This is a genomic window from Curtobacterium sp. VKM Ac-2865 (assembly GCF_015350905.1).
In the GTDB taxonomy this organism is placed as follows: Bacteria; Actinomycetota; Actinomycetes; order Actinomycetales; family Microbacteriaceae; genus Curtobacterium.
Genome location: NZ_JADKRZ010000001.1, coordinates 629,395 through 682,677, shown reverse-complemented (window position 1 = coordinate 682,677; position 53,283 = coordinate 629,395). Strand labels below are relative to the sequence as shown.

Sequence of the window (53,283 nt, the reverse complement as noted above, 5' to 3'; positions counted from 1 at the left end):
TCAGCGAGTTCCACCGGATGACCCAGAGCGGTCGTCGCCAGCGCCGCGGTGGCAAGGACGCCGCGATGGGGCTGCTCGAGGCCTCGTTCGGCTCCGAGCGCGCCGCCGGCGTGATGGACCGGTTGGCGTCGAACCTGGCCGGGCAGTCGTTCGACTTCCTCGACGACGCCGAACCCGGGCAGGTCGTGTCCCTGCTCGAGGGCGAGCTGCCGCAGACGATCGCCCTCGTGCTCGCCCACCTCAAGCCCGCACAGGCCAGCGCCGTGCTCGCCGGGGTCGACGACCACGCCCGAACCGACGTCGCGCAGGCGTTCGCCACCATGGGCTCCGCCACCCCCGAGTCCGTCGGGATCGTCGCCGGCGTGCTCCGCCAGCGTGCCGGCGCCGTCGTGTCGCCGCGCGAGAGCGTCGAGGTCGTCGGGGGCATCCAGCCGCTCGTCGACATCATCAACCGCTCCGACGTCGCCACCGAGAAGGCCGTGCTCGACGGCCTCGAGGCCCGCGACCCCGAGCTCGCCGAGGACATCCGCTCCCGCATGCTCACGTTCGAGGACATCGTCAAGCTCGAGTCCCGCGACATCCAGCAGGTCCTGCGCGGCATCGACTCGAAGATCCTCGCGACCGCCATGAAGGGCGCAGCTGGCCCGGTCACCGAGACCATCCGCGCGAACGTGTCCGAGCGCAACCGCCAGCTGCTCGACGACGAACTGCAGTCGATGGGCCCGGTCCGTGTCTCGCAGGTCGAGGAAGCGCGTGCCGAGGTCGTCCGCTCCGTGCGCGAGCTCGAGGCGCAGGGCGTCATCACCGTGCACCGCGCCGAGGAGGACGAGCTCGTTGACTGACACCTTCGAACGCCTGGCGTTCCCCGTCGTCGCCGACGCCGGGTTCGCGAACCGGGTCGCCAGTGCCGAGGTCCGTGGCCACGCCGCCGGGTACGCCGCCGGGCTCCGTGCGGCGCACGCCGAGACCGAGGCGCTCCGTGCCCGGCTCGACGCCGAGCACGCCGCCCGGTCCGCCGCCCTGGAGGCCGAGACGGCCCGCCGGGTCGCCGCGCTGGCCGCCGCGACCGACGCGCTCCTCGCGCGCGCCGTGCCGGTGCTGGAGTCCGCCGAGCAGTCGGTGGTGGAGGCGGCCATGGAGCTGGCCGACGCCGCCGTCGGGTACGCGATCCGCGCCTCCCGTCCGGTGAGTGGTCACGCTGACGGACTGGAGGCTGTCCCCGCGTCCGGTGCGGAGGCCACCGTCCGCCGTGCGCTCGCCCTGGTCGACCACACCGTCGCGATCGCCGTCCGGCTCAGCCCGGCCGACGCCGCCGCGGTCGCCGCCCTCGACCTGCCGGTCGCGGTGCGCGCCGACGTCACGCTCGCCGACGGCGACGCCGTCGTCGACCTGCCCGACGGTGTGCTCGACGCCCGCATCGGTGTCGCGCTCGACCGCGCGAAGGACGCACTGGGGGTGTCCGCGTGACCGCGACGCTCCTCCGTCCCCGCGCGCTCGACGCGGCCGTCGCCCTCGCCGCACCGCAGCGGGTCGGTGTCGTCACGAGCGCGGTCGGGCTCGGACTGACCGTCGCCGGCCTCGACGCCCGCATCGGCGAGGTCGTGCTCGTCGGCCACGAGGACGGACCACAGACCGCCGTCGAGGTCGTCGCCACCGACGTGACCGGGGTCCGCTGCATGCCGCTCGGGCGCCTGACCGGGATCACCGCCGGCACCCCGGCACGGCCCACGGGTCGTCCGGTGCTGGTGCCGACCGGCCGCGGGCTGTTCGGGCGTGTGCTCGACGGGCTCGGGCGTCCGATCGACGACCGCGGCCCGCTCGACGCCGACGACTGGGTCGAGCTCGACCACGCCACCCCGAACGCGATGGCCCGAACCCGCATCGACACCCCTCTGCAGCTCGGCGTCCGGGTGCTCGACACCCTGACGACCGTCGGCCGCGGCCAGCGCATGGGCCTGTTCGCCGGGTCCGGCGTCGGCAAGTCCTCGCTGCTGTCGATGATCGCGCGGGGCAGCGACGCCGCCGTCAACGTGATCGCCCTGGTCGGGGAGCGTGGCCGCGAGGTGCGCGAGTTCCTCGAGGACGACCTCGGCGCCGAGGGCCTCGCCCGCTCGATCGTCGTCGTGTCCACCTCGGACGAGCCCGCGCTGATGCGCCTGCGTGCCGCGTTCGTCGCCACCCGGATCGCGGAGTCGTTCCGTGACGCCGGGCAGGACGTCGTGCTGATGATGGACTCGCTCACCCGCGTCGCGATGGCGCAGCGGGAGATCGGCCTGTCCGTGGGGGAGCCGCCGGCCACGCGGGGCTACCCGCCGTCGACGTTCTCCGTCCTCGCCGGACTGCTCGAGCGCGCGGGCACCGACCGCGTCGGGAGCATCACGGGCCTGTACACGGTGCTCGTGGACGGCGACGACCACAACGAGCCGATCGCCGACTCCGCGCGCAGCATCCTCGACGGGCACGTCGTGCTCGACCGCAAGCTCGCCGTGACCGGGCACTTCCCGTCCGTCGACGCCCTCGGGTCGATCTCGCGCGTGGCGTCGAAGGTCACGTCGCCCGAGGAACGCGCCGCGGCCACGATGCTCCGGACGGTGATGGCCGCCCGCACGGCCGCGCAGGACCTGCTCGACGTCGGCGCCTACCAGCGTGGCTCGAACCCGCTCGTCGACGCCGCCGTGGACCACGAGGACGCGATCAACGCGTTCCTGCGCCAGGGCATGGACGAGCGCGTCACCGCCACCGACTCGTGGCAGCGCCTCGGCGGACTGGTCCAGCAGCTCGGGGGCCTCCGGTGAACCGCCGCTTCCCGCTCGCCGGGCTCCTGCGCCTGCGGCACACCGAACAGGACCGTGCCGCGGCGTCCCTGGCGACCGCGAACGACCGCGTCCGCGAGGCCGCCGACGCTCGCATCGCCGCCCGTCGCACGCTCGAGGACACCGGTGTCGCGATGCCGATCCAGGACGCCGCGACCCTGAGCGCCGTGGCCGCCGCGCGTGCCGCGACCCGCGGGATGCTCCAGGAGCTCGACGCCGTGGTGCAGAACCGCCGCGTCGACGCCGACCGGGCGCAGGACGCGTACACCGCCGCACGCCGGTCGGCACTCGGGCTGGAGAAGCTCGAGGAGCAGCACGGCACGCGCGTGGCGGCCGAGGAACTCCGCACGGAACAGACCGTGCTCGACGAGATCGCGGCACGTGGCCGCCAGGAAGGTGGTGCTCGATGAGCCTCGACGCCGTGTTGAGCCGGATCTCCGAGATCCGCTCCCAGATCGACACCCTGCAGAACGGGGGAGCCACCCGGACGGTGGCCGCCCCGGGCTCGGCGGCGGACTCCTCGACGGCGTTCGCCTCGGCCCTCGCCGGCGCGAACGGCTCGACGGGCACCGGGACGACGACCGGAGCTGCCGCTGCTGCCACGGTGGCTCCCGCTGCACCAGCGACCTCCGTGGACGCCGGTGCCGGGACGGTCGCGACGGGCAGCGGTGCCTCCGGGGACGACGTCGTCGCGGACGCGAAGAAGTACCTCGGCGTGCCGTACGTGTTCGGCGGCACCACGACCGCCGGCATGGACTGCTCCGGGCTCGTGCAGACGGTCTTCAAGGACCTCGGCGTGAAGATGCCCCGCGTCGTGCCGGACCAGGCGAAGATGGGCACCGAGGTCGGGTCCCTCGCGAACGCGCAGCCCGGTGACCTCATCATCCCCAAGGGCGAGGGCCACGTCGTCATCTACGTCGGCGACGGCAAGGTGCTGCACGCGCCCCGCCCCGGCAAGGACGTCCGGATCGTCGACAACTGGTACAAGGACAGCGACATCGCGACCATCCGGCGCATCGTGCCGTCCGCGCAGGACGCCGCCGCGACGAAGGCCGCCCACGCCGTCTCCGCCGCGCCGTCCGCCGGCGGCACCGACCTGCAGACCGCCGCGCTGATGTCGCTGCTGCAGACCGGGAAGGCCGCCGCATGAGCATGACCATCGCACCGAACGCACCCGCGGGCCCCGCCCGTGGGGGATCGGCGGCGTCCGGCTCCGGCCGCGCTGCCGGCACGGACGCCGGGTTCGACGCCGCCATGCGCGCCGTCGGGGACCCGGCAGTGGCAGTCGCCGACCCGAGTCTCGCGCAGGGCGACGCACCTCGCGCCGCGGGCCGCGAGTTCGGTCCGGCAGCGCGAGCCTCGGCCCCGGAGGACGCGGCCGCGTCGGGCGATGCCATCGCGCCGATCGACGTCGCCGCGCCGCTGACCGCCGATCCGAGTCTCGCGTTGGCAGACGTGGCTCGCGTCGCAGGAGCTGTGTTCGGTCCGGGAGCGCGAACCTCGGCCACGGAGGCCGTCCCGCCTGCCGCCACCGACGCTGTCGCGGAACCGAGGCTCGCGCTGGGAGACGTGGCTCGGGTTGTGGGGACGGAGTTCGGTCGCGCAGCACGAGCCTCGTCGGCTGGCGTGGGCGGCGCCGCTGCCACGCCTGCCGCTGCCGCCGAGCCTGCCGCTGCCGCTGCCGCTGCCGCTGCCGCTGCCGCTGCCACGCCTGCCGCCGCCGTTGCCACGCCTGCCGCTGCCGCTGCGAGCGTTGACGGGCCGACTGTCGCCCCGACGCACGCCGCGCGACCGACCGCCGCTGCACCGACCTCCGGCGAGCCGACCGCCGCTGCACCGACCTCCGGCGAGCCGACCCCCGCTGCGCCAGCCTCCGCCGCGCCGACCGCCGGGCCCGTACCCGTACCCGCTGGCGCGGTGGCCCCTGCCGGGGTGCCCATCGCCACCACGCCGGTCACCGCCACCAAGCCGGTCACCGCCACCGCGCCAGCCGCCACCACGCCAGCCGCCGCAGCTGCTGCCGCCGCGGTCGTCGCGACCACGACGACCGAGCCCGGCCACCGTGCCGAGGCGAGCCAGCGGGAGCAGGCCGACCCGGGCCTCCAGGCCGGACCGACCGGCCGCGCGCCGGAGGTGGCCTTCGCGCTCCCGACGACCGCACCGGCCGCGCCGGCGTCAGCCACGGCACCGGCTGCACCGACGGCCCCGGCACCCGCACCGCTCGCGCAGCAGCTCGCGCGGCCGCTGTTCACGCTGGCGCACGCCGGTGCCGGTGAGCACGTCGTCACCGTCCACCTGGTGCCCGACACGCTCGGGCCGGTCACGGTGCGGGCTGCCGTCGGGGCGCACGGGATGCACGTCGAGCTGTTCGCCGCCTCGGACGCCGGGCGCGACGCGGTCCGCCAGGTCCTGCCCGACCTGCGGCGCGACGCTGCCGGCAGCGGCGTCTCGACGACGCTCGACCTGTCGTCGCAGAACCACCCGGACCGACCGACCGGCGAGTCCGCTGGTCGCGACGGGCGTCCGGCCGCCGGTGGGCGCGCAGCCGACGACGACCGGGAGGCTCGCCCCACCACCGCACGCACCCTGCGTCCCACACCCACCACCGTCCGCACCGCGGGACTCGACGTCCTCGCCTGAGGCCTGACGACAAGGAACAGACACCATGCCGATCGACGGGATCACCGGGAGTGTGGACCAGGCCGCGCAGGCCGCCGCACTCGCTGCGAACAGCAGCTCGAAGACGTCCCAGACGATGGACTCCGAGGTCTTCATGAAGCTGCTCGTCACGCAGCTGCGGAACCAGGACCCGTCGTCGCCGATGGACACCAACCAGATGATCAGCCAGCAGACGCAGCTCGCGATGATGGAACAGGTCACCAACCAGACCACCACGGGGAACGAGAACTTCTCGTTGCAGATGCGGATCGCCGCGGCGAACCTCGTGGGCAAGCAGGTCAGCTACACGGACGCCGTGTCAGGGGCCTCGATCACCGGGACCGCTTCGGCGGTCTCGTACGCACAGAGCGTCCCGACCGTGACCGTGAACGGGAAGGAGGTCGATCTCGACGTGATCTCCGGTATCAAGACCGCCTCCTGATCCACCTCCCCCTGCTCTCCACTCTTCTTCCTCGCCCTGAAAGGGACACACCATGCTCCGCTCGCTCTACTCCGGGATCTCCGGCCTCCGCTCGCACCAGGAGATGCTCGACGTCACGGGCAACAACATCGCCAACGTGAACACCGTCGGCTTCAAGGCCTCGTCGACCGTCTTCCAGGACACCCTGTCGCAGATGACCCAGGGTGCCGGGGGACCGCAGACCGGCATCGGCGGCACGAACCCCGCCCAGATCGGCCTCGGCGTGCAGGTCGCCGGCGTCTCCACGAACTTCGCGCAGGGCTCGGCGCAGGCCACCGGCAAGGCGACCGACCTGATGATCTCCGGCGACGGCTTCTTCGTCACCCGCCTCGGCAACGAGACCGTCTACAGCCGTGCCGGCGCCTTCGACTTCGACGCGACCGGTCGTCTGGTCAGCTCCGACGGCAAGATCGTCCAGGGCTACCCGGCCACCAACGGCGTCGTCAACGACGGTGGCGGCCTGACCGACATCACGCTCCCGATCGAGGCGGCGGCCCCCGCCACGGCCACCAGCTCGGCGACCGTCACGGGCAACCTGCCCTCCGACACCGCCGTCGGCCAGACGCTGAACCGCGACGCCACCGTCTACGACCAGTACGGCACCAAGCACACGATGTCGCTCGCGTACCAGCGCACGACCACGGGCTGGACCGTCACGGCCAGCAACGGCCAGGGGACCTCGAAGACCGCCGACATGACCTTCAAGGCCGACGGCTCCATCGCCTCCGGCGGCACCATCGCGGTCGGCGGCATCACCGTCGACATGACGCAGCTCTCCGGCTTCGCGTCGCTCAACACCGCGTCGATCTCGTCGCAGAACGGCCACGAGGCCGGGTCGCTCAAGGGCTACTCGATCTCGAAGGACGGCACCGTCGTCGGCAGCTTCTCGAACGGCTCGTCGCTCGCCATCGGCCGCATCGCCCTCGCGACCTTCGCGAACCCGGCCGGCCTCGAGAAGACCGGCGCGTCCGGCTACCGCACCACCGCGAACTCGGGGGAGGCGAGGGTCGGCACCCCCGGTTCCGCGGGCATCGGGTCGCTCGCGTCCGGCACGCTCGAGATGTCGAACGTCGACCTGTCGCAGGAGTTCACGAACCTGATCGTCGCGCAGCGCGGCTTCCAGGCGAACGCCCGCATCATCACCACCTCGGACGAGGTGCTGCAGGAGCTGACGAACCTGAAGCGCTAGTCGTCGGGTCCTGGTCGCGACCAGATGACGGACGGGAGGCTCGGTGCCAGCTGGCACCGAGCCTCCCGTCCGTCACGCCGTGCGTCGACCAGGCGGTGCGGCGGTGGCGGACACGCCCCGTCGTCAGTCGCGGTCTGGTCTTTCACCAGACTCCACCGGCGCGGAGGAACCCCCAGCCCATGGCGACCTGCGCCCCGACCATGAGCGCGAGGTAGACGCTGGCGGCGAGGACGAACCCCTTCCGCTGCCTCGCCGGCAGGTCCTCGGGGCGGTGCCTGCCGGTCGTGACGTACGGGGGCAGCAGCACCAGCGGCACCACAGCCAGGATGACGACCGGCAGGTCCCATCCGCGACTCAATCGGGAGTGCTCGACGGTCGTGGACAGGGGCACCGTCACCACGACGAGCACTGCCATGAGGGCGGTGGCGACGATGCTGACCAGGTTCGCGAGTCGCACGCCCTGCAGCGTGCGACGCGACACGGCCGTCTCGTCGCCCGTCGGCGTCGGGTCAGCCCGCTCCGGCTCAGTCATGGGCGGGCTCCTCTCTCGTCTCCACCAGCTGTCCGACGCCGCGGGGCAGGCTCCTGGTCGCCGGAAGACCACCGAGCTCGCGCTCCGCGTCGTCCGTGTCGTCCGTGTCGCTGACGCTCCGGAGCCGACGGTCCTCACCGATCAAGCCTAGCGAGCGCTGCGGAAGCGGGCCCGGATGCAACGGTGGCGGTGGCGGTGGCGGCGGATAGGGTCCGAGACATGGAAGCAACGATGCTGCGGCCACGCTCCTTGACCGCCGGTGACACAGTCGCGATCGTCTCGCCTGCGTCGTGGCCGGAGCAGTCCGTGCCGGACTGGATCGCGCGGCAGGTCGAGGCATGGGGTCTCCGTGCGGTCATCGCGCCACACACGCTCGACCGTCGCGGGTACCTCGCCGGCAGCGACGTCGACCGCGCGGCGGATCTCAACGACGCGATCCGGGATCCGGAGATCCGTGCGGTGATCGCCTCCGTCGGAGGGTGCGGCAGTTTCCGCATCGTTCCGGACGTCGACGTCGATGCACTCCGCGCCGACCCGAAGCTGCTCGTCGGGTACAGCGACATCACGGCCCTCCACCAGGTCTGGAACGCCGCGGGCGTCCCGACGCTGCACGGTGCGATCGCCGGTGCCCACGCTGATCACGTCCGGCGGTTGCTCACGGAGGACGCGGACACGGTCGTCGACGCCGATCGCGGAGCCCTCTCGGCCGGATTGACGAGGACGGGGACCGCCGAGGGACCGCTCCTCGGCGGGAACCTCGAGATGCTGGCGCGGTCGGTCGGGGTGGTGGACCTCGACCTGGCAGGCGGGATCCTGCTGCTCGAGATCAACCGGGCGGCGGGGTTGGGGATGGTCGATCGGGCGCTGACGCAGCTCCGGTACTCCGGAGCGCTCGACGGTGTCGCGGGTGTGGCGCTCGGCAGCATCGATCAGTTCGTCGGCTACGAGGACCGCGGCTGGAGCATCGTCGACACCCTCCGCGACCACTTCGATGCGCTCGGCGTCCCGGTGCTCGGTGGGCTTCCCTTGGGTCACGTCGAGGACCTGGTCACCGTGCCGCTCGGGACGGCCGCGGTACTGGACGTCGACCACGGTCGCCTGACCGTGGGATCGCCGTCCGGAGGCTGACCGACGAGTGCCACGAGGCTGGGTCGTGCTCAGCCCTCTCTCCTGGATGGTGGAGGCGCCGTTGAGGCGCCGGTCATCACGCTGCGGTTCGACGCCGTCGCCGAGCGCGCACGAAGAGCGCGATGCCCACCACGTCGAGCACGATGAGAAGGGCGATGGACGCATGCGCGACCAACCAGAGCGCCACGGAGCGCGGCAGCAACTGGGACGGGTCGAACTCGCCTGTCGCCTCCGATCGATCCACTGCCCGTTCGTCGGCGATCGTGTACAAGCCGAAGAAGCTCACGAGAGTCAGGTTGAAGAGTCCTGCCACTACCCAGACCATTGCGACAGCCATCCGAGGCTGGGTGTGCGCATCGGCTGCCTGAGGGCGCGAGGACGACACGCCTTCCGTCCACGAGACTGGTCACATGCATGTTCTCCCCGATGTCGTCATCAAGGTCGAGGACGCGGCGGATCTGACCGGCTTCACCGCGTCCGACGCCACCGCGCTGGCAACTGCGGTGGAGGACAGCGAGATCAGGCGATGGCTCCCGCTTCCGGATCCGTATCCGTATCCGGTCGCACTCGCGGAGGAGTGGAGCACGAACGTGACTGAGTCGATTCGCACCAGCGGTGCCGGGCTCGTGAGGTGCATTCGGGTCGACGGCGCCCTGGCTGGGTGCATCGACGTCAAACGGATCAACTGGCGAGCTCGGACTGCTGAGATCGGGTACTGGCTCAAGCTCTCCTACCGTGGCTGCGGGCACGCGTCAGCAGCCGTCGACGCTCGGGCGAAGTGGCTCCTGGTCGAGCGGTCGTTCGAGCGCGTCGAACTCCGAATCGCCACTGGGAACCGCGCATCGGCGGCAGTGGCCGTGCGAGCGGGCTTCACCTTCGAGGGCGTGGCGCGGAACGCCGGGTTCATCCATGCCGGTCGTGTCGACTTGGAGATCTGGTCGCGCATCGCCGGCGACTCAGGATGTGGTCCCGGGGCAGGACCGGCCAGCAGACGGGAGCGGCCGGCGGAACCGCTGCGTCGGTGACCGTCTGCCGCGACGTCACCGGAACGCGTTGGCCCAGGGCGATCCAGGATGTGCCCGCGCGATCGCTTCGTGGAGCCACTGACGCGCCTCGTCATCCAGCAACGGCGTCACCGCTGCTCGGTCCGATTCGTCCTTCGCCGACGGGTGCGCTGACTTCCAGAGCAGTTGCACCTCGGGCGCCACGACCCGCAACCCGTCGACGTCGAGGACTGCCGCGGACCACGCACGCTGGATCGTCGGGTCGCGGCGGTAGAGCCACGTGTCGCTGTCGCCGGTCTCTCGGTTGACCTGGAGGCACCAGAGCCCGGATCGCTCGTCGCGACACCAGACGTTGTCCACCGGCTCCGTGTCGACGGCTTCGTCGATCGGCGCGAGCTGCCCTGACTGCGCGGCGAAGAGCTGCATCCACCGGGGGAGCGTCGCGGCGAAGGCGGGGAAGTCGGCATCGACGATGCTGACGTCGATGTCGCCATGCGCGCGTGAGCTGTACCCGAGGACGATGTCGATGCCGAACCCGCCGGAGAGCCACGCAGGGCTGCCCGCGATGACCTCCCGCACGTGCGTCACGGACAGCGGTGCCCATCGGTCCACGGACGGGTCGTGGCGTCGGCGCATCCCGTCACGGTAAGTGCCTGCCCGGCGATCGCCTACAGGGCCGAGAGTTCGCGTCGGTAGAACACGTGGGTCTGGTTGCGCTGGATCTCGGTGAGTCCGTTCTTCTCCAGGACACGTTGCGAGGCGATGTTCTCGAGGTCCGTGTCCGCAAGTGCGATCCGCGCGCCGCGCTCCGTGGCGTGCCGCAGCCCCAGGTGCACGGCCTCGCTCGCGAGTCCCGCTCCTCGGACTGCGGGGACCAGGCCGTAGCCGAACTCGACGGTGCCCGTGTCGTCCGGCGGACCGAAGAACCCGAAGCCGCCGACGGCGAGACCATCTGAGCGACGCCGCACGAGGTACATGGTGAAGTCCTGATCCGAAGCGGTCTCAGCAGCGAGTGAGCGGAGGGGGTCCAGTTCGTCGACGAACGGGTACTCGGGGTGCCAGTCGTCGCCGGGACGCTCGTCACGCGCGACGATGCGATGGGCCAGCGCTGGTGAGATCGCCTCGAGCGCGACTCGGTCACCGAAGAGTGTCATGCTCCCCAGGGTCCCAGGCCCAGCTCGCGTTCGTAGAGGCTGGAAGCGAGTTGCCGTCCGCCGCCGAACGCGGTCACCGTCACGTCACGAACGTGCCGGAACCCCTGCTGTTCGTAGAAGCGTCGCAGGCTGGGGTTGTCCGTTGCACAGTCGAGCCGCACGAAGGCCGCTCGGCGCTCGGCAGCTCTCGCCTCCACCCACGCCAGCAGTCGTTGCCCGAGGCGGCTGCCGGCGCTGCTCAGAGCGCTGCGGGCGGTTCGCGGACGTGCCCGGTCCACCGACGGTTCTCGCAGACTGTGCCGTCACCATGCGCGCTCCGTCGATTCAGGCGACGAATCCACACCTTCGACTCGGTGAGCGCATCTAGTGTGCGTCCCATGGGTGAGTCGACGGGAACACGACAGTCGAACAGCACGCTCCGGTTCCTGCGGGACCTGCTGATCATCGTGCTCGCAGCGCTCCTGGTCTCCTTCCTCGTCAAGACCTTCCTCATCCGCTCCTTCTGGATCCCGTCCGGGTCGATGGAGAACACGCTCCAGATCGATGACCACGTCATCGTCAACGAACGCGCGACGATCCACCGCGGCGACGTCGTCGTGTTCAGCGACCCGGGGGGCTGGCTCGATTCGGCCGGATCGTCAGAAGGCCGATCTCTCCGGCCGCGCTCCTTCGTGTCCGACGCTCTCAGCATGGTTGGTCTCGGCTCGGACAGCGGCAACCACCTCGTGAAGCGTGTGATCGGACTGCCCGGCGACCACGTGCAGTGTTGCAACGCGCTCGGGCAGATGGAGGTCAACGGAGTCCCGCTCAGCGAGCCCTACGTCCGCAAGCAGGCGGGAGAGGCGGCCTCCGGTACGTCCTTCGACGTGACGGTGCCTCCAGGGGAACTGTGGGTGATGGGGGACAACCGGTACGAGTCCGCTGACTCCCGCGCACACCAGGGCCTCCCCTCGAAGGGGTTCGTCCCGGAGCAGGACGTCGTCGGTCGCGCTGTGGCCATCTCCTGGCCGGTGCAGCGATGGGCAGGAGTGGACGACTACCCGTCCGTGTTCGCGGGCACCGATCCAGACCGGCACTGACACAGTTCTGTCTGGTCGCGCCGACGACAGGTGCACCCATCGTGGGCGGGACGGACTGGAGGCTCGGTGCCAGCTGGATCCGAGCCTCCCGTCCGGCGTCCACGAGCTGGACGCGCGCAGCCGCCTGTTCAGGCGGCCTTCGGCAGGGCCGCCAACGTGCGGCCGTGCCGGGCCGCCTCCTCCTCGGCACGGACCCGCAACTCGTCGGCCAGCTCCGTGAACTGGTCGAGGGCGGGGTTCACCCCGACGAGCGTGAACTCGCGCGTCACCACGTCGAGGTCGAGCTGCCAGACGTCCTCGAGGATGCGCCGCATCCAGGCCGTGGCGTGGTCCCAGCCCTCCCGGGGCGTGCCGGCGGAGTAGTTGCCGCCCTGCACCGTGACCAGGACGGCGGGCTTGCCCACGGTGACCGGGACCGCGCCGGGTGCCATGCGCGGATCGGTCAGCACCAGGTCGACGTAGGACTTGAAGTGCTGCGAGACGCCGAAGTTGTAGAGCGGCACGGCGAACAGCAGTGCGTCGGCTCCGGCGAGCTCGTCGGTCAGCTGCCTCGCGAGGGTGACCGCGGCGACCTGGGCCGGCGTGCGCTCGGCCTCGGGCGTCATGGACGCGCCGACGGCGTTCGCCCAGGCATCGGCGGGCAGGGGCTCAGCGCCGACGTGACGGCGGGTCACGGTGGAGCCCGCGTGCACGGCGCTCCACTCGGCCTCGACGATGTCGCCGAGGGCTCGGCTGGTGGAGCCGTCGGTGCGGATGCTGGCGTCCAGACGGAACAGGGTCATGACAGTCCTTCGATCGTGCCCGGGTCGGCGACCCCGGCTACAGTTACGATCAGTAACCCTGCCCGCCGGGCTCGCGTTACCGCAAACGACCCCCTGTTACCCGGCGGTAACGACGGGAGGGAACTCGATGGAGCAGACGGCGCTGAAGTCGTTGCAGGCCAGGCTCGACGAGACCATGCCCACGATGGCTGAGCTGTGCACGAGCGAGGACCCGGAGCTCTTCCGGTCGCTGCTGTCGCGCATGGGCGACAAGTGGACGCTCCTGGTGATCGGCGTGCTCGGCGACGATCGGCGGCGGTTCACCGAGCTCTCCGAGGTGATCCCGGGCATCTCCCGACGGATGCTGACCGTGACCCTGCGCGCGCTCGAGCGCGACGGGCTCGTGTCGCGGACCGTGCACGCCCAGGTGCCACCCCGGGTCGAGTACGAGCTCACCGATCTCGGGCGGTCACTGCAGCACGTGGCGCTCGCCCTCGCCGACTGGGTGCAGGAGCACCAGCAGACGATCGCCGTCAACCGGCAGTCGTTCGACGGCGACGCAGCGGAGGGGTGACGGGGCAGTCAAGTCGCGCTGGCAGCTTCGAGGCCGGTGAGTAGCATCAGCAGGCCCGCCTCGAAGGCCTGGTCGTGTGTGGGGACGGTGAGCTGTCCGGCTGCTGCTGGAGCCGCTGGTTCGTCTGCGTCCGGATCGGCCTGCTGCTCGAGGGCGCTGCCGACGGTGAACCGGCTCGCCGCGAGCATCCCCGCGATCGCGTTCTGCTGGGCGACACCGGCGTCGACCAGGAACGCGAACTTCTGCAGGAGCCGTTCCCGGGAAGCGCCGTCAGGGACGGACCCGGCGTGGAGGCGCGCTCCGTCGCGATGCGCCAGGAGGGCGCTGCGGAAGCTCCGGTAGTTCTCGAGGAACCATGACCTCCAGTCGTCGCCCGGCTGCGGCAACGGGAGCGCATCCTGCCGCTCGAGCACGGCCGCGGCCATCGCCGCCAACAGCTCCTGCTTGTTCTTGAAGTGCCAGTACAGGGACGGTTGCTCCACGCCGAGCCGCCGCGCCACCGCCCGGGTGCTCACCCCGTCGAGACCGACTTCGTCGAGCAACGCCAGTGCTTCCTGGACTGCGACAGCCCGATCGATCTTCGCCATGCTTGACAGACTATCGCTGATAGGCGCACACTCCCACTATCACTGATAGGGAAGCGGGAGACGCACCATGGTCACGAAGCAGAAGAAGTCGCTGAAGGTGCTCGTCGCCGGCGGGGGAGTCGCCGGTCCTGCGCTGGCCTTCTGGCTGGCGCGAGCTGGTCATCGGGTCACGGTGGCGGAGCGGTACCCGGCGCTGCGGGCCACGGGGGCGCAGGTCGACCTGCGCGGGCAGGGCATCGAGGCGATCACGGCGATGGGCCTGTTGGACGAGGTCCGGGCGCACCTCGTCGCCGAGCCCGGTGTCGCGTTCGTGAACGGATCGGGACGACGGCTCGGCGCGATCATGGCCAACACCTCCGGTCAGGGGAAGCAGACGCTCACCTCGGAGTTCGAGATCATGCGCGGTGACCTCGTGCGCATCCTCCACGACGCCACGAAGGAGGACGTCGAGTACCGCTTCGGGCTGACCGTCGAGGGGTTCGACCAGACGCAGGACGAGGTCGTCGCGCACTTCTCCGACGGCTCGGACGAGACGTTCGACCTGCTCGTCGGCGCAGACGGTCAGGGATCCCGGATCCGCCGCGACATCCTGCCCGAGGGGACGGACGTGTACTGGCGGACCGGGCTGCACATGGCCTACTGGTTCGTGCCTCGTGTCGCTTCCGACACTGACGTGCGGGAGACCTACGCGGCTCCAGGCGGACGGCAGATCATGCGGCGCAGCCACAACGCGACCGAGACGCAGGCGTACTTCATCCTCCGCGACTCGTCGGACGAGGCCTCCGCGGTCCACCGTGCTCCGATCGAGGACCAGCAGCGGTTCTGGGCCGACCGGTTCCGGGACGCCGGGTGGCAGACGCAGCGGTTCGTCGACGGCATGGCGGAAGCGCCGTTCTTCTACTCGCAGGAGGTCCTGCAGGTCCGCACCGACACCTGGTCGAACGGCCGCGTCGTCCTGCTCGGAGACGCAGCGCACTGCGCGTCGCCCTACAGCGGCATGGGCATCTCCGGCGGGCTGGTCGGTGCGTACGTCCTCGCGGGGGAGCTCACCGCAACGCCGGACGACCTGGAAGGCGCCCTCGCCCGGTACGACTCGACGCTCCGCCCGTTCGTCGACGAGATCCAGGCCGCGGTGAAGCCCCGCCTGCTGGCCTTCGGGTTCCCGCGACCGAGGATCGCTGTCGCTGCGCTCCAGGCGGCGTTCGCCGTCGCCTGCGCCCTCCGCATCCCCGAACGCATCGCGGCACGAGCCACGACGGATCGAGGGGGTGCGTGGGCGCTTCCCCGCTACGAGCAGGGACGGGCTGACACATCGACGGGTCGCGCCCGGCCGGCGACCACCAGGACGGCTTGACGTCAGCGGTCGGAGCCCTGCCGGGTGAGATGTGCGTAGTCAGGGAGATCGATCGCATCAGCCGGCGGCGAGAACAGCTTCCCCCCGATCGCGCTGAAGGCCCGGCTCGCTCCGACCTTCGCGGCCGTGTTGAGCGCAGCGATCCCGATGCGGGTCCGGGGGTTGGCGATCCGAGGGGCGCCCGGCGGGAGCTTCTGGGCCTGCGTGACGTAGGGCCGCATGATGCGCTCATAGCCCCGGAAGGCGTCTCGGTGGTCGACGTGCGCGGCGAGCTCGCCGGCGAGGACGTAGGCGCCGACGAGCGCGAGACTGGTGCCCATGCCGCTGATCGGTGAAGCGCACCAGGCTGCGTCGCCGAGGAGTGCCACCCGGCCGGACGTCCAGGTCGGCGCCTGCACCTGGCCGATGTGTTCGAAGTAGAGGTCCCTCTCCTGTTCGAGCCCGTCGAGGATGCGTCGTGCCTCCCAACCGGCGTCGATGAACGTCTCGCGCAGCAGGCGCTTCTGCTCGTCGGCTGTGAGGCCGTCGTGGGCGCCGGGTCCCGCGAGGAACGACATCGTGGCTCGGATCGTGCCCTTGGTGTCCGGACGGAGGGTCATCGTGCGTCCGCCGGGGGCGTTGAACCAGCGAGCCCAGTCGCTGTCCGCAGGGGTCCGCGGGATCGTCAGGTACGAGGTGTTGAGACCCAGCGGTCGGATGGTCGGAGCGGTACCGAACACGAGTCGCCGCGTCCGCGAGTTCATGCCGTCCGCGACCACGACGAGGTCGAAGCTGCGGTCGTCTCCATGATCGAACGACACCCGGACGTGGTCGTGCTGGTCGTCGATCGCGGTGATGCTGTCGCCGAAGACGTACTCGACGCCGTCGCCCGCGGCATCGACGAGGAGGCGGGCGAGGTCGCCACGCAGGATCTCCAGCTCGGCCGTCGCCCCGGTGGTGTCGGAGGTGCCGGCCGGGAACCGCGCGACGGTGCTGCCGTCCGAACGGACGAACTCGGTGCCGAGCTCTCCGGTGGTGGCATCACGGATGGCGTCCTCGACACCCATGCGGCGTGCCACGGTGCGGCCGGCGCCGCGGACGTCGATGTTCTGCCCACCGGTGCGGAGTTCCGGGGCGCGCTCGACGATGGTGACTTGCCACCCGGAGGAGACGAGCCAGGAGGCCAGGGCTGGTCCAGCGATGCTGGCCCCGGAGATCAGAGCGGTCTTCGTGCGGGGCATGGTGGTCCTCAGCTGCTGGTTCTGTTGATAATCAATCCGATTGGCAACTCTGAGTATTACCATGGGGGGCATGGACGTCAAGCCGGAACCGGTCCCGACCCCGCCCACTCCTGCGGACCGAGCAGCACGGACTGCTGCTCGCCGCGACGGCAGCGACGCTGCAAGCGGTGACCTCCGGTCGAAGGTGCAGCAGATCTCCATCCGCCAGGAGCGGTTCGAGCAGTACCTCGCAACCGAACTCGGTGTCGACCGGACCGGTCTGGAAGCGATGGACCACCTGATGACCACGGGGCCGACAACCCCGACGGAGCTCGCGCGGCGGCTCGGTGTCTCGACGGCCGCGATGACGTTGGTCCTGAACCGGCTGGAGGCCGCCGGGCACCTCCGGCGCGAGCCGCACCCGTCCGACCGGCGCAAGCTCGTCGTCACTGCGTCCGACGAGACGTCAGAACGTGCGTACGGTCACGTCGCGCCGCTGATCGATGGCGTCGAGTCGCTGATCGACTCGTTGGGGGAGGCAGATCGCCAGGTCGTCGAGGACTTCGTCCGAGGACTCCTCGTGGCCTACGACCGGGCGACTCCCGGAGGATCGTCCCGCTGAGCCGCGCTCAGCGGACGCGGGTCCAGCTGCCGGCCAGTTGGATGAACTCGCCGCCGACGACGGAGCTGGCCATGCAGGTGCCGTTGTCGTAGTCCTCGATGTGCGTGACGTGGTCGCCGGCGTCGGCCTCCGTCCAGCGCACGACGTACAGCCCGTCGCGGACCTTCATGGTGGTGTAGGGCATCGTCTCGGTGCGCCCGGCGATCGCACCGCCGGTGACGTGGAACGTGACCTGGGTCTCGGTGTCGAACGTGATCTCGACGGTGAAGTGGCCGAGGGGCGTGTCGGGGCCGAGGTCGGCGAGCCAGGTCTGTCCGACTGCGGGGTGGGTTGCTGTGGTGTCCATCGGGTGCTCCTTCGTGGTGGTCATGGTCAGAACTCGAGGACGAGGCGGCCGCGGAAGCCGCCGTGCTCGAGACGGTCGTGGGCGGTCGCTGCCTGTTCTGCGGGGAGGGTGCCCGCCACGGTCGCGGTGAGGTCGCCGCGCTCCACGGCCCGTGCCAACCGCTCGATGGCGTCGTGCCGCAGGTTGGAGCGCATGACGTACGACCCGAAGACGCGGATGCCGCGGCCCGGGTCGATGTCAGTGGGCAGGTAGAAGGCGACCTGCCCACCGTCGCGGACCGCGCCGATGACCCGGTCGGTCAGGATCGCCGGGTCTGCGAGCGCGTCGGCGCCGACACCGTCCGTCGCAGCGAGGACCCCGGCCACGAAGTCGTCCTCGCGGTCCAGGACGACCGTGGCACCGAGCGCGCGGACGCGGTCGGACTCCTCAGCGCGGGCGTCCGCGATGACGGTGATGCCGCGCTGTGCGGCGAGTTCGACGAGGTACCCGCCGACGGCGCCGGTCGCTCCCGTGACGGCGAGCGTCTGTCCGGGGTCGAGTGCGAGGTGTTCCAGCGTGATCTCGGCCGTGAGCGCGTTCGAGAGGAACGCTGCCCCCTCGGCGTAGCTGCCGTTCGCGGGCATCCGGGTGACGGACAGTGCCGGGAGCACGATCTGCTCCGAGTAGCCGCCGTGGCTGCCGTCCGGCACGACGAACCCGGAGACGGCGTCCCCGATGGCGAGGTCGAACCCGTCGGGCTGGTCGGTGCCGACCTCGTCGATCGTGCCGGCGACGTCCGTGCCGGGAACGACGGGCTCGGTGACCGCGCGGTCGTTGCCGGCGAAGCCCCCCGCACGGATGATGGCGTCCACCGGGTTGACGGCGGCGGCGCGGACGCGCACGCGGACTTCTCCGGGCCCGGCGTGCCGCTCCGGCACGTCCAGGGGCCGCAGCACGGAAGCTGCTCCGAACTCGGTCAGACCGATGACCTTCATGGTGTCTCCTCACGACGCACGTTGATGGTGACGACTCTGACAGCGCGGCTCGCGTTCGTGCAGGGCAGAGTTCTCTGCCCCCTTCCGGATGGCAGGATCACCAGATGGCCATGGACGTGCGAGCTCGTGAACTCGGTGACTTCCTCCGTGCCCGTCGTGCGGAACTCGACCCGGAGTCGTTCGGGGTGCCCACGGCGGGACGAGCACGACGTGTGCCGGGCCTGCGCCGCGGCGAGGTCGCGGAGGCCGCAGCGATCAGCGTCGAGTACTACACCCGCATCGAGCAAGGACGGATGTCCGCGTCCGCGCCGGTGCTCGCCGACCTGGCGCGGGTGCTGCGGCTCGGCGACGAGGACCGGGCGTACCTGTTCGAACTCGCCGGGAAGCCCGAGATCGAGCCACCCCGACCCCGACGACAGGTCGTCCAGGCCCCGCTGCAACGCGCGCTCGACGACCTCGCGACGACGCCGGCGTTCGTCCTCGGACGACGCACCGACGTCATCGGCTGGAACCGGCTCGGAGCGGCGCTCATCACCGACTTCGGCGCCATCCCGGAACAGGACCGGACGTTCATCAGGCTCCTGTTCGCGGATCCCGCGATGCGGAGTCTGTACGCGGACTGGCCGGGCGTCGTCGAACTCGCGATCGCACAGCTCCGCCGGGACAGCGCCCGGTACCCGGACGACCCCGAACTGACCCGCATCGTGAGCGAACTGTCGGCGCAGTTCCCCGAGTTCGCCGACATCTGGACGGCGCACGAGGTCGCGGGCCGCGGTACCGGCAGCAAGACCCTGTACCATCCGGTGGTCGGCGAGCTGACCCTGGACTGGGAGATCCTCGCCTCCGCGATGGACCCGGACCAGCAGATCGTGCTCTGGACGGCGGCACCCGGCTCCGAGTCCGCGACACGGCTCCGTCGTCTCGCTGCCGCCCTCTGACTCCTCGCGACATCGACCTGGCCCACCACGGAACGGCGGTCCCGACAGCGGTTCCCTGACAGGGTGTCCCAGGTCAGGACTCCCACTCCTAGCGTCGAACGGGTGCAGTCGGACCACCGCTGCGCTCGCACGACGACAGGAGCCCCGATGACCATCCACGACGACGCGCAGCAGGAACTCGCGACGCTGTTCCCGGACGCGACCACCTCGCTCGCCGAGACCGACCCGGAGTTCTGGGCGTACCACGCCGACTTCGCGCTCGGCGAGGTGCTCGCGGAGAGTGCCCTGAGCCGTGCCGACCGCCTCACCTACCAGCTCGCAGCGACGATCGCCGTCGGCGCGCACGCTCCGTTCCGCAGCCTGCTCAGAGCAGCGCTCGAGCACGGCGTCACCCCGGTCCAGGTGAAGGAGGTCGCCTACCAGGCCGTCGCCTACGTCGGGGTCGCCCGCGTCGTCGACTTCATCGCGATCACCAACGAGGTCCTCACGGAACGCGGTGTCGCGCTGCCCCTGCCCGGACAGTCGACCACCACACCGGCGGACCGCATGGACCTGGGTATCGCGGTGCAGCGCCAGATCGTCGGGACGGAGACCGTCGACGCCATGTACGACGACGCTCCAGCGGACGCACTCCGGTTCCAGCGGTTCCTGTCCGCCAACTGCTTCGGCGACCACTACACGCGCACCGGGTTCGACCTGCAGCACCGCGAGCTGATCACGTTCGCGCTGCTCGTCGCGCTCGGCGGCGCCGACACCCAGGTCAAGGGGCACGTCGCCGCGAACCGCAACGTCGGCACCACCCGCGCCCAGCTCCTCGACGTGCTCACGGTCCTCCTGCCCCTGGTCGGCTACCCGCGCACGCTCAACGGGCTGGCGCAGGTGAACGCCGCCGCACCCGCGGGAGACGACTGAAGGAGCGGGGAGGGCTTCCCCGTCAGGGCATCCCTCAGCGCTTGCCCCGCTCGTAGCGTGGACGACGCCGCGCCAGCCACCCGCGCCGCGCGAACACCGACCCCGAAGGGACCACCATGTCGCAGGAGATCCTGCCGAAGACACCGACCGTCAAGAACCCGCCGGAGCAGTTCGCCGGCGACGTCTGGGTCGACCCGATCGCCACCCCGCAGAACGACGACCAGCGCGCCACGCTCGCCCTCGTCAAGTTCGCTCCCGGTGCTCGCACCGCGTGGCACTCGCACGCCCGCGGCCAGTTCCTGCGCGTCACGCAGGGCGTCGCGCACTTCGGGACCCGCGACGGGACGGTGATCACCGCACACCCCGGTGACACGGTCCACGTCTCGCCCGGCGAGGAGCACTTCCACGCGTCCGCCGAGGACACCTTCATGGAGCACCTCGCGATGCTCGAGAACGCCGACGACCCCTCGACCACGACCACCTGGCTCGAGCACGTCTCCGACGAGGACCTCGCCGGGCACTGACGAACGGCACCCGCGCCGGCAACCCCACGAACAGGAGCACCATGTCCACCTGGACCCCCGACACCATCGCCGCGATCGCAGCCAGCGACGACCTCCACGTCAGCCCCTTCCGCGCGGACGGCACGACGTACGGCACGCCGACCTGGATCTGGTCGGTCGTCGTCGACGGCGACCTCTACGTCCGCGCGTACAACGGGCGACGCTCCCGCTGGTACCGCTCCGCCATCGAGCAGGGCGCCGGCAGGATCACGGTCGCCGGAGCCGACCACGAGGTGACGTTCGAGGCGATCGGGCCCGACCTGAACAGCCGCATCGACGCCGCCTACGAGACGAAGTACGCGGGCAGCCAGTACCTGCCGCCGATGCTGCAGGACGGCCCGACCTCGGCGACCGTCCGGATCACTCCGCGCCCCGACGTGCTCTCGTAGGGTCACCTCATGAGCACGAACCGCGACGACGTCAAGGACTTCCTCGTCAGCCGCCGTGCCCGGGTCCGCCCGGAGCAGGTCGGCCTGCCGACGGGACCGAACCGCCGGGTCGCCGGGCTCCGTCGTGGTGAGGTCGCGATGCTCGCCGACGTCAGCGTCGAGTACTACGCCCGACTCGAGCGCGGCAGCCTCGCCGGGGCCTCCGACAGCGTGCTGCACGCCGTGGCCGGTGCGCTGCTCCTCGACGACGCCGAGCGGGACCACCTCTTCGACCTCGCCCGCGCCGCGAACGTCTCTCCGGTCCGAGCAGGACGACGGTCGACCACGCCGAAGACGCTGCGCCTCGGCCTGCAGCTCACCCTCGACGCCTTCACCGGCGGTCCGGCGTTCATCCGGAACGACCACCTGGACCTCCTCGGGGCGAACACCCTCGGGCGGGCCCTCTACGCCGACCTCTACCGCACGGCCGAGCGCCCGAACCTCGCCCGCGCCGCGTTCCTCGACCGCGACTGGGCGGACGCGTTCTACCCGGACTGGGACCTCGCCGCCGACCAGAGCGTCGCGATCCTCCGCACCGCCGCCGGGCACGACCCCCACGACAAGGACCTGCAGGACCTGGTCGGTGAGCTGTCGACGCGCAGTCCGGAGTTCCGGGCGAAGTGGGGCACGCACGACGTCCGTCGGCACGCCACGGGGGAGAAGCACTTCGTCCACCCCATGGTCGGTGCGCTCGACCTGTTCTTCGAGGGCACCCGGTTGATGAGCGACCCGAGTCTGAGCTTCCTGCTCTACACCGCCGAACCCGGCTCGCCGACCGCCGACGCGCTCCGACTGCTCGGCTCGGTCGACGCCACCGACCGCCGCGACGCGCTCGACGCCACCGACCACCGCGACGCGCGCGACACCACCGATCCCCGCGACGCGCTCGACGCCACCGCAGCACCCCGACCGAGAGAAGGACACGCATGAAGACCAGGACCCTCGGAACCGACCTCGACGTGGCCGAGGTCGGACTCGGCTGCATGACGATGACCGGTGGCTACGGCGGCAGTCCCGACCGTTCCGCGATGGTCGACCTGCTCCGCAGTGCCGTCGACCAGGGCGTCACCCTCTTCGACACCGCCGAGACCTACGGACCGCATCGCAACGAGGAACTCGTCGGCGAAGCACTCGCCCCCGTCCGTGACCGCGTGACGATCGCGACGAAGTTCGCGAACGCCATCGACCCCGACACCCACGAACCGCTCGGCCGCCTGCTCCGACCCGACGAGGTCCGCGCAGCCGCCGAGGGGTCCCTCCGGCGCCTCGGGACGGACCACATCGACCTCTACTACCAGCACCGCGTGAACCCCGACCACCCGATCGAGGAGTTCGCCGGCGTCGTCCGGGACCTCATCACCGAGGGCAAGGTGCTCCGCTACGGCATGTCCGAGGCCGCCGAGGCGACCATCCGCCGCGCGCACGCCGTGCAGCCGGTGACCGCGATCCAGAGCGAGTACTCGCTCTGGTGGCGTCGCCCGGAAGACGGGGTCCTCGACGCCTGCGCCGAACTCGGCATCGGCTTCGTGCCGTTCAGCCCGCTCGGCAAGGGGTTCCTCACCGGCACCATCGACGCATCGGCGACGTTCGGCGAGGACGACCTGCGCGCCAGCATCCCGCGGTTCGAGGGCGATGCGCTCACCTCGAACGTGGCACTCGTCGACGGCGTGAAGGCGATCGCCAGCGGACTCGGCGCGACGCCGGGACAGGTCGCGCTGGCGTGGCTCCTGGCCCGGCAGCCGTGGATCGTCCCGATCCCCGGCACGACGAAGCCGCACCGGCTCACCGAGAACATCGGTGCTGCGGACGTCGACCTGTCCGACGCCGACGTCGACCGCCTGACGGCGCTCTCCGACTCCGTCGAGATCGTGGGCGGACGCTACCCGGACTTCCTCGAAGAGCAGACCAACCGCTGATCGCGACCGCATGACGGCCTGGAGGCTCGGTGCCAGCTGGTACCGAGCCTCCAGTCCGTCACCTGGTCCGGATCCGGGTGGCCGCCACCGCGGCCACGAGGATGACGGTCCCGGCGACGACGCAGCTGAGCTGCGTTCCTGCGACGAAGTGCGCCCGGTCCGCGAGGAACGCCCCGAACACGGCGATCGCGACGGCGCCACCGACCTGCCGGAACGTGTTGAACACCGCACTGGCGGTCCCGGCGCGATCAGCGGGGACCGCGGCGAGCACGACGGAGGTCGCCGGCGGCATGGCCACGGCACCACCGGCGCCGGTCAGGACCGTGCAGACGGCGACGCCGAGGACCGAGTCGGACGGAGCGAGCACGGTCATCACCGCCAGGCCGAGCACCATCGAGGCGAGCCCGGCGACGACCGGGACCCGCGCACCGAACCGGTTCGCGAGCGTGCCGCTGACGACGTTGCCGACGATGCTGAAGGCCGCGGAGGGCAGGAACACCAGCCCGGCGGCCAGGGGCGACAGCCCGAGGTGCTGCTGCAGGTAGAGGCTCAGGACGAACACGCTGCCGAAGTTGCCCACCATGAACGCGAAGCCGACGCCGAGCGCGATCCGCATCCCGCTCGAGCGGAACAGGTCGAGCGGCATCATCGGGGAGCGTCCGCGGGCCTGGACGAGCAGGAACCCGACGAGTGCCGCCGCCGCGACGACGAGCGCGCTCACGACGTACCAGGCGCCGAAGCCGTCCGCGCCGCCCTCGATGAGGCCGAAGACGAGTCCCACGAGCGTGACGAGCGCCAGCACCTGACCGACGGGGTCGAACCGGCTGGGGCGTCGCTGCGACGGGGCCACCCGGGCGAGCAGCACGAGCATGACGACGCAGACCGGCAGGTTGATCGCGAACACGAGCCGCCAGTCGAGCGTCGTGAGTGCGCCGCCGAGGACCGGCCCGACGGCCCCGGCGACCGCACCGCCGACCGCCCAGAGGCCGAGCGCGTGGGCGCGCTCACGTGCGTCGGGGAAGGCCTCGCGGACGAGGGCCATCGACGCCGGGAGCATGACCGCGGCCGTCGCTCCCTGGACCGCGCGGGCGGCGATCAGTGCGCCGAGCGTCGGAGCGAGGGCGCAGGCGACGGACGCGAGCAGGAAGCCGGCGATGCCCCAGCCGATGGCCCGCTTCGCGCCGATGCGGTCCGACAGGTTGCCGGCGAACAGCAGCAGCGACGCGAACAGCAGCGTGTACGCGTCGATGACCCACTGCAGCCCGGAGGTGCTGCCGCCGAGCTCTCGGCCGATCGTGGTCAGGGCGACGTTGACGATCAGGATGTCGAGGGTGATGAGGAAGAAGCCGAGGGCGGCGAGCAGGAGCGTCAGCCGCGCGACGTTCCGGGTCGGCGGTGCCTGGGGGTCGGTCGTCGTCGGGGCTGCCACCGTCTGATCGTCGCGTGTGGACCGGGTCCGGGGGAGGCCCTGGCGGGGAACCCCTGGCGAGGGGCCTGCCCTGTCAGCCGGTCAGGCCCGTCAGGCCTGGTCGGTGGTGCGCGAGTGCCGGGGGAGGAACAGGGCGAGCACCAGTGCGACGAGGGCCAGGACGGCGCCGACCGTGAAGGCGGCGCGGGCACCGGCCGCGATCGCTGCCGCATCGGTGACGCCGGCGGTCGCGCTGAGGACGCCGATGAGCACGGCCAGGCCGGCGGCGCCGCCGAGCTGCTGGATGCTGTTGAGCGCAGCGCTGCCGTGGCCGGTGAGTGTGCCGGGGAGGGAACCGAGGGACATGGTGAAGATGGCGACCCAGGCGAACGCCTGTCCGGCGCAGATGACCACGTAGGTGGCGAGGACCACCCCCACCGAGGTGTCCTCGGTGAACGTGGTCATGAACCACCACCCGGCAGCGACCACGATCGTCCCGGGGATCGCGAGCCCGCGAGCTCCGAGTCGGTCGTAGTACCGACCGACCAGGACCGACACGATCCCGATCGTCGCGCCGCCCGGCACCATGAGCAGCCCCGTCTCCAGCGACCCGAGGCCGAGGGACTCCTGCAGGACGAGGGGCAGGACGGTGGCCAGGCTGAAGGCGCCCATCACGAGGAAGACGAAGACGATGACGGGGCGTGCGAACGAGGCGTGGGTGAAGATCCGCATGTCGAGGACTGCGGCGCCACGGTGCTGCAGCCGGAGCTGACGCCACACGAAGGCCGCGATCCCGGCGACGCCCAGCGGGAGGGCGACCCACGTCGACATCGAGAAGCTGCCACCGGCAGACTCGCCCGCGGTCGCCAGTCCGTAGACCAGGGCGCCGAACCCGATCGCGGAGAGCATGAGCGACAGGAGGTCGAAGCGGATCCGCTTCGGGGTGGTCAGGTTCGGCATCTTGACCGCGCCGATCACGAGGCCGATGACCGCCAGCGGCAGGATGATGATGAACAGCCACCGCCAGGTCAACTGCGACATCACGAGGCCCGAGAACGCCGGCCCGACCGCTGGCGCCACGGCCGTCACCGCGGTCACGAGCGCCATCATCTGACCACGACGAGACGGCGCGACGAGTCCGATCGAGGTCGTCATCAGCAGCGGCACCAGGACGGCCGTCCCCAGCGCCTGCACGATCCGTCCGGTGAGCAGCAGTTCGTACCCCGGGGCGACGGCGGCGATCGCCGTGCCGAGGGTGAACATCCCGACGCTCGCGATGAAGATCGTGCGGAGCTGGAACCGCTGCATGACGTAGCCGGTGGTCGGGATGACGACCGCGAGGGTGAGTGCGTACCCGGTGGTCAGCCACTGCCCGGTCGTCGCCGTGATGTCGAGGTCGACCATGATCTGCGGCAGTGCGACCCCGACCACCATCTCGGACAGGAACGCCACGAACGCGGAGAAGACCAGGACGGAGATCGTGAGGACCTCGCCGGGTGACAACCGCTTGGTGGAGGACGCGTCGCCATCGGCAACGATGGCGACCGAGTCGGTGGCGGGGGTGAAGTGGACGTCAGTGCTCATCTGAGCAGTCTCGACCTTCACATTGGTGTGAAGGTCAAGTCTTGGACCAGCGGGTCAGCTCGCCTTGCTCTCCGGCGACTCGACGCCCGCGAGCTCGAGGGCTCGGAGGTAGCTGGTGATGGCGTCCCGGTTGTGGGTGAGGAAGTCGATCTTCTCGCTCATCCGGTCACGTTCGGTCTCGAGCAGCTCGAACAGGCCAGGCTCGGCGTTCTCGACGACGATGGTCTGCGGTTGCCCGAGACACGGCAGGATGCTCGTCACGATGCGCGTGGGGATGCCCGCGTCGACCAGCCCCTTGATCTTGCCCACCCGGTCGACCAGGTACTCGTCGTACTCGCGGTACCCGTTGTGGAGGCGTCGCGGCGTGATGAGGCACTGCTCCTCGTAGTACCGGAGCATGCGGGACGCCACCCCGGTCCGCTTCGAGAGCTCTCCGATGCGCATGCGTCCTCCTCGGGCGACTTGACCTTCACACTAGTGAGAACGTTGACCCTAGTCGCATGTCTGTTGCACACGAAGACCAGCTCAAGATCGGGATCATCGGCGCCGGGTCCATCGGCTCCACCATCGGCCGCCGTCTCGCCCGGCACGGGCACGACGTCGTCATCGCGAACTCGCGCGGCCCCGAGACCATCGACGACGCGGCACTCCGCACCGGCGCCCGGGCCGTCGCCGCTGCAGACGTGACCCAGGACGTCGACGTGCTGATCGTGTCGGTGCCCATGAACCGGAACGCCGACATCGCCGACCACGTCCGGTCAGCGCCGGAGGGAGCGGTGGTCATCGACACCTCCAACTACTACCCGGCGCGCGACGGTTCCGTGCGGGAGTTCGAGGAGGGAACCCCCGAGAGCGTGTGGGTGTCCCGGCTGTTCGGGCGTCCCGTCGTCAAGGCGTGGAACGCCATCACGTCGCAGTCCCTCGACGCGACGGCCACCGAACCCGGCGACCCCGACCGCGTCGCGATCCCCGTGGCGGCCGACCGCGACGCCGATCGCGTCCTCGCCATGCGGCTCGTGGAGCAGACCGGGTTCGACGCCGTCGACGCGGGCGTCCTCGCCGAGTCGTGGCGCCAGCAGCCCGGCTCGCCCGTCTACTGCACCGACCGGACGCGCGACGAGATGCCGGGCTGGCTCGCGGCTGCCCGGCAGGAGCGCGTGCCGGAGCGCCGCGACCTGGCGATGGAGGTCATCGGCGACTACGTCCGAGCCGGCGGCAGCGTCACCGGGCCCTTCCTCGTCGCTGTGAACCGCGCCTCCTACAGCTGAGCCCTCGCGCCGGCGTCAGGACGGCCCTGCGAACCGCGCCGTGGTGGACCGGAACGCCCCCGAGGCGTCCATGAGCGCCACGTCGACGTCGACGTGGAGCTCACGGGCGGTGGCTCCGAGATCTGCGCCAGCCAGGATCGCCGCCCCGATGCGGTCGGTGACCGCTTGCATCACGGTCGTGAGCGCGCTGGCGTGGACACGGGCGATGAGGGCGGGCACGTCCGGATCCGTCTGCCCGATGGCCGCGGCGATCGCCTCGGCTTGGTCGTGGCGGAACTCCAGCGCATAGCGGCGGAGCGAGTCGCTGATCACTGACTGCGCGGGGAACTCGCCGCGTGCGAAGACAGCGTCGCGGGCAGCGAAGTGGTCGATGTCGCCGTGCACCTGCGCGCTCAGGGCCTCAGCCGGGGTCGTGTCCGAAGCGCGCTCGAGGACGGCGTGACGGGCGCGTTCGAGCATGTCGTCGGCCCGGTCGAGGACGAGGCTCGGCTTCGTCGGGAAGTAGTTGTAGACGGTCTGGTCTGCCACCCCGGCGGCCCGCGCGACGTCCGACATGGCCACGGCGTCGTACCCGCGATCCATGAAGAGCTGCGCGGCGACGTCGGCCAGCCGCTGCCGCATCTCGAGCTTCTTGCGCTCCCGGAGACCCATCTGATCCTGCACGACGACATCCTCCCACAAACGTGGAGTCACTCCAAGAACGGTGCTACGCTGCGAAAAGTAGAGTCACTCCACGATTGATCGTGGCAGTCCGCCAGGGAGGAACACCATGAGCACGGAAACCATGCAGCAGCCCGACCGGGTCCTCATCTCGGGGGCGAGCTTCGCGGGGATGACGACAGCGATCTGGATGCGACGCCTCGGGTACGAGGTCACCATCGTGGAGCAGGCGCCGGGGCTCCGCAGGGGCGGGACGCCGGTCGACCTCCGGCGCGACGCGATGGAGATCTTCGAGCGGATGGGCGTCCTCCCGGCGGTCCGCGCGAAGGCACTGCCGCCGCGGACCACCGTGATCGCTGACCTCGACGGCACCCCCGTCGTGACCGCTGACCCGGACGCCTCGGGCGGCTCGGACGCGAGCATCGTCATCGACGACTACGAGATCCACCGCTTCGACGACGTCGAGGTCCACCGCGACGACCTCCTCGACATCCTCTTCGCCGAGATCGAGGACACCGTCGAGGTGACGTTCAGCGACTCGATCACCGCACTCACCGAGACGCCCGGCGGTGTCCGTGCCTCGTTCCGCCACGGGCCGGAGCGGGAGTTCGCGATGGTGCTCGGCTGCGACGGCAACCACTCCACCGTGCGGCGGCTCTCGTTCGGTCCGGAAGCGGACCACAGCCACTTCCTGCACCACTACACGTCCGTCACGGTCGTCCAGGACATGTTCATCCAGCCGTGGACGTCGCGCATCCAGAACGCACCCGGCCGCACGCTGCTGCTGAACTCGTACGAGCACAGCACCGACGTGGTGTTCATGTTCCAGTCCGACGAGGAGATCGCCTACGACCACCACGACGTCGAGGCGCAGAAGCAGATCATCCGCGAGGTGTTCGCCGACGCCGGACAGCCGTTCTCGGACGTCTTCGACCAGGCCCTGAACGCCGACAACTTCTACTTCGACAAGCTCAGCCAGAACCGGCTGCCCGCGTGGTCGGCGGGCCGGATCGGGCTCGTCGGCGATGCCGCCTACTGCCCCTCACCCGCTGCCGGCATGGGCGGGTCCGTCGCGATCCTCGGTGCGACCGCCCTGTACGACGCCTTCGTCACGACCGACGGTGACGTCCTCGCCGCCTTCGCCGAGTACGAGCGCAGCTTCCGCCCCACCGCGGAGAAGATCCAGTCGGAGACCGAGGAGTTCGGCTTGCCGATGATCTCTCCGGACACCGACGAGGAGATCGCAGCCCGGAACGCCCAGCTCCTCGCGATGTGATCAGCACGCCGCACGGCGCTGTGACCAGGCTCCGCCCCGTGGTCGGTCGACTACCGGGCGCTCCGCGGGTTGGGGCCCGGGTGCGCGAGCTGTGCGGCGAAGAAGTCGGTGAGCCGGTCGAGTGTCTCCACGATGACCGCACGGTCGCGGCCCGCGACGAAGTCGTGGTCTGACCCGACGAAGACGTGGTGCTCCGTGTGGACGCCCCCGTTCCGGAGCTGCGCGACGAGCTCGGCCCCCTCGGGCGCGAGCGTGTCGTCGCCCCCGGTCAGCACGAGTGTCGGCGGCATCGCCTCGGGCAGCGCGCTGTCGCGGGACGGCGACGCGAGCGGCTCCTGCTGACGGACGGTGTCCGGGAAGTACGCCCACCCGGAGAAGCGCTGCACGAACGGACTGATCGCGGGGCGACGGATGTCCGACGTCCGGTCCGTGCGCGTGACGTCGGTCACCGGGACGACGAGTGCGACGGCCACGGGAGCCGGTGACGACCCGGCGTGCAGCTGTTGGCAGACGTTGATCGCGAGCTTCGCGCCGGCGCTGACGCCGCTGAGCAGGAGCCGGTCACCGGACCACCCGGCACCTTCCGCGTCACGGAGCCACCGGGCGACGTCATGGGCCTCTTCCTCGGCGACCGGGTACTGCACACGCGGTCCGGTGTCGTAGTCGGGCAGCACCACGACGGCACCGAGCCGGTCGGCCATCGCTCGGGCGATGTGGAGGTCCTGTTCGGGGTACCGGTTGACGAACCCGCCGCCGTGCAGCTGGAGCACGACCGGAGCGTCAGCCGTGTCGACGGCGGGACGTTGCACCACCGCACGGACGGAGCCGTACCGCGTCGGGATCTGCAGGTCCGTCGGGGCGGGCAGCGGTGTACTCGGTTCCGGGAGGCCGCGCGGAGACCCGGCGCGGACACGCGACCCGACCTGTGCGAGGGCCCAGAACAGCGGGCTGAGAGGACGACGGGCGGTCACGCCTCCACCGTACCGAGCCGGCGGGTGTCAGAGCCGTCGGTACACGGTCATGGTCTGCCCTGGGTGCTCTGCGACGTCGAACGACGTGAACGCCAGACGCTGTTCCTCCCCGTCGACGAGACGCACGCGCTTGATGCCGGCCCCCTCGGTCCCGATGTCGTACCGCGGCCACCACTGGTCGGCCTCCGGGCTGGCGCTCCGCAGTTCGGCCTCGAGCTCCGCGAACGACGCGCGAGCCAGCTGTCGTCCGGCGCGCGTGCGCACCCGAGCGAGCAGGCTCTGTGCCACGTCGGTCCAGTCGGGCAGCACGTCGCGGGCGTCAGGGGAGAGGAACACCCACCGGACCAGGTTCGGGTGTTCGTGGTCGGTCAGGGCGCCGCGGAACAGCTCGGCCGCCGCGCTGTTCCACGCGAGCAGGTCGAAGGTCTCCCCGGTCACGTACGCCGGGTCAGGGTCGAGGTGGTCGACGATCCGCGCGACCTCCGGGTCCAGTGGTCGATCCGCGCGCGTGTCGTCGACGGGCGCGTGCCCGGCGATCGCGAACAGGTGGGCCTGCTCGGCGTCGCGGAGTCCGAGGGCCCGGGCGATCGCGTCGAGCACCTGGTGTGACGGGCGGACGTCGCGGCCCTGTTCCAGGAACGTGTACCAGGTGGGGCTGATCCCGGCGCGCATCGCCAGTTCCTCGCGACGGAGGCCCGGTGTGCGTCGCCGGGGCGAGCCCGACATCCCCACGTCCTCCGGGGGTGTGCGTTCGCGTCGCGCCCGCAGGAACGCGCCGAGTTCCCGGCGCTGCTGCTCGCTGACGTCGCTCACGCCGGTTCCTCCCTGGTGGTCTGGGTACCAGTATGCGGCGGCTCTGGATGCTGCCCCGGCCGCGCCGGAGACTGTCGACATGCAGGCATGGACACTCGACGACCTCGGCTCGGCACTCACGCTCGAGGAGGTGCCCGACCCCCTGGTCCGGAGCGGCGGCGTGGTGCTGCGGATGCTCGCGGTGCAGGTACCGGCCTACACGCGCGTGCTCGTCGAGGGCGGGCGCGGTGGGATCGCGACACCGACGGTGCTCGGCATCGGCGGCATCGGGATCGTGGAGGAGGTCGCGGACGACGTCACGACGGTCCGCGTCGGTGAGACGGCGCTGTGCACCGGCTTCCTGCGGAGCGGCCGGGTCGCCGAACCCGAGGAGGTGCTGCTCGGCTGGACCGGGATCGGCGGTCGTGGGGTCACGACGGCGACCACGGACCGGATGCGGCGGGTGTGGCGGACGGGCACCTTCGCCGAGCGCACCTTGATGCCCGGGTCGGCGGTCCTGGCACTGCCCGGTGCCGACGCCTACGCGGACCCCACGAAGCTCGCGTTCCTGCCGTGGCTGAGCGTCGCGGCCGGCGCGGTGGAACGCAGCGGGATGGCCGCGGGGGACCGGGTCATCGTGCTCGGCGCGAGCGGGCAGATGGGCGGCGCGGCGGTCCTCCTGGCACTCGCGCGCGGCGCGGCACGAGTGGTCGCGGTCGGGCGTGACGCCGCCAGCCTCGACCGCCTGGAGGCCCTGGACCGTCGGGTGCGCGCCGTCCGGTCCGTGGGTGGTCGCGCTGGTGACGCGGCGGCGATCAGCACGGCGCTCGACGGGGAGGCGGACGTCGTGATCGACGCACTCGGTCCGACGCCGACCTCCGACCTCACGATGGCGGGGTTCGACACGGTCCGTACCGACGGCACGATGGTCCTGCTCGGGGGAGTCCGCCAGTCCCTCCCCGTCCCGTACGACCAGCTGATGCGCCGCCGGATCACCCTCCGCGGGTCGTGGATGTGCTCGGAGGAGACAGCGTTCCGGGTCTGGCGTCAGGTCCAGGCGGGCGTCATCGACCTCAGTGCGCTGGAGGTCGCCACCGTCGGCATCGACGACCCCAGTGCAGCGCTGACGCGGGCGGAGCAGCTGCGTGGCCTGTCGATCGCGGTGCTCACCCCCTGACGTCCCGCCGCCGTCCGGCGAGGATCACGAACGCTGTTCCTGGTCGCCGATCGCACGAGCGGCCTGCAGCAGGTTGCCGTGGAACCCCTCCGGCTCGCCGGTTGACTGCAGCGCGAGCACGGTGGCGAAGCCGAACGTGACCGCGATCAGCCAGTCCGCGGTCCGAGCCGTGAGCGCCTCGACCTGGTCAGCGTCGGCGTGCTGCGTCGCCCACGGCGTCAGCGTCCGGACGAGCAGCACGCGGAGGTGGGCGACGTTGTCCTCGGCGACGAGCACGAGGTCCGCGTCCCTGGACATCTCGCCCCACACCTGCACCAGGACGCTCGTCTGCGCCGGGTTCGCCGAAGGGCCGGCGAGCAGGCGGGCCAGGAGCGCCTCCGGGGTGACGGTCGTCGCCGACCCGTCCGGTTCCGCCGCCACCGCCGTGAAGCGGTCCTCGAGCATCGTCGCCATCACGTGGCGGAGCAGCTCCGCCTTGCTGTCGAAGTGCGAGTAGATGGCACCGGACGACAGCCCGGAGGCTCGGATGATGTCCGCCATGGACGTCCCGCTGATGCCGTTGGCCGCGAAGCACTGCATCGCGGCCGCCGCGATCCGCCGGCGTCGCTCCAGTCGCGTGGATTCCTTGAGACGAGGCACACAAACAGCCTAGCTGATCTGCTAACGTCGCAAAAAGCATGACCATTCGGTTTGCTGAGTGACGCATCAGAGGAGCAGGACCATGGCACGACCAGGAGAACAGCGTCGCGCGATCGTGTCGGGGGCGAGCATCGCCGGCTTGTCGACCGCGTTCTGGCTGCACCGCGCTGGATGGCACGTGACCGTCCTCGAGCGTGCCCCGCAGTTCCGGGACGGTGGACAGAACGTCGACGTCCGCGGGCTCGCACGGGAGGTCCTGCAGCGGATGGGACTCCTGGACGCAGTGCGGGCGGCCAACACCACCGAGACCGGGACGGTCGTCGTGAACACCGACGGCACGGTGCGCGCGACGCTCCCGTCGGACGGACCAGAGGGAGCCACCGCTGAGCTGGAGGTGCTCCGCGGCGACCTCGCGAAGATCATCCTCGACGCCGTCCCCGACGTCGAGCTCGTGTACGGGGACACCGTCGCCGAAGTTCGACACCACGATGACCGGGTGGAGGTCGTCACCACCACGGGACGACACCTCGACGCGGAGTTCCTCGTCGTCGCCGAGGGCGCCCGGTCGAGGACGCGCGACCGGCTCTTCCCCGCGGAGACCATCCACCGCCGGGACCTCGACATCACGATGGCGGTCGGGACGATCCCGCGCACCGACACGGACGACCAGACCTGGCGCTGGTACAACGCCGTCGGCGGGCGCTCGGTCCACCTGCGCCCCGACAACCACGGCACCACCCGCGCGATCCTCGCCTACGCCCCCGGCGAGGACCTCCTCGGAGTCGACCGTCAAGAGGCGCTGGCACGCGTCCGGAGTCGGTACGCCGACGTCGGCTGGCAGGCGCAGCGTGTCCTCGACGCCTTCGAGCACGCGGACGACCTCTACTTCGACCAGCTCACGCAGATCCGGGTGGACCAGTGGCACCGCGGCCGGGTGGTCCTCGTCGGCGACGCCGCCTGGTGCGTGACCCTGATGGGCGGCGGCGGAGCCTCCCTCGCGCTCATCGGCGGCTACACACTCGCGGCCGCGCTGACGGACGACGCGAACGACGACCCGACGAGCGCCCTCGTCGCCTACGAACGCCGGATGCGACCCCTGGCCGACCGGGTCGGGCGCACTCCGAAGGCGCTCGTCCGGTTCGCCTACCCGCGGACCCGGGCCGGTCTCGTCGCTCGCGGCATCGCCGACCGGCTCGTGACGGCGACGATCCTCCGCACCCTCGTCCAGCGACTGCATGCCGGCAAGGAGGACGACGATGCGGCGATCCTCCCCACCATGGCCACGAACTGACCAGTGCCACCGGTCGCGACAGACCCGCCGTTGGTAGGTCGGTCCCGACCAGGGCAGCGTGAGGCTCGGGACCAACTGACACCGAGCCTCCAGTCCGCCTCGTCGACACCGGTCGGGACCGGCGGCCGCTACGAGCGGTCTGGGTACGAGCAGATCCCTCGCTCCGGGCAGTACGCCGACGACCCGACGAGCTACTGCACGCGTCGTTCCGAGACGAGGAAGACGACGAGGAGAACGACCCCGACCAGGACCACGGCGACGTTGCCGAGCTGGGCGAGGGAGGCGAGGCCGCCGGTCACCGGATGGGTGCCCTGCATGAAGATGCTCGGGTCGGTGCTGGCGTGCAGCAGGATCGGCGCGATGATCGTGCGCGTCACCCGCAACGCGAGGTACATGCAGAAGCCGAAGAAGAACGTGTAGACCATCTGGAGCAGCGTGGGTCCCAGCGCCTGACCCGTGAAGAGGTTGCTCCCGTGCAGGAGGGCGAACAGTGCCGCCGAGACCAGGCCGACGGCGACCTCGGAGTGCCCCGAGGACCGCATGATGCGGACGACGTAGCCGCGGGTGAGGAGTTCCTCCGAGAAGCCGATGACGAGTCCGGCGAGCAGCCACGCGGCGACCCAGTCGAGTCCTGCAGCGGAGTAGTCGATGCTCGCGAACCGCAGCACGTTGAACAGCAGCACGACCACGATCGCGATCCACATCCACCCTCGGCCACGGATCGGCTGTCGCTCGAAGGTGCTCCGCAGCCATCCGACGGTTGCCCCGAACCCGATCAGGACGATGCCGCCGATGAGGACCGGGACGGCGATGAGCACGAGCACGTAGCTGGTCGAGTCTGCGTCGCCGATGTAGGGCACGAACGGTGCCATGAGCAGGGAAGCCGGCTCGTAGATCGCGAGGTAGCCGACGGCGAGGACGAGTGCCTTCCACCACCGCCCGTGGTCCCAGAAGCGTGCCCATCCTGATCGTTCAGCACTGGTGTTCATTGCCGTGTCCCCTGGTTCCCACGGCAGACGTGGCCGTGACGAGATCGAAGGCACCGGCCGGTCGTTCCGGCGCCTGCGAGCGCACGATGTGCGTCACCTCGAACGTAGTGGATCCGGCGGATGGCAGCGTGAGCCGCGCGACGTTGCGGCTCGGGTCAGGGAACCAGGACGATGCGTCCGAAGACCTCACCAGCGTCCATGCGTCGATGCGCCTCCGCTGCCTGGTCGAGCGGCATGACGTCGTGGACGACCGCGTGCAGGTCGCCCCCGGCTGCCGCGTCGAACTGTCCGGCGCGGACCCGGTCCCGTTCGACCGGTGGGATCGAGTCGAGGCTGAACGTCCCGATCGAGCGTGACTGCTGGAACGACCGCATCAGGCGCATCCCGAAGTCACTCGGCGGGAAGCCACCGACCGCGCCGACGAGGACCATCCGGCCGTTCGGTGCGAGGCGGTCGATGAAGTCCGGGACCGCTGCTCCGCCCACGATGTCGATGACCACGTCGAAGGACGCTGGCGCAGCGTCCGACCCCCTGCCGGCACGGTCGAGGACGACCGTGGCTCCGAGGGCTCGGAGTCGTCGGCCGCGATCCTCGGACGACGTCGTGACGGCGATCGACCCTGCGCCGAGCCGATGTGCGAGCTCGACGGCCGCGATCCCGATGCTGCCTGCCGCACCGCGGATCAACACGGAGTCGCCTTGCGCAGTGTGGGCCTGTGCGAGGGCGAAGTGCGCGACCGGAGCCGCGCTCCCGAGCGTGACGGCGTCGATCGAGGAGAGCCCGTCCGGGAGCGCCACGACGTCGCCGACCCGGGCCACGGCCTGCTCGGCGTACGCGCCGTCGGTGCCGGTGAACGCCCAGACCCGACGGCCGACGAGCCCGCTGTCGCTCCCCGGACCGACGCCGACGACGGTCCCGGCGACCTCGCTGCCCGGGATCATCCCCACCGGCCAGCCGGAGCCGAGCGTGCCGCGGCGGATGACGGCGTCGACCCCGCCCACGCCGACGGCCTCCGTCTGGATGAGGACCTGACCGGCGGCCGGAACGGGCTCCGGTAGGTCGGTCATGACCATCCCGTCCGGGTCACCGAACTGCTGGATCGTGGTCGCACGCATGGCATCTCCTGCTCGTCATCTGGTCGGGGTACGCTCGGGACGGTAGCGGACGGGGGCGTCCGCTTTCGCGAAGTGAGGACCACGACCATGGATCTGCCTCAGAACCTCCGTTCCGACGCGCGGGAGAACCGCGACCGCGTGCTCGCTGCGGCGCGGGAGCTGTTCGCCGAGCATGGCCTCGACGTGGGGATGCGTGAAGTGGCCCGCCGAGCAGGGGTCGGACCAGCCACCCTCTACCGCCGGTTCCCGACCCGCCAGGCGCTCGTGGACGAGGCCTTCGCCGTCGAACTCGGGGTCTGCCGAGCGATCGTCCTCGACGGCGTCGCCGATCCGGACCCGTGGAGCGGGTTCGTCTCGGTCGTGGAACGGCTGACCGTCATGAACGCAGCGAACCGCGGGTTCGTCGACGCGTTCATGGCCACGGACCGGCCGGGGACCGCGATCGCGGAGCACCGCCGCAGTCTCCTGGCGCACCTCGCGCACCTCGCGCAGCGCGCGAGGGCCCAGGGCCGGTTGCGGCAGGACTTCGTCATCCAGGACCTGGTGCTCGTCCTGCTCGCGGGACGAGCTCTGGCCACCATCGACGCCGCCGATCGTGACGCAGCGGCACGGCGCTTTGCCGTGCTGGCCGTCGACGCGTTCCGCCGAGGTCCGGTACCGCACGGCGCGCGGTGACCACCTGGCGGACTGGAGGCTCGGGGCCAGCTGGTGACGAGCCTCCAGTCCGCCTCTGGTCGGCCCGTCGACCGCAGTCAGCAGCGGGGCTGGGAGCCGAGGCGGACCGGCGTCAGTCCAGCGACCCAGTTCCTCGGGCGCTGCGGAGGAGGGCGAGGACGTCGCGAGCGACGTGTTCCGCGGTCTGCGTCGCATCGACGGTCTGCGCTCCGTGGTCGAGCATCTGCGCCTGCATCACCGGGAGGCCGACGGCGATCTGCTGCCGGAAGAGCGGATCGCGGGAAGCGACCCGATCACGTTGCGTCGGGGCGTCGAGTTCGAGCAGGACCAGGCGGTCGAACAGGTGGATGAAGTCCCACTGGTTGACGGCGATGCCGAGGAGCACCCCGTCGGCGCCCAGTTCGTCGATGACCTGCGCGACCCGTGGGCCGGACCACCCCCAGAAGCACGTCGCCAGCAGCTCGGGCGTGGGCTCGAGGGAACCGTCACCGACGACCTCGCCCGACGCGTCCATCCAGGCGGCCAGGCCGAGTACCTCGTCGGAATCGAGCGCGCGGATGCCCTGGTTCCGCAGGAGCGCGGTCAAGGTCGACTTCCCCGAACCGGGGTTCCCGCTGACGAGTGTGGCCACACGGTGATCGTTGCACGCGATCGTCAGCCGGACCGGCGTCCGGCACGATGGTCACATGGTCGACACTCCTCCGGACACCATCCACTTCCACCAGAAGCACCACGACGCGGTCCTCAGCGGCGAGAAGGTCACCACCGTGCGGTGGAACGAGTCCGTGACAATGGGCCCCGCGACGTTCGTCTTCGAGGGCCACCCGACGGCTGGACCGGTGGCCGGCACCGTCACGGCGGTCCACCAGTACCGGCTCGACACCCTCACCGCCGAACAGGCGCATCAGCCGCCGGGAACCGACATGGAGCTCTTCGCGCACCAGCTCCGGGAGAACTACTACCCCGACATGCCGCACGACGCTGTCGTCGAGGTGGCTGAACTCGCGATCGAGCCGTCCTGATCAGGCGCTGGTGGCCGCCAGCGCCTCCGGGTGCTGCGCGAAGCCGGTGGGCGTCCCCTTGGACAGCCGGCCGGCGATCGTCGCGGCCAGCAGCGCGGCGAGGAAGGGCACGAGCGCGGTCGCGGACGAGACCGCAGCCTTGAGTGAGTAGGCGAGCTGGGTCTCGTACACGCCGTTCGACAGCGGGAACACGAGGACCGAGGCCAGGACCGGCAGGAGCAGCAGTGACCAGGTCCAGCCCGGGCGACGGAGGACGACGAGCCAGACGGCGAGCCAGGCGCCCGTGATGATCCCCAGGGACAGTGCGGGATAGACCGGCGGGTTGAAGAACCCGGTCTGGACCGACCACCACAGGGCGGTCACGGCCAGGACGACCAGTGCACCCACCGCCCGGCGGCGGATCGGCGCCCCGGTGACGAGGAGGACACTCGCGGCCACGGCGAGCCCGGGCACCACGGTGAGGACGATCGAGATCAGCAGGAACACCGGGAGGCTGCCTGCGATCCCGTTGTAGCGCTGCACGAGCCCGAGTCCCACGCTGCCGGCAAGGAAGGACACGACGGCCAGGGTCAGGAGGACCGGGATCGTCGGGATCGTGTGCGGTGTGCTGCGGACGGTGCCGGGCATCGTGGTCATGGTGTTCCCCCAGGTGGATCGGTGGCCGGCGCGTCGGTGGAAGAGCGCCGTGGTGAGTGCGCCGAACGCGAGGGCGGTCGGCGAGAGGTCGAGTTCGTGGGCGTCGCGGACGTCGGCGAGCCACTGCTCGTGCCGGGCGGCGCGCTGTTCCAGCGGAGAGGCGGCGACGGCAGCGGAGACGAGCAGTCGGTCGAGCGCGCTCACTGGGCCACCGGCCGGTGGGTCGGGCGGGCGGTCCCGGCAGCGCGTGCCGCAGCACGGGCTGCATCGCCGCGGGCCTGCACCAGTTCGCGCGCAGCCACGGCACCCTCGGCCGTGAACTCGTGGAGCCGACGCCGCGGACCGGAGCGGTCGGTGTCGTCCTCCCACGTGGAACGCGTCCACCCCTGGCGCTCCAGGCGCTCGAGGATCGGGTACACGGTGCCGGCCGGTCGTCCGGTCGCCTTGATGACGAGCAGCCCCCAGGTCGGTCCGTCGCTCGCGAGCAGTGCATCGAGCACCTCGAGCGTGGGAGCGGTCACGCGTCTGATCGGGTCCATGCGTTGAACCTACCTATGTAGAACAAGCCGCGCAACCCTGGTCGTCGCCGGACCGGACGAGGAACGCGACGCTCCCACCGACGTAGCGGTCGTCCCCGAGCTCGACCGGGCGACCCTCGGCGTCCAGGCTCAGGCGCTGCACCCGCAGCACCGGCGAGCCCTCGGGCACCCCGAGGAGCGCCGCGTCCGGGGCCGACGCAGCGACCGCGTCGATCGTGCTCTCCGCGGTGGCGATGACCACGCCGAACCGGTCCTCCATCGCCGCGGCGACCGACGACTGCCAGTCGGGCATCGAGCGGATGACCGCTGCCATCCACGCGGGGTACGTGGTCCGTTCGACCATGACGTCCCGGCCGTCCAACGACCGGAGCCTGGTGACGTGCAGGACCTGTTCGCCCGGCTCCATCCGGAGTCGCCGGCGTTCGACCACGGTCGCGAGGAGCTCGTCCGTCGCCACCACCTGGCCGCCTGGCTCGAGTCCTCGTGCACGAGCCCACTGCGCGAACGAGTCGAGGCGGCCGGGGTCCTGGCTCTGCTCCGCCGAACGGACGCGCCACCGTGAGCCGGGGCGGGCGTCCACCACCCCCTGCTGGCGGAGCCGCGTGAGGGCGTGCCGGACGGTGCCGCGCGCGACGCCGTACTCCGCGGCGAGCACGTGTTCGGACGGCAGGGGAGCCTCCGGGTCGAACTCGGCCCGCAGGATCCGGTCGGCGACGTCGGCCGCGATGAGCTGGTAGTGAGCGCGCACCGAGCGATCGTCGGCTCCAGAGCTGTCCAGGTGGCGCCCGTGGAACGACCAGCAGGGGAAGCGATCACGACGAACCGGTGACAGCGGACCTGGACAGGTCCGGCGAAGTCGCTCGGCGTCGTTCACCGATCCGCAACGGATGGTCCAGTCCCGATTCAAGGGCCGCCGCTGTCATGCTCGGGTGCGCTTCTCACGTCGTCTCCTGGGCCTCGCCGCCCTGGCCGCTCTCGCCGGTGCCGTCCTCATGCCGGGAGGCGCGGCCACAGCAGCCGCGGCCGTCCCGACCGACGGTGGCTCGCTCCACCTCGACACCACCGGCGCGCACGTCGGTGACACGGTCCGGTTCACCTTCGCGACCGCCACACCGGACGCGACGAACTGGATCGGCGTCTACACCGACCCCGCGACGGTGCCCTCGGACGGCGTCTCGCACGGCGCGTCAACGGTCTGGACGTACGTCCCGGCCACGGCCTCCGGCACCGCGGACCTGGCGACGGCAGGGCTGCCCGCCGGCACGACGCTCACCGCGGTGCTGCTGTACCACGACGGGTACCAGCGACTCGCGCCGCCGGTCACCTTCGCGCTCGCACCGAAGCCGCCGACCGTCGGTTCCTCGGCCCCCACGACGCCCCACTTCGTCACGGACGACGTCGTCGAACCGGTGACCACGGCGGGTGCCGCCCTGCACCGGTCGGTCGCCGGGCTCTGGCGCGCCACCGACGGGGGAGCGCCGACGAGTGCGGTCCGGTTCGCCCTGACCGCCGGCCCCGCGTGGGCGCACGTGTCGCCCGACGGCCTGGTCACCGGGACGGCCCCGGGCGCGGTGCCGGCGCACCCGGCCCTGGTGACGGTGACCGCGACGGACGCCGACGGGGTGACGGGTGTGGTGGTCGTCGAGCTCCCGATCGCCCGACCGGGGACGGCGCCGACGCTCACGGCCGAGACGCTCGAGGCATGGGCCGGCGGCTCGCACGTCGACGACGCCGTCGAGAAACTCGCCCGGTCGGTGCTCCACGACCGCATCGACCTCCTCGCACTGCAGGACACCGGTGGCACGGAGGGCGCCGCCCTCGCTGCCGTGGTGGGCTGGCACGTGCAGGAGACCAGCGACGGCCTCGCCACGCTGAGCCCCTACGACGTCACCCCGAGGACCGGCGTGCCGGCCGGCGTCAGGGCGATCGCCTCGACCATCAGCGTGCGCGGGCGGTCGGTGTCCGTCTGGAACGCCGGGCTCGCCACGAACCCCGTCGATCCCGCCCAGGTGTGCACGGTCGGCGCGACGGCCACCGTCACGGCCGAGCGCGCCACCGAGACGTACCGGCAGGCGGCGGCCATCGCCGCAGCCGTCCGACGGCAGGTCGCTGCCGGTGAGCGCGTGCTCCTGCTCGGCGCCGTGCGGTCCCCGTCACACCTCGACTGGACCGCGTCGACCGACACCTGCGGAGCGGGTCCGGTCGCCTGGCCCGTGACGACGGTACTCGCTCGTGCCGGGTTGACCGACGCGTTCCGCACGGCGAACCCCTCGGTCGCACAGGACCCCGGCAGCACCACAGCGGTGTTCTCCGGACAGGCAGCCGGCGCGGAGCCCGCACGCGCTGCCGCCGCCCCGGCACCGGCCACGATCGGCCGGGTCGACGCGGTCGACGTCGGTGGGCCGGTGCGGGTCACCGAGGCGCACACCGCCGTCGACGGGTTCCCCGTGCAGGGCTCCCGCGCGAACGCGTGGACGTCTGACCACGCGGCGGTCGCGGCGACCCTCGTGCTCACGACGTCGGGGGCCGGTGCCGGAGGGCACGGTGCCGGGGGCGCCGGACACGCGGGCGGAGACGGCGGCACGACCGGCGGCGCAGCAGGCAGCGCGGCGGCCGCAGGGAACGGCGCTCCCGCTGGCACCGGCGTGCAGACGGACCCGACCGGCGCCCGGACGTCCGACCCCACCGGGCTGCTGGCGTTCACCGGCCCCGTCGCGGTCCTGACGGCGGCCGCGCTCGCCCTCTGCCTCCTCGCGCTCGGTGTGGCCCTGTTCGTCCTCCGCCGCCGTGCCGTCATGGGTGCACCCACCGCCGGCAGCACCGACCTCGTCCTCGATCCCACCCCCAGCACCCACCAGGAAGGCACCCGGTGAGCACCTCGAAGCCCGAGCACGGAGCACCCGACGTCCACCTGACCGCTGCGCCCCCGCTCACCCCGGACGCGACGTACCCGAGTCCGGTCCGACCAGGACTCAGCCGACGCGCACTGCTCCTCGGCGGAGCCGCGTCGATCATGGCCGGTGTCGCGGCCGGCTCGGCCTTCGGTCGCGGAGCGGACGCCGCCTCGGCAGCGACCGTCGCGGCTCGCCGGACCGGGTCGATCAAGGACGTCAAGCACGTCGTGGTCCTCATGCAGGAGAACCGGTCGTTCGACCACTACCACGGCACGATGCCCGGTGTCCGCGGGTTCTCCGACAAGCAGGCCCTCGAGCTGCCCGGCGGACAGAACGTCTTCCACCAGCCGGCCGCAGCCCGCACGGACGGCGGCGCGATGCTCCCGTTCCGCCTGGACACCACGAAGTACAACGCCCAGAACGCCGGTGGCCTCGACCACTCGTGGGGCGGCGGGCACACCGCGTGGAACGACGGCGCCTGGAACCAGTGGGTCGACGCGAAGAGCGCGCAGACCATGGGGTACTTCACCAAGGAGGACATCCCGTACCAGCGCGCCCTGGCCAGCGCCTTCACGATCCTCGACGACTACCACTGCTCCCTCAACGGCCCGACGACACCGAACCGGCTCTACCAGTGGACCGGCACGATCAACCCGCAGGGCGGCCTGGGCGGACCGGCGACCGACAACCCGGCCGACTACGAGCCCGTCTACCGCTGGAGCACCTACGGCGAACGACTGCAGGCAGCGGGCGTGACGTGGAAGACCTACGCCAACGACGAGGTCGGGGACAGCGGTGCCGACCCCTACGTCGGCGACTACGGCGACAACCCGCTCTGGCTGTTCCAGCAGTACCACGACGCCCTCGCCTCGACGGACCCGGTACGGAAGCAGCTGGCCGCCGACGCCGGCCTGCACGACGGGTGGAAGCCGAACTCCGGCAAGGGCCTCGACGTCTCCCACCTGCTCAGCCAGTTCGGTGAGGACTGCGCGACGAACTCCCTGCCGACGGTGTCCTACGTCATCGCGCCGTACGGCTGGTGCGAGCACCCCGCGGCGAGCCCCGACTACGGCGCGCACTACACGAACGCCGTCGTGCAGGCGCTGTTCAGCAACCCGGAGACCTGGGCCTCCACCGTGCTGCTGGTGAACTACGACGAGAACGACGGCTACTTCGACCACGTCGTGCCCCCGTTCCCCGAGGCCGGGACCCCGGACGAGTTCGTCGACGGACTCCCCATCGGCATGGGCGCCCGCGTGCCGATGACCGTCGTGTCGCCCTGGAGCCGTGGCGGCTGGATCAACTCGCAGGTCGCCGACCACACCTCGGTCATCCGGTTCCTCGAGCAGGTCACCGGCGTCACCGAACCGAACATCTCGGCCTGGCGCCGCACCGTGTCCGGCGACTTGACGAGCTGCTTCGACTTCGCCCACCCCGACACGAGCATCCCCGGGCCCGACGTGGTGCCCGGCCTCGTCCAGACGCAGGAGCTCGTCGCCGCCGCGGACGCCGACAACGCGAAGCCCCCCATCGCGCAGCCCGCGATCGGTGCGCAGCAGATGCCCGTCCAGGACGCCGGCGCCGTCAAGCGCCGTGCGCTGCCCTACCGGCAGCGCGCCGACGCTGTGGTCGACCGGCAGACCGGTGTGGTCACCCTGACACTCGGCAACGACGGCACCCAGGGCGTCAACCACCTGGTCTACCCCAACATCGCCCTGCCGTTCCGCGCCGATCCGCACACCATCGCCCCCGGAGCCACGGCGTCCTGGACGTGGGAGACCGCGCAGACCGACGGCCGGTACGACGTCAGCGTCTACGGACCGGACCGGTTCCTCCGGCGGTTCGCCGGGACGGTCGTGCCCGGCCACCGCAGGGACGTCGGACTCCCGCATGCGGCGGTCACCACGACCGGTGGGGCACACCGGAAGCTCCGCGTGGTGCTCGAGAACGCCGGCGGTGCCGAGGTGCGGTTCGACATCGTGGGGAACGACTTCGTCACCCACCGCTCGACGACGTACGTCGCCGGCCGGCGGCGCGAGATCGTGGAGTGGCCCGTGGACGAGTGGGGGTACTACGACGTCGTGGTCACGGCCAACACCGGTGACGGCTTCCGGTACCGGTTCGCCGGCCGGGTGTGACCGATACGCCACACTCGCTCGTGCGGCCGCATCCGCCGTTGCGAGGTGGCCGACGTCGATCGGCCGTCGGACCTCGGCCCGACCTGTCAGGATCAGCGCTGCGGCGACATTGCTGAGTGAAGGGGGCCATCACATGACCACACACCGTACCTCCGCCCTGACCATCGGGTTGGCCGCGCTGCTGCTCAGCATCACCGGTTGCGCCGCCGTGCCGGGCCAGGGAGCTCCGAGTGCCGCGCCGCCGGTCGCCAGCACAGCCCGAGCAACGCCGACACCGACGGCGACGGCGTCTCCGTCTCGGACAGCGACGAGCACACCGACCGCGGTGCCGACAGCGCCGGCGTCCGGCCCGTCGACCTGGCTCTTCGGCCCCTCGTCCTTCGGACCGGTCACCCTCGGCGCCGCCGACGCTGACACGCTCCTCCCGCCGGCTGGCTTCACACGGCAGGCCCCCTCCGGTTGTGCCACGCTCTGGGACTGGACCTCGACCGACCTGACGAACCCGGACAGCTCCGGGTACCGCGTCCAGATCGGAGAAGACGACTCCGGACCAGGCGTCCGGTACGTCCGAGTCGCCGGACAGGTTGCCCCTCCCGATGCGTTCTCGTCGCCGGTCCTGACGACGACCGGCATCGCGCTCGGCTCGACCGCCGACGCGGTGCGGTCGGCCTACCCCGACCTCGTCAAGACCGTCGACACGTGGGAGGCGCAGACCGGCGGTTACCGCGAGTACGTGACGCCCACCGCCGACGGACACTGGTTGCACTTCGACACGACGGGCGGCGATGCCGAGCACGACCTCGTCATGGCCGTCGTCGTCAACGACACCAAGGGTTCGACGCAGGCGGTCTGCCCCTGACCCGCGCGCGGCCCGCTAGCGTCGAGGGATGACGACCACACGAGGGACGACGCGACCGGACAGCAGGGGACGGACCGGTCTCGACCAGGTCGGCCGCGGCCTCGACCGCAACCCCGACGTGGTCGTCCGGGACGTCGAGGTCACCTCGGACGGCTGGCACGTGCTGCGCCGGACCACGTTCGACGTCCGGGGCCGAGACGGCTCGTGGACGACGCAGCAGCGCGAGACCTACGACCGGGGCAACGGCGCGGCGGTCCTGCCGTTCGACCCGGTGCGCGCCACGGTCCTGCTCACCCGGCAGTTCCGCTGGCCCGCGTACGTCAACGACCACCCGGACGGGATGCTCGTCGAGGTCGCGGCGGGGCTGCTCGACGCCGACGACCCGGAGACCGCGGTCCGGCGGGAGGCCCACGAGGAGCTCGGCGTCCGGCTCGGCCCGCTCACCCACGTGGTCGACGCGTACATGAGTCCCGGCTCCGTGACCGAGCGGGTGCACTGCTACGCCGCGCCCTACGGACCGGAGGACCTGGTCGACGCGGGCGGCGGCGTCGCCGAGGAGGGCGAGGAGATCGAGGTCCTCGAGATGCCCCTCGACCAGGCGCTGGCGATGCTCGACGACGGCCGGATCGTCGATGGCAAGACGATCCTGCTCCTGCAGTGGGCAGCCCTGCACGGCCTACCGGCTCGCAGCGCGCACCAGGAGGGTCAGTCGCTGAGCGGCCACAGCCACTCGGCCTCGAGGTCGCCCTCGACGAGGTCGGCCAGCTTCCCGAAGTAGTCCTGCATGTGCGGCTGCTGCACGTGGCGGGCGATGTCCGCGCCGGACGACCAGCGCTCGTAGAACGCGAACGCCCCGGGCTGCTCCTTCGTGGTGTGCACCCAGTACTGCTCGTGGCCCTGCTCGGCCCGCACCGCCGGGATGACCGCGCGGATCGCGTCCTCGAGCTCCTGCTCCTTGCCGGCCTTCGCGCGGGCGAAGCCGTAGACGGCCACCGGGGTGGTGGAGGCCAGGACATCGGCGGGCATCAGGCCGTCGGGGACGGTGTCGTCAGTCGTGCTCATGTGGCGTCTTCCTTCGTTCTGAACGGTCACGGGCGGGTGCCCGGACACCGTCAACGCTAGGAGCACGACGTGACACGATCAATGTGCGGAGACGCCATGATGTTGTCCGAACGACCCACCGGACGGGACCCGTTGTTGCTCTCGACTGTTCGCCCCGTACAGTCGTGGCATGGACGTTCTCTCCGAGGTGCTGACCGTCTCCGGCGTCCGCGGGAGCGCTGGCGCACGGATCGCGGCGGCTGGCGACTGGGGCGTCGAGTGGCTCCGCGACCGGGACGCCGTCGTCTACGCGGTCACGGCTGGGACCGCCTACCTGACGCTCGACGACGAGGACCCGCGGCTCCTGATGACCGGGGACGTGGTGATCCTCGCCACGGGTGCGGCCCACACGCTGTCCAGTGCACCCGGCGCCCCGGTCCACTCGTGCGACGTGGCAGCCGCTGCCGACGCCCGTCGACACGGTGACGTCCTGCGTCTCGGAGACGGCGACGGTGAGGACGACGTGCAGACACAGATCCTCGGTGCCTCGTACTCCCACGACCCGGCGGGGAGCACGCCTGTCTTCGCCCTCCTCCCGCCCGTGGTCCACTTCCGTGCACAGCAGCTCGACGCGAGCCTGACGGACGTCGTCCGGCTCCTCGGACGAGAACTCGCCCGCCCCGGCGTCGCCACCCACGTCGTCCTGGACCGCCTCGTCGAGGTCCTCCTCATCGAGATCCTCCGTGCCTGGCTCGCCTCGTCACCACAGGCCGACCCGTCGTGGTGGGGCGTCCTGCGGGACCCGCTCCTGTTGCGCGCAGTGACCCGGATCCACGAAGCCCCTGGCCACCCGTGGACGACGGAGGCCCTGGCTCGTGAGGTCGCAACGTCCAAGCAGACCCTCATCCGCCGGTTCTCGACGTTCGCGGGGACCACGCCGGGGGAGTACCTGACCCGCTGGCGGATGGACCTCGCCGCCCATCGGCTCCGTGACACCGACGACGCACTCGAAGCCATCGCGGCCGACGTGGGCTACACCTCCGTCTACGCGTTCAACCGGGCCTTCCGCCGCGAACGCGACCTCCCGCCCGGGCGGTACCGGACCGCGTCGCGCACCGAGAGCACGCCACCTGCGCGGTGACCGATCACCGGCACCGCGCGGTGCGCGGTGCGCGGTGCGCGGTGACCAACCACCGGACTGGAGGCTCGGTGCCAGCTGGTGCCGAGCCTCCCGTCCGCCTCCTGGTCGCGCCCGTCGTCAGCGGTCAGTCCCGGGGCTGGGAGCCGACGACGAGGTCGAGGGCGATCGCCATCGACCCGGAGTGCTGCTCGCGCGTCTCGACCTGGTGCTTGATGCCGATGGAGGCGCTGATCAGCGTGCGCGCACGGTCCGGAGCGTCCGTCGGGTAGGACTCGGCGATCGCCGTCGTGACCAGGTCCTCGAAGCGTCGCGGCGCGGTGTGCAGCACCGGTCCCAGCAGCGCGGGGTCGAAGTCGCGCACGCTCCCGGTCTGGTCGGTGAGCGGGCCCATGAAGGAGCCGGCCCAGCGGTCGAACGCCGTGAGGAGCCGGTCGCGAAGGGGGCGTCCGTCGCCGAGGGCGTCCGCGACGGCGTCGAGGTCGCGGGTGAGTGCTCGCGACACGGCGTCGCGGAAGAGCGCTGGCTTGGAGTCGAACAGGAAGTAGAGCCCCTGTCGGGACACCTGCGCCGCGCGGGCGATGTCGTCCATCGACGTCTTCCGGTACCCGAACCGCGTGAACGTGCGCATCGCGGAGTCGAGAACGGACTCGCGCCGCCCCGTTCCATCGACGGTGGTCATGTCACGGTCAGCCATGAACGCAGCCTACTGCACCCGTGAACGCACTAGACAGGTTCAGGCAAGCGCGTACAGTCATCGGCATGGTCTCCCGCACACCACTCATCACCACGCCCTTCACCGCCGACAGCACGGCCGACGACGTGCTGCGAGGCGTCGACCTCGGTGGCGTCCGGGCCGTGGTCACGGGGGCGTCCTCGGGCCTCGGCCGGGAGACCGCGCGGGCACTCGCCGCCGCGGGTGCTGCCGTGACGCTCGCTGTCCGGGACGTCGTCGCGGGAGCTGCCGTCGCGGACGAGATCACGAGGCTCGGCGCATCCGAGCGACCGTGCGTCGCAGCGCTCGACCTCGCCGACCAGGCCTCCGTGTCCCGGTTCGTCGACACCTGGGAGGGGCCGTTGCACCTGCTCGTCAACAACGCCGGCCTCGTCACCGGGGGACTCGACCGCACCGCGGAGGGCTGGGAGCTCCAGTTCGCGACGAACCACCTGGGACACTTCGCGCTCACGGCTGGTCTGCACAGGGCCCTTGCATCGGGCGCTGCCGAGCGGGACGGCGCCCGGATCGTGTCGCTCAGCTCGACGGCGCACATGCGGGCGGGCATCGGCTTCGACGACCTGCACTTCGAGCACCGGCCGTACGACCCGCAGATCGCGTACGCCCAGGCGAAGACAGCGAACTCGCTGTTGGCCGTGGAGGCGACCCGTCGCTGGGCGTCGGACGGGATCGTGGCGAACACGGTCAACCCCGGTGGAGTCGCCACCGGACTCCAGCGCCACTTCACACCCGGGCAGAGAGCATCGCTCGACGCCGCGGAGGCAGCGGGCCTGTTCTCCTGGAAGACCGTGCAGCAGGGCGCCGCGACCACCGTCGTCGCGGCCGTCCGACCGGAACTGGCACACACGGGCGGTCACTACCTCGACGACGCGCAGGAGGCCTACACCGTGCCGGACGACGCCGACCTCGCTGACCACCCGCACGGCGTCAAGGTCTGGGCGCTCGACCCAACCGCTGCGGAACGACTCTGGACGGTGTCGACGGCCCTGGTGCGCCGACCCTAGACGCGACCCGCGGACCCGGCCCCGCTCAGTGCTTCCTCGTCCGGTGCGACGTCCTTCTGCACCGCGAACTGGGTCCGGTGCAGTTCCTCGTAGCGCCCACCCGCTGCCAGCAGTTCCTCGTGCGTCCCGCGCTGCACGATCGAGCCGTCCTCGACCACGAGGATCATGTCCGCACTGCGGATGGTGGAGAGCCGGTGTGCGATGACCATCGCGGTTCGGCCCTCGAGCGCCTCGCTCAGGGCCGCCTGCACAGCGGCCTCTGACGTGGAGTCGAGCGCCGCGGTCGCCTCGTCGAGGATGACGACGCGCGGCTGGGCGAGCAGGAGTCGCGCGATGGTCATCCGCTGGCGCTCACCGCCGGACAACCGGTAGCCGCGCTCTCCGACCATCGTGTCGAGCTGGTCCGGCAGGGACCGGATGAGCGGCTCGAGGCGTGCACGGCGGACGGCGTCCCACACCTCGTCCTCGGTGGCCTCGGGCCGCGCGAGACGCAGGTTCGACAGGATCGTCTCGTGGAACAGGTGGCCGTCCTGGGTCACCATGCCCATGGTGTGCCGCATGGAGGCGAAGGTCACGTCGCGGACGTCCGTGCCGGCCAGGCGGACGGCGCCGCTGTCCACGTCGTACAGCCGTGACAGGAGCTGCGCGACCGTGGACTTGCCCGCACCGGACGTGCCGACGAGGGCGACGGTCTGCCCCGGCTCGATCCGGAAGGACATGCCGTGCAGCACCTCGTCGCCGCCGCGGGTGTCGAGCGTGGAGACCTCTTCGAGGGAGGCGAGGGACACCTTGTCGGCGGACGGGTAGGCGAAGCGGACGTCGTCGAACTCGACGGACACCGGGCCCTCGGGGACGGTGACCGCGTCGGGCTTCTCCTCGATGAGCGGCTTCAGGTCCAGCACCTCGAACACGCGCTCGAAGCTGACGACGGCGCTCATGATCTCCACCCGGGCGTTCGCCAGGCTGGTGAGCGGCGCGTACAGGCGGGTGAGCAGGAGGGCCAGCGTCACGACGTCGCCGGTGTTCAGCTGGCCGCCGAGTGCCAGCGAACCGCCGACCCCGTAGACGAGCGCGAGTGCGAGCGCGGAGACCAGGGTGAGCGCGGTGACGAAGACGAACTGCAGCAGTGCGCTGCGGACCCCGATGTCGCGGACGCGGGCGGCGCGGACGCGGAACTCCTCGGCTTCTTCGTCGGGACGGCCGAAGAGCTTGACGAGCGTGGCGCCGGGCGCCGAGAACCGCTCGGTCATCTGCGTGCTCATCGCGGAGTTGTGGTCGGCGGCCTCACGGCGCAACGCAGCGAGGCGACTGCCCATCCGGCGCGCGGGGATGAGGAAGACGGGGAGCATGACCACCGCGAGCACCGTCACGAGCCACGAGGTGCTGAGCATGACGGCCAGGGTGAGGACCAGCGCCACGACGTTCGTGACCACGCCGGACAGCGTGCCGCTGAAGGCCTGCTGCGCGCCGATCACGTCGTTGTTGAGACGGCTCACGAGCGCGCCCGTCCGCGTGCGGGTGAAGAAGGCGATCGGCATCTTCTGCACGTGGTTGAAGACGGCGGTGCGGAGGTCCAGGATCACGCCCTCACCGATGCGGGCCGAGTACCACCGCGTCACCAGCGAGGCGGCGGCGTCGGCGACGGCGACCAGGGCGATGACGACGGCGAGCCAGACGATCGTGCCGACCGCGCCCCGGGCGGCGATGACGTCGACCACCTGGCCGGCGAGCACCGGCGTCGCGACCGCCAGGAACGCGCCCACGACGGAGAGGATGATGAAGACCACCAGCTTGGCCCGGTACGGCACGGCGAACGTCATGATCCGCCGCACGGACTCGCGGGAGATGCCGTGCTTGCCGTCCCTGGCGGTGGAGATCTTGTAGAGCGAGCTCCAGGCCACGCCTTCCATGCTCATTGCGGTTCCTTCCGTGGGCGCCAGGCCCGGTCCAGATGGGTGGTCGCCCGAGATCGGGGTCCTCCCCAGCGGCGGCGCGCCGCGCTCAGCCTACGGCGCGGTACCGACGTCCGTGCGGACGGTGCCTGCTGGCTCAGTCGCCGGCGAGGCTCGCGCTGGCGGCCACCGCCACGGGGACCCACGGCGCAACGAGCGCGAGGACCAGCGCCACGACGGCACCGACCCGGTGCAGGCCACGACGCAGCAGGACGACGGCCATGACCACCGTCGCGACTGCCGACGCCGCGCTGACGACGGCAGCAGCATCGAGGCTGCGATGACCGGCAGCGGCAGCCGAGGGGGACGGTGTCGTGGAGAGCGTGAACACGTCGAGGAGGGCACCGAACCACAGCACCGCGACGGCGACCCCGCACCCGAGGACGAGGACGACCCACATCGCCGCGATCATGCCGCGTGGGCCCTCCTGCGCGCTGCTCATCCCGTCAGCGTAGAGGCGCGTTGGTACGTGGAGTCGACGAGGGAGGACCAGCGTCCCTGCGGGTCAGCCGACACCCTTCACGCGGGATGCGCCGCTCGCCCTACGGACGGTCCGCGTCGCCGTCGGCCGAAGCCGCCCGCTCACGATCCGCAGCGGCGTCCCACTCGACGCGCCGAGCGATGGCGTCGTCCGCCGCGCGGTTCCGGGCCGCTCTCTCAGCGAGCCACATCAGGACGAAGCAGGCAGCCGCACCCGCCGCAGCCAGACATCCCAGTCCGACCCGTCCGAGGTCACCATGCGCAGAGGAGAACGCCACGATAGCCAGAGCCCCGAGCGCCAGCAACGGCAGCTTCAGGAGCGAGGAGAACCCGATCACCCACTTCACGGTGTCGACGGTACCGCGGACCACCACCGGTCGATCGGACGGCCGGTACGGTCGGGACCATGACCGACATCGACTGGAACTCCGGCACCTGGACGACCGCGCCCGCGCACGTGGAGATCGCGGACGACGGGATGCACGTCACCGCCGTCGAGGAGAGCGACGCCTGGCGGATCACCTCGTACGGCTTCGTCCACGACACGGAACACGCGCTCCTGGCCCCGTTCCCGCAGGACAGCGCGGTGGAGGTGTCGTTCCTCCTGGACTTCTCCGCCCAGTTCGACCAGGCCGGCATCTTCGTCAAGGTCGACGACAGCACCTGGATCAAGACCGGTGTGGAACGGAGCGACGGCGAGGACAGCCTCGGTGCGGTCGTCACCCGAGGCGTCTCCGACTGGTCGCTCTCGCCGGTCCCCGGGTGGCACGACCGGGTCGTCACCGTCCGCGCCAGCCGATCCGGCGACGCGCTGACCGTCCGCGCCCGGGTGGACGACGAACCGTGGCGCCTGGTGCGGGTGGCGCCGCTGGACCCGGACGCCGTCGTCACCGCGGGGCCGATGTGCTGCGCCCCGTCACGGGACGACCTCACGGTCCACTTCACCGCGTGGCGGACGGGACCGGCGGACACGAGCCTGCACCCCGACGACTGAGCGGGGGACCGAGCGCTCAGCGCCGGAGGACGCCCGAGAAGTCGGGGGAGCCGTCCGCCAGCGTCGGCAGCGGCGTGCCGTCGACGTAGCGCGGCCAGGCGAGGACCCGGGTGTCGTCGGCTCGCTCGTGGCGTCAGGGTGCTGCCGTGGGCTGCGGCGGCTCGAGCGCCCAGGCGGTCACGTGGACGACCGAGCCCGCGACGATGTCGTACTCGACCGGCCACGACCCCCGCTCGTCGGTCGCGAAGGGCGCGGCGTACATGGTGCGTGCGACGAGCGCGTCCGAGGTGGCGCCGGCGTCCCAGCCGAGGGTCGTGACGGCCGACGCTCCGGCGGGGAGCTCGAACTGTGCGTACCCGGGGTCCTCGGCCAGGAACGAGCCGCCGTGCTCGACGGTCACCGCGAGCTCGTTGCCGTTCTGGTCCGCGAACGCCACGTCCGGGTACCCCTCGACGACGCAGGGTGCGTCCGAGTGGTTCATGAAGCGGATCGTCTGGCTGCGGTGCCCCGTTGCGGCCCCGGGGTCGCCGAGCAGCAGCATCGCCCGGTCCTCGGTGCACCAGGACGGGTCGCGGTCCGGGTCACCGGCCGGGTCCCGGGTCGGGACGGGCGTGCCCTCGGCGTAGGGATCGGGCAACGCGCCCTGCTCGGGGTCGGCCCCCTCCGCCCGGGCGGCCTCCTGCGCCGAGGTCACCCGTGCCGCCCGCTGCCCGAGGGCGCCGGTGGTCACGACGGCCGCCGCCGCGACGACGGCGACCGCCACGAGGACGGCACGCCGACGCCGTGCGGGAGT

The 53,283-nt window shown here is 71.3% G+C and carries 62 protein-coding genes (2 of these 62 cut by a window edge); 33 read left to right on the top strand and 29 right to left on the bottom strand.

Annotation, left to right across the window (positions count from 1 at the left end; all coding sequences use genetic code 11):
• The 8 genes in view from fliG to ITJ54_RS03240 are tightly spaced (at most 52 nt apart) and all read left to right on the top strand, a layout consistent with a single transcriptional unit that may run on beyond the window.
• Nucleotides 1-842: the 3' portion of a flagellar motor switch protein FliG gene (fliG, locus tag ITJ54_RS03275; protein ID WP_194625854.1), read on the top strand. The gene continues 193 nt to the left of window position 1, outside the view; only the last 842 of its 1,035 coding nucleotides appear in the window; its start codon lies off the left edge, out of view; it ends in the stop codon at nucleotides 840-842.
• A complete protein-coding gene (locus ITJ54_RS03270; protein WP_194625853.1) occupies nucleotides 835-1,467 on the top strand; it encodes a hypothetical protein in 633 nt (210 codons plus the stop codon). The genes fliG and ITJ54_RS03270 overlap by 8 nt, the downstream gene beginning before the upstream one ends.
• A complete protein-coding gene (locus ITJ54_RS03265) occupies nucleotides 1,464-2,795 on the top strand; it encodes a FliI/YscN family ATPase (RefSeq protein ID WP_194625852.1) in 1,332 nt (443 codons plus the stop codon). The genes ITJ54_RS03270 and ITJ54_RS03265 overlap by 4 nt, the downstream gene beginning before the upstream one ends.
• A complete protein-coding gene (locus ITJ54_RS18205; protein WP_194625851.1) occupies nucleotides 2,792-3,223 on the top strand; it encodes a flagellar FliJ family protein in 432 nt (143 codons plus the stop codon). The genes ITJ54_RS03265 and ITJ54_RS18205 overlap by 4 nt, the downstream gene beginning before the upstream one ends.
• Nucleotides 3,220-3,963 carry a C40 family peptidase gene (locus tag ITJ54_RS03255; RefSeq protein WP_194625850.1) on the top strand — a complete coding sequence of 248 codons (744 nt, stop codon included), beginning with the start codon at nucleotides 3,220-3,222 and terminating at the stop codon, nucleotides 3,961-3,963. Before ITJ54_RS18205 ends, ITJ54_RS03255 begins: the two co-directional genes overlap by 4 nt.
• Nucleotides 3,960-5,453 (top strand): flagellar hook-length control protein FliK, encoded by a 1,494-nt coding sequence (locus ITJ54_RS18065; protein WP_194625849.1) that lies wholly within the window; start codon nucleotides 3,960-3,962, stop codon nucleotides 5,451-5,453. Before ITJ54_RS03255 ends, ITJ54_RS18065 begins: the two co-directional genes overlap by 4 nt.
• Nucleotides 5,454-5,478: 25 nt before the next feature.
• Nucleotides 5,479-5,913: a flagellar hook assembly protein FlgD gene (locus ITJ54_RS03245; RefSeq protein WP_194625848.1), complete on the top strand. Its 435-nt coding sequence runs from the start codon at nucleotides 5,479-5,481 to the stop codon at nucleotides 5,911-5,913.
• A 52-nt stretch (nucleotides 5,914-5,965) separates the two neighbouring features.
• Complete coding sequence (locus ITJ54_RS03240) at nucleotides 5,966-7,141, top strand: flagellar hook protein FlgE (protein ID WP_194625847.1); 1,176 nt, start codon at nucleotides 5,966-5,968, stop codon at nucleotides 7,139-7,141.
• Nucleotides 7,142-7,283: 142 nt separating this feature from the next.
• On the opposite strand, the gene ITJ54_RS03235 is transcribed toward ITJ54_RS03240, so the two are convergent.
• Nucleotides 7,284-7,673 carry a hypothetical protein gene (locus ITJ54_RS03235; RefSeq protein ID WP_194625846.1) on the bottom strand — a complete coding sequence of 130 codons (390 nt, stop codon included), beginning with the start codon at nucleotides 7,671-7,673 and terminating at the stop codon, nucleotides 7,284-7,286.
• Nucleotides 7,674-7,892: 219 nt separating this feature from the next.
• Between ITJ54_RS03235 and ITJ54_RS03230 the strand changes: the two genes are divergently transcribed.
• The gene (locus ITJ54_RS03230) at nucleotides 7,893-8,801 is read left to right on the top strand and encodes a S66 peptidase family protein (protein ID WP_194625845.1); all 909 of its coding nucleotides are present in this window, start codon (nucleotides 7,893-7,895) and stop codon (nucleotides 8,799-8,801) included.
• A gap of 76 nt (nucleotides 8,802-8,877) precedes the next feature.
• Here the strand turns inward: ITJ54_RS03230 and ITJ54_RS03225 are convergent, their stop codons facing one another.
• Nucleotides 8,878-9,114 (bottom strand): hypothetical protein, encoded by a 237-nt coding sequence (locus tag ITJ54_RS03225; RefSeq protein ID WP_228508171.1) that lies wholly within the window; start codon nucleotides 9,112-9,114, stop codon nucleotides 8,878-8,880.
• Nucleotides 9,115-9,211: 97 nt separating this feature from the next.
• Between ITJ54_RS03225 and ITJ54_RS03220 the strand changes: the two genes are divergently transcribed.
• On the top strand, nucleotides 9,212-9,826 hold the full coding sequence (locus tag ITJ54_RS03220) for a GNAT family N-acetyltransferase (protein WP_194625843.1): 615 nt from the start codon (nucleotides 9,212-9,214) through the stop codon (nucleotides 9,824-9,826).
• 15 nt (nucleotides 9,827-9,841) lie between these two features.
• On the opposite strand, the gene ITJ54_RS03215 is transcribed toward ITJ54_RS03220, so the two are convergent.
• From ITJ54_RS03215 to ITJ54_RS03205, 3 genes are read right to left on the bottom strand one after another with little or no spacing between them, the layout of a single operon-like run.
• On the bottom strand, nucleotides 9,842-10,441 hold the full coding sequence (locus tag ITJ54_RS03215; protein WP_194625842.1) for a nucleotidyltransferase domain-containing protein: 600 nt from the start codon (nucleotides 10,439-10,441) through the stop codon (nucleotides 9,842-9,844).
• 32 nt (nucleotides 10,442-10,473) lie between these two features.
• Entirely contained in the window at nucleotides 10,474-10,959 is a 486-nt protein-coding gene (locus tag ITJ54_RS03210; RefSeq protein ID WP_194625841.1) for a GNAT family N-acetyltransferase, read from the bottom strand.
• On the bottom strand, nucleotides 10,956-11,237 hold the full coding sequence (locus ITJ54_RS03205) for a GNAT family N-acetyltransferase (protein WP_323741579.1): 282 nt from the start codon (nucleotides 11,235-11,237) through the stop codon (nucleotides 10,956-10,958). Before ITJ54_RS03205 ends, ITJ54_RS03210 begins: the two co-directional genes overlap by 4 nt.
• A 99-nt stretch (nucleotides 11,238-11,336) precedes the next feature.
• Between ITJ54_RS03205 and lepB the strand changes: the two genes are divergently transcribed.
• Nucleotides 11,337-12,038, top strand: a complete 702-nt coding sequence (gene lepB / locus ITJ54_RS03200) for a signal peptidase I (RefSeq protein WP_194625840.1) — start codon at nucleotides 11,337-11,339, stop codon at nucleotides 12,036-12,038.
• A gap of 128 nt (nucleotides 12,039-12,166) precedes the next feature.
• Here the strand turns inward: lepB and ITJ54_RS03195 are convergent, their stop codons facing one another.
• Nucleotides 12,167-12,820 carry an FMN-dependent NADH-azoreductase gene (locus ITJ54_RS03195; RefSeq protein ID WP_194625839.1) on the bottom strand — a complete coding sequence of 218 codons (654 nt, stop codon included), beginning with the start codon at nucleotides 12,818-12,820 and terminating at the stop codon, nucleotides 12,167-12,169.
• A gap of 127 nt (nucleotides 12,821-12,947) precedes the next feature.
• On the opposite strand from ITJ54_RS03195, the gene ITJ54_RS03190 reads away from it, so the two are divergent.
• Entirely contained in the window at nucleotides 12,948-13,373 is a 426-nt protein-coding gene (locus tag ITJ54_RS03190; RefSeq protein ID WP_323741578.1) for a helix-turn-helix domain-containing protein, read from the top strand.
• Nucleotides 13,374-13,381: 8 nt separating this feature from the next.
• Here the strand turns inward: ITJ54_RS03190 and ITJ54_RS03185 are convergent, their stop codons facing one another.
• Nucleotides 13,382-13,960: a TetR/AcrR family transcriptional regulator C-terminal domain-containing protein gene (locus tag ITJ54_RS03185; RefSeq protein WP_194625838.1), complete on the bottom strand. Its 579-nt coding sequence runs from the start codon at nucleotides 13,958-13,960 to the stop codon at nucleotides 13,382-13,384.
• 67 nt (nucleotides 13,961-14,027) lie between these two features.
• Between ITJ54_RS03185 and ITJ54_RS03180 the strand changes: the two genes are divergently transcribed.
• A complete protein-coding gene (locus ITJ54_RS03180; RefSeq protein ID WP_194625837.1) occupies nucleotides 14,028-15,314 on the top strand; it encodes an FAD-dependent monooxygenase in 1,287 nt (428 codons plus the stop codon).
• Between the two features lie 2 nt (nucleotides 15,315-15,316).
• Here the strand turns inward: ITJ54_RS03180 and ITJ54_RS03175 are convergent, their stop codons facing one another.
• Entirely contained in the window at nucleotides 15,317-16,534 is a 1,218-nt protein-coding gene (locus ITJ54_RS03175; RefSeq protein ID WP_194625836.1) for an FAD-dependent monooxygenase, read from the bottom strand.
• 70 nt (nucleotides 16,535-16,604) lie between these two features.
• Here ITJ54_RS03175 and ITJ54_RS03170 point away from each other — a divergent pair, with 70 nt between their 5' ends.
• The gene (locus tag ITJ54_RS03170; protein ID WP_194625835.1) at nucleotides 16,605-17,135 is read left to right on the top strand and encodes a MarR family winged helix-turn-helix transcriptional regulator; all 531 of its coding nucleotides are present in this window, start codon (nucleotides 16,605-16,607) and stop codon (nucleotides 17,133-17,135) included.
• A 7-nt stretch (nucleotides 17,136-17,142) separates the two neighbouring features.
• On the opposite strand, the gene ITJ54_RS03165 is transcribed toward ITJ54_RS03170, so the two are convergent.
• Both ITJ54_RS03165 and ITJ54_RS03160 read right to left on the bottom strand, forming a co-directional pair.
• Nucleotides 17,143-17,505, bottom strand: a complete 363-nt coding sequence (locus ITJ54_RS03165; RefSeq protein WP_194625834.1) for a MoaF-related domain-containing protein — start codon at nucleotides 17,503-17,505, stop codon at nucleotides 17,143-17,145.
• 2 nt (nucleotides 17,506-17,507) lie between these two features.
• Complete coding sequence (locus tag ITJ54_RS03160) at nucleotides 17,508-18,455, bottom strand: quinone oxidoreductase family protein (RefSeq protein WP_194625833.1); 948 nt, start codon at nucleotides 18,453-18,455, stop codon at nucleotides 17,508-17,510.
• Nucleotides 18,456-18,559: 104 nt separating this feature from the next.
• Here ITJ54_RS03160 and ITJ54_RS03155 point away from each other — a divergent pair, with 104 nt between their 5' ends.
• The 6 genes from ITJ54_RS03155 to ITJ54_RS03130 all read left to right on the top strand — a co-directional run bounded on the left by ITJ54_RS03155 (nucleotide 18,560) and on the right by ITJ54_RS03130 (nucleotide 23,212).
• Nucleotides 18,560-19,393, top strand: coding sequence for a helix-turn-helix domain-containing protein (locus ITJ54_RS03155; RefSeq protein WP_194625832.1), 834 nt, complete (start codon nucleotides 18,560-18,562; stop codon nucleotides 19,391-19,393).
• A gap of 147 nt (nucleotides 19,394-19,540) precedes the next feature.
• On the top strand, nucleotides 19,541-20,305 hold the full coding sequence (locus ITJ54_RS03150; protein WP_194625831.1) for a carboxymuconolactone decarboxylase family protein: 765 nt from the start codon (nucleotides 19,541-19,543) through the stop codon (nucleotides 20,303-20,305).
• A gap of 116 nt (nucleotides 20,306-20,421) precedes the next feature.
• Nucleotides 20,422-20,829, top strand: coding sequence for a cupin domain-containing protein (locus ITJ54_RS03145; protein ID WP_194625830.1), 408 nt, complete (start codon nucleotides 20,422-20,424; stop codon nucleotides 20,827-20,829).
• Between the two features lie 41 nt (nucleotides 20,830-20,870).
• Entirely contained in the window at nucleotides 20,871-21,257 is a 387-nt protein-coding gene (locus ITJ54_RS03140) for a DUF2255 family protein (protein WP_194625829.1), read from the top strand.
• 9 nt (nucleotides 21,258-21,266) lie between these two features.
• Nucleotides 21,267-22,226 carry a helix-turn-helix transcriptional regulator gene (locus ITJ54_RS03135; RefSeq protein ID WP_194625828.1) on the top strand — a complete coding sequence of 320 codons (960 nt, stop codon included), beginning with the start codon at nucleotides 21,267-21,269 and terminating at the stop codon, nucleotides 22,224-22,226.
• Nucleotides 22,223-23,212, top strand: a complete 990-nt coding sequence (locus ITJ54_RS03130) for an aldo/keto reductase (protein ID WP_194625827.1) — start codon at nucleotides 22,223-22,225, stop codon at nucleotides 23,210-23,212. Before ITJ54_RS03135 ends, ITJ54_RS03130 begins: the two co-directional genes overlap by 4 nt.
• A 58-nt stretch (nucleotides 23,213-23,270) precedes the next feature.
• On the opposite strand, the gene ITJ54_RS03125 is transcribed toward ITJ54_RS03130, so the two are convergent.
• From ITJ54_RS03125 to ITJ54_RS03115, 3 genes are all read right to left on the bottom strand, one after another.
• The gene (locus tag ITJ54_RS03125; RefSeq protein WP_323741577.1) at nucleotides 23,271-24,641 is read right to left on the bottom strand and encodes an MFS transporter; all 1,371 of its coding nucleotides are present in this window, start codon (nucleotides 24,639-24,641) and stop codon (nucleotides 23,271-23,273) included.
• A gap of 90 nt (nucleotides 24,642-24,731) precedes the next feature.
• Nucleotides 24,732-26,204 carry a DHA2 family efflux MFS transporter permease subunit gene (locus ITJ54_RS03120; protein WP_194625826.1) on the bottom strand — a complete coding sequence of 491 codons (1,473 nt, stop codon included), beginning with the start codon at nucleotides 26,202-26,204 and terminating at the stop codon, nucleotides 24,732-24,734.
• A gap of 54 nt (nucleotides 26,205-26,258) precedes the next feature.
• Complete coding sequence (locus ITJ54_RS03115; protein ID WP_194625825.1) at nucleotides 26,259-26,648, bottom strand: MerR family transcriptional regulator; 390 nt, start codon at nucleotides 26,646-26,648, stop codon at nucleotides 26,259-26,261.
• A 56-nt stretch (nucleotides 26,649-26,704) separates the two neighbouring features.
• Between ITJ54_RS03115 and ITJ54_RS03110 the strand changes: the two genes are divergently transcribed.
• Entirely contained in the window at nucleotides 26,705-27,472 is a 768-nt protein-coding gene (locus ITJ54_RS03110) for an NADPH-dependent F420 reductase (protein WP_194625824.1), read from the top strand.
• Nucleotides 27,473-27,487: 15 nt separating this feature from the next.
• Here ITJ54_RS03110 and ITJ54_RS03105 read toward each other — a convergent pair whose 3' ends face one another.
• A complete protein-coding gene (locus ITJ54_RS03105) occupies nucleotides 27,488-28,135 on the bottom strand; it encodes a TetR/AcrR family transcriptional regulator (RefSeq protein ID WP_194625823.1) in 648 nt (215 codons plus the stop codon).
• A 106-nt stretch (nucleotides 28,136-28,241) separates the two neighbouring features.
• On the opposite strand from ITJ54_RS03105, the gene ITJ54_RS03100 reads away from it, so the two are divergent.
• Nucleotides 28,242-29,408 (top strand): FAD-dependent monooxygenase, encoded by a 1,167-nt coding sequence (locus ITJ54_RS03100; protein WP_194625822.1) that lies wholly within the window; start codon nucleotides 28,242-28,244, stop codon nucleotides 29,406-29,408.
• 50 nt (nucleotides 29,409-29,458) lie between these two features.
• Here the strand turns inward: ITJ54_RS03100 and ITJ54_RS03095 are convergent, their stop codons facing one another.
• A complete protein-coding gene (locus tag ITJ54_RS03095) occupies nucleotides 29,459-30,379 on the bottom strand; it encodes an alpha/beta hydrolase (RefSeq protein ID WP_194625821.1) in 921 nt (306 codons plus the stop codon).
• A 27-nt stretch (nucleotides 30,380-30,406) separates the two neighbouring features.
• Nucleotides 30,407-31,192 (bottom strand): helix-turn-helix transcriptional regulator, encoded by a 786-nt coding sequence (locus ITJ54_RS03090; protein WP_323741576.1) that lies wholly within the window; start codon nucleotides 31,190-31,192, stop codon nucleotides 30,407-30,409.
• Between the two features lie 79 nt (nucleotides 31,193-31,271).
• On the opposite strand from ITJ54_RS03090, the gene ITJ54_RS03085 reads away from it, so the two are divergent.
• A complete protein-coding gene (locus ITJ54_RS03085; RefSeq protein ID WP_194625819.1) occupies nucleotides 31,272-32,348 on the top strand; it encodes a zinc-binding dehydrogenase in 1,077 nt (358 codons plus the stop codon).
• Between the two features lie 24 nt (nucleotides 32,349-32,372).
• Here the strand turns inward: ITJ54_RS03085 and ITJ54_RS03080 are convergent, their stop codons facing one another.
• Nucleotides 32,373-32,987: a TetR/AcrR family transcriptional regulator gene (locus tag ITJ54_RS03080; protein ID WP_194625818.1), complete on the bottom strand. Its 615-nt coding sequence runs from the start codon at nucleotides 32,985-32,987 to the stop codon at nucleotides 32,373-32,375.
• An 82-nt stretch (nucleotides 32,988-33,069) separates the two neighbouring features.
• Between ITJ54_RS03080 and ITJ54_RS03075 the strand changes: the two genes are divergently transcribed.
• Nucleotides 33,070-34,278 (top strand): FAD-dependent monooxygenase, encoded by a 1,209-nt coding sequence (locus tag ITJ54_RS03075; RefSeq protein WP_194625817.1) that lies wholly within the window; start codon nucleotides 33,070-33,072, stop codon nucleotides 34,276-34,278.
• A gap of 191 nt (nucleotides 34,279-34,469) precedes the next feature.
• Here the strand turns inward: ITJ54_RS03075 and ITJ54_RS03070 are convergent, their stop codons facing one another.
• Together ITJ54_RS03070 and ITJ54_RS03065 are read right to left on the bottom strand one after the other, a co-directional pair.
• A complete protein-coding gene (locus tag ITJ54_RS03070; protein ID WP_194625816.1) occupies nucleotides 34,470-35,267 on the bottom strand; it encodes a CPBP family intramembrane glutamic endopeptidase in 798 nt (265 codons plus the stop codon).
• Between the two features lie 155 nt (nucleotides 35,268-35,422).
• Nucleotides 35,423-36,382 carry a zinc-binding dehydrogenase gene (locus ITJ54_RS03065; RefSeq protein ID WP_194625815.1) on the bottom strand — a complete coding sequence of 320 codons (960 nt, stop codon included), beginning with the start codon at nucleotides 36,380-36,382 and terminating at the stop codon, nucleotides 35,423-35,425.
• 87 nt (nucleotides 36,383-36,469) lie between these two features.
• Between ITJ54_RS03065 and ITJ54_RS03060 the strand changes: the two genes are divergently transcribed.
• Complete coding sequence (locus ITJ54_RS03060; protein WP_228508168.1) at nucleotides 36,470-37,057, top strand: TetR/AcrR family transcriptional regulator; 588 nt, start codon at nucleotides 36,470-36,472, stop codon at nucleotides 37,055-37,057.
• Between the two features lie 112 nt (nucleotides 37,058-37,169).
• On the opposite strand, the gene ITJ54_RS03055 is transcribed toward ITJ54_RS03060, so the two are convergent.
• Nucleotides 37,170-37,688, bottom strand: coding sequence for a hypothetical protein (locus ITJ54_RS03055; RefSeq protein ID WP_194625814.1), 519 nt, complete (start codon nucleotides 37,686-37,688; stop codon nucleotides 37,170-37,172).
• A gap of 55 nt (nucleotides 37,689-37,743) precedes the next feature.
• Between ITJ54_RS03055 and ITJ54_RS03050 the strand changes: the two genes are divergently transcribed.
• Nucleotides 37,744-38,079, top strand: coding sequence for an ASCH domain-containing protein (locus ITJ54_RS03050; RefSeq protein WP_194625813.1), 336 nt, complete (start codon nucleotides 37,744-37,746; stop codon nucleotides 38,077-38,079).
• Here ITJ54_RS03050 and ITJ54_RS03045 read toward each other — a convergent pair whose 3' ends face one another.
• From ITJ54_RS03045 to ITJ54_RS03035, 3 genes are read right to left on the bottom strand one after another with little or no spacing between them, the layout of a single operon-like run.
• Nucleotides 38,080-38,919, bottom strand: a complete 840-nt coding sequence (locus ITJ54_RS03045; protein WP_194625812.1) for a hypothetical protein — start codon at nucleotides 38,917-38,919, stop codon at nucleotides 38,080-38,082.
• Nucleotides 38,916-39,254: a PadR family transcriptional regulator gene (locus tag ITJ54_RS03040; protein WP_194625811.1), complete on the bottom strand. Its 339-nt coding sequence runs from the start codon at nucleotides 39,252-39,254 to the stop codon at nucleotides 38,916-38,918. Before ITJ54_RS03040 ends, ITJ54_RS03045 begins: the two co-directional genes overlap by 4 nt.
• 13 nt (nucleotides 39,255-39,267) lie before the next feature.
• The gene (locus ITJ54_RS03035; protein WP_194625810.1) at nucleotides 39,268-40,002 is read right to left on the bottom strand and encodes a GntR family transcriptional regulator; all 735 of its coding nucleotides are present in this window, start codon (nucleotides 40,000-40,002) and stop codon (nucleotides 39,268-39,270) included.
• 181 nt (nucleotides 40,003-40,183) lie between these two features.
• Between ITJ54_RS03035 and ITJ54_RS03030 the strand changes: the two genes are divergently transcribed.
• The 4 genes from ITJ54_RS03030 (at nucleotide 40,184) to ITJ54_RS03015 (ending at nucleotide 45,923) form a co-directional block, all read left to right on the top strand.
• Nucleotides 40,184-42,127, top strand: coding sequence for a hypothetical protein (locus ITJ54_RS03030; RefSeq protein WP_194625809.1), 1,944 nt, complete (start codon nucleotides 40,184-40,186; stop codon nucleotides 42,125-42,127).
• The gene (locus ITJ54_RS03025) at nucleotides 42,124-44,286 is read left to right on the top strand and encodes a phosphocholine-specific phospholipase C (RefSeq protein ID WP_194625808.1); all 2,163 of its coding nucleotides are present in this window, start codon (nucleotides 42,124-42,126) and stop codon (nucleotides 44,284-44,286) included. The genes ITJ54_RS03030 and ITJ54_RS03025 overlap by 4 nt, the downstream gene beginning before the upstream one ends.
• 133 nt (nucleotides 44,287-44,419) lie before the next feature.
• Nucleotides 44,420-45,145: a hypothetical protein gene (locus ITJ54_RS03020; RefSeq protein WP_194625807.1), complete on the top strand. Its 726-nt coding sequence runs from the start codon at nucleotides 44,420-44,422 to the stop codon at nucleotides 45,143-45,145.
• A gap of 28 nt (nucleotides 45,146-45,173) precedes the next feature.
• Nucleotides 45,174-45,923, top strand: a complete 750-nt coding sequence (locus ITJ54_RS03015; RefSeq protein WP_194625806.1) for an NUDIX domain-containing protein — start codon at nucleotides 45,174-45,176, stop codon at nucleotides 45,921-45,923.
• Here ITJ54_RS03015 and ITJ54_RS03010 read toward each other — a convergent pair.
• Entirely contained in the window at nucleotides 45,851-46,207 is a 357-nt protein-coding gene (locus tag ITJ54_RS03010) for a putative quinol monooxygenase (RefSeq protein ID WP_228508165.1), read from the bottom strand. The genes ITJ54_RS03015 and ITJ54_RS03010 overlap by 73 nt on opposite strands.
• 169 nt (nucleotides 46,208-46,376) lie before the next feature.
• Between ITJ54_RS03010 and ITJ54_RS03005 the strand changes: the two genes are divergently transcribed.
• Complete coding sequence (locus ITJ54_RS03005) at nucleotides 46,377-47,327, top strand: AraC family transcriptional regulator (protein WP_194625805.1); 951 nt, start codon at nucleotides 46,377-46,379, stop codon at nucleotides 47,325-47,327.
• 124 nt (nucleotides 47,328-47,451) lie between these two features.
• Here ITJ54_RS03005 and ITJ54_RS03000 read toward each other — a convergent pair whose 3' ends face one another.
• Nucleotides 47,452-48,021, bottom strand: coding sequence for a TetR/AcrR family transcriptional regulator (locus ITJ54_RS03000; RefSeq protein WP_228508162.1), 570 nt, complete (start codon nucleotides 48,019-48,021; stop codon nucleotides 47,452-47,454).
• A 65-nt stretch (nucleotides 48,022-48,086) separates the two neighbouring features.
• Here ITJ54_RS03000 and ITJ54_RS02995 point away from each other — a divergent pair, with 65 nt between their 5' ends.
• Nucleotides 48,087-49,064: an SDR family NAD(P)-dependent oxidoreductase gene (locus ITJ54_RS02995; RefSeq protein WP_194625804.1), complete on the top strand. Its 978-nt coding sequence runs from the start codon at nucleotides 48,087-48,089 to the stop codon at nucleotides 49,062-49,064.
• On the opposite strand, the gene ITJ54_RS02990 is transcribed toward ITJ54_RS02995, so the two are convergent.
• The 3 genes from ITJ54_RS02990 to ITJ54_RS02980 form a co-directional block, all read right to left on the bottom strand.
• Nucleotides 49,061-50,980 (bottom strand): ABC transporter ATP-binding protein, encoded by a 1,920-nt coding sequence (locus ITJ54_RS02990; protein WP_194625803.1) that lies wholly within the window; start codon nucleotides 50,978-50,980, stop codon nucleotides 49,061-49,063. The genes ITJ54_RS02995 and ITJ54_RS02990 overlap by 4 nt on opposite strands.
• A 133-nt stretch (nucleotides 50,981-51,113) precedes the next feature.
• Nucleotides 51,114-51,458 carry a hypothetical protein gene (locus ITJ54_RS02985; RefSeq protein ID WP_194625802.1) on the bottom strand — a complete coding sequence of 115 codons (345 nt, stop codon included), beginning with the start codon at nucleotides 51,456-51,458 and terminating at the stop codon, nucleotides 51,114-51,116.
• Nucleotides 51,459-51,558: 100 nt separating this feature from the next.
• Nucleotides 51,559-51,843 (bottom strand): hypothetical protein, encoded by a 285-nt coding sequence (locus tag ITJ54_RS02980; protein WP_194625801.1) that lies wholly within the window; start codon nucleotides 51,841-51,843, stop codon nucleotides 51,559-51,561.
• 59 nt (nucleotides 51,844-51,902) lie between these two features.
• Here ITJ54_RS02980 and ITJ54_RS02975 point away from each other — a divergent pair, with 59 nt between their 5' ends.
• On the top strand, nucleotides 51,903-52,490 hold the full coding sequence (locus ITJ54_RS02975) for a DUF1349 domain-containing protein (RefSeq protein ID WP_194625800.1): 588 nt from the start codon (nucleotides 51,903-51,905) through the stop codon (nucleotides 52,488-52,490).
• A 133-nt stretch (nucleotides 52,491-52,623) separates the two neighbouring features.
• Here ITJ54_RS02975 and ITJ54_RS02970 read toward each other — a convergent pair whose 3' ends face one another.
• Nucleotides 52,624-53,283, bottom strand: the 3' portion of a protein-coding gene (locus ITJ54_RS02970; RefSeq protein WP_194625799.1) for a DUF4232 domain-containing protein. The gene runs 579 nt beyond the window's last position; only the last 660 of its 1,239 coding nucleotides appear in the window; its start codon lies off the right edge, out of view — the gene reads right to left on this strand; its stop codon occupies nucleotides 52,624-52,626.

What these genes read in the sequence shown, in the direction of transcription:
- ITJ54_RS03255 (WP_194625850.1), top strand. Translation starts at nt 3,220, where the DNA reads ATGAGCCTCGACGCCGTGTTGAGCCGGATCTCCGAGATCCGCTCCCAG.
- ITJ54_RS18065 (WP_194625849.1), top strand. Translation starts at nt 3,960, where the DNA reads ATGAGCATGACCATCGCACCGAACGCACCCGCGGGCCCCGCCCGTGGG.
- ITJ54_RS03245 (WP_194625848.1), top strand. Translation starts at nt 5,479, where the DNA reads ATGCCGATCGACGGGATCACCGGGAGTGTGGACCAGGCCGCGCAGGCC.
- ITJ54_RS03240 (WP_194625847.1), top strand. Translation starts at nt 5,966, where the DNA reads ATGCTCCGCTCGCTCTACTCCGGGATCTCCGGCCTCCGCTCGCACCAG.
- ITJ54_RS03235 (WP_194625846.1), bottom strand. Translation starts at nt 7,673, where the DNA reads ATGACTGAGCCGGAGCGGGCTGACCCGACGCCGACGGGCGACGAGACG.
- ITJ54_RS03230 (WP_194625845.1), top strand. Translation starts at nt 7,893, where the DNA reads ATGGAAGCAACGATGCTGCGGCCACGCTCCTTGACCGCCGGTGACACA.
- ITJ54_RS03220 (WP_194625843.1), top strand. Translation starts at nt 9,212, where the DNA reads ATGCATGTTCTCCCCGATGTCGTCATCAAGGTCGAGGACGCGGCGGAT.
- ITJ54_RS03215 (WP_194625842.1), bottom strand. Translation starts at nt 10,441, where the DNA reads ATGCGCCGACGCCACGACCCGTCCGTGGACCGATGGGCACCGCTGTCC.
- ITJ54_RS03210 (WP_194625841.1), bottom strand. Translation starts at nt 10,959, where the DNA reads ATGACACTCTTCGGTGACCGAGTCGCGCTCGAGGCGATCTCACCAGCG.
- lepB (WP_194625840.1), top strand. Translation starts at nt 11,337, where the DNA reads ATGGGTGAGTCGACGGGAACACGACAGTCGAACAGCACGCTCCGGTTC.
- ITJ54_RS03195 (WP_194625839.1), bottom strand. Translation starts at nt 12,820, where the DNA reads ATGACCCTGTTCCGTCTGGACGCCAGCATCCGCACCGACGGCTCCACC.
- ITJ54_RS03190 (WP_323741578.1), top strand. Translation starts at nt 12,948, where the DNA reads ATGGAGCAGACGGCGCTGAAGTCGTTGCAGGCCAGGCTCGACGAGACC.
- ITJ54_RS03185 (WP_194625838.1), bottom strand. Translation starts at nt 13,960, where the DNA reads ATGGCGAAGATCGATCGGGCTGTCGCAGTCCAGGAAGCACTGGCGTTG.
- ITJ54_RS03180 (WP_194625837.1), top strand. Translation starts at nt 14,028, where the DNA reads ATGGTCACGAAGCAGAAGAAGTCGCTGAAGGTGCTCGTCGCCGGCGGG.
- ITJ54_RS03175 (WP_194625836.1), bottom strand. Translation starts at nt 16,534, where the DNA reads ATGCCCCGCACGAAGACCGCTCTGATCTCCGGGGCCAGCATCGCTGGA.
- ITJ54_RS03170 (WP_194625835.1), top strand. Translation starts at nt 16,605, where the DNA reads ATGGACGTCAAGCCGGAACCGGTCCCGACCCCGCCCACTCCTGCGGAC.
- ITJ54_RS03165 (WP_194625834.1), bottom strand. Translation starts at nt 17,505, where the DNA reads ATGACCACCACGAAGGAGCACCCGATGGACACCACAGCAACCCACCCC.
- ITJ54_RS03160 (WP_194625833.1), bottom strand. Translation starts at nt 18,455, where the DNA reads ATGAAGGTCATCGGTCTGACCGAGTTCGGAGCAGCTTCCGTGCTGCGG.
- ITJ54_RS03155 (WP_194625832.1), top strand. Translation starts at nt 18,560, where the DNA reads ATGGCCATGGACGTGCGAGCTCGTGAACTCGGTGACTTCCTCCGTGCC.
- ITJ54_RS03150 (WP_194625831.1), top strand. Translation starts at nt 19,541, where the DNA reads ATGACCATCCACGACGACGCGCAGCAGGAACTCGCGACGCTGTTCCCG.
- ITJ54_RS03145 (WP_194625830.1), top strand. Translation starts at nt 20,422, where the DNA reads ATGTCGCAGGAGATCCTGCCGAAGACACCGACCGTCAAGAACCCGCCG.
- ITJ54_RS03140 (WP_194625829.1), top strand. Translation starts at nt 20,871, where the DNA reads ATGTCCACCTGGACCCCCGACACCATCGCCGCGATCGCAGCCAGCGAC.
- ITJ54_RS03135 (WP_194625828.1), top strand. Translation starts at nt 21,267, where the DNA reads ATGAGCACGAACCGCGACGACGTCAAGGACTTCCTCGTCAGCCGCCGT.
- ITJ54_RS03130 (WP_194625827.1), top strand. Translation starts at nt 22,223, where the DNA reads ATGAAGACCAGGACCCTCGGAACCGACCTCGACGTGGCCGAGGTCGGA.
- ITJ54_RS03120 (WP_194625826.1), bottom strand. Translation starts at nt 26,204, where the DNA reads ATGAGCACTGACGTCCACTTCACCCCCGCCACCGACTCGGTCGCCATC.
- ITJ54_RS03115 (WP_194625825.1), bottom strand. Translation starts at nt 26,648, where the DNA reads ATGCGCATCGGAGAGCTCTCGAAGCGGACCGGGGTGGCGTCCCGCATG.
- ITJ54_RS03110 (WP_194625824.1), top strand. Translation starts at nt 26,705, where the DNA reads ATGTCTGTTGCACACGAAGACCAGCTCAAGATCGGGATCATCGGCGCC.
- ITJ54_RS03100 (WP_194625822.1), top strand. Translation starts at nt 28,242, where the DNA reads ATGAGCACGGAAACCATGCAGCAGCCCGACCGGGTCCTCATCTCGGGG.
- ITJ54_RS03085 (WP_194625819.1), top strand. Translation starts at nt 31,272, where the DNA reads ATGCAGGCATGGACACTCGACGACCTCGGCTCGGCACTCACGCTCGAG.
- ITJ54_RS03075 (WP_194625817.1), top strand. Translation starts at nt 33,070, where the DNA reads ATGGCACGACCAGGAGAACAGCGTCGCGCGATCGTGTCGGGGGCGAGC.
- ITJ54_RS03070 (WP_194625816.1), bottom strand. Translation starts at nt 35,267, where the DNA reads ATGAACACCAGTGCTGAACGATCAGGATGGGCACGCTTCTGGGACCAC.
- ITJ54_RS03065 (WP_194625815.1), bottom strand. Translation starts at nt 36,382, where the DNA reads ATGCGTGCGACCACGATCCAGCAGTTCGGTGACCCGGACGGGATGGTC.
- ITJ54_RS03060 (WP_228508168.1), top strand. Translation starts at nt 36,470, where the DNA reads ATGGATCTGCCTCAGAACCTCCGTTCCGACGCGCGGGAGAACCGCGAC.
- ITJ54_RS03050 (WP_194625813.1), top strand. Translation starts at nt 37,744, where the DNA reads ATGGTCGACACTCCTCCGGACACCATCCACTTCCACCAGAAGCACCAC.
- ITJ54_RS03040 (WP_194625811.1), bottom strand. Translation starts at nt 39,254, where the DNA reads ATGGACCCGATCAGACGCGTGACCGCTCCCACGCTCGAGGTGCTCGAT.
- ITJ54_RS03020 (WP_194625807.1), top strand. Translation starts at nt 44,420, where the DNA reads ATGACCACACACCGTACCTCCGCCCTGACCATCGGGTTGGCCGCGCTG.
- ITJ54_RS03015 (WP_194625806.1), top strand. Translation starts at nt 45,174, where the DNA reads ATGACGACCACACGAGGGACGACGCGACCGGACAGCAGGGGACGGACC.
- ITJ54_RS03010 (WP_228508165.1), bottom strand. Translation starts at nt 46,207, where the DNA reads ATGAGCACGACTGACGACACCGTCCCCGACGGCCTGATGCCCGCCGAT.
- ITJ54_RS03005 (WP_194625805.1), top strand. Translation starts at nt 46,377, where the DNA reads ATGGACGTTCTCTCCGAGGTGCTGACCGTCTCCGGCGTCCGCGGGAGC.
- ITJ54_RS03000 (WP_228508162.1), bottom strand. Translation starts at nt 48,021, where the DNA reads ATGGCTGACCGTGACATGACCACCGTCGATGGAACGGGGCGGCGCGAG.
- ITJ54_RS02995 (WP_194625804.1), top strand. Translation starts at nt 48,087, where the DNA reads ATGGTCTCCCGCACACCACTCATCACCACGCCCTTCACCGCCGACAGC.
- ITJ54_RS02990 (WP_194625803.1), bottom strand. Translation starts at nt 50,980, where the DNA reads ATGAGCATGGAAGGCGTGGCCTGGAGCTCGCTCTACAAGATCTCCACC.
- ITJ54_RS02985 (WP_194625802.1), bottom strand. Translation starts at nt 51,458, where the DNA reads ATGAGCAGCGCGCAGGAGGGCCCACGCGGCATGATCGCGGCGATGTGG.
- ITJ54_RS02975 (WP_194625800.1), top strand. Translation starts at nt 51,903, where the DNA reads ATGACCGACATCGACTGGAACTCCGGCACCTGGACGACCGCGCCCGCG.